This window comes from Azospirillum lipoferum, from assembly GCF_024170005.1.
GTDB classification, from domain to species: Bacteria; Pseudomonadota; Alphaproteobacteria; order Azospirillales; family Azospirillaceae; genus Azospirillum; species Azospirillum lipoferum.
Genome location: NZ_JALJXJ010000004.1, coordinates 55711 through 111101, shown reverse-complemented (window position 1 = coordinate 111101; position 55391 = coordinate 55711). Strand labels below are relative to the sequence as shown.

General features: G+C 68.7%; 53 protein-coding genes and 2 riboswitches (1 of these 55 running past the window's edge). Of the genes, 23 read left to right on the top strand and 30 right to left on the bottom strand.

The annotated features are described in order from the left end of the window. The 7 genes from J2848_RS10610 to J2848_RS10580 form a co-directional block, all read right to left on the bottom strand. A protein-coding gene (locus J2848_RS10610) for a precorrin-2 C(20)-methyltransferase (RefSeq protein ID WP_149230988.1) crosses the window boundary here: on the bottom strand, positions 1–444 show its 5' portion. It extends 306 nt beyond the left edge of the window; the window shows 444 of its 750 coding nt (coding positions 1–444); it begins with the start codon at positions 442–444; its stop codon lies beyond the left edge, outside the window. After that, positions 441–1079, bottom strand: coding sequence for a precorrin-8X methylmutase (locus J2848_RS10605; RefSeq protein ID WP_149230987.1), 639 nt, complete (start codon positions 1077–1079; stop codon positions 441–443). The genes J2848_RS10610 and J2848_RS10605 overlap by 4 nt, the downstream gene beginning before the upstream one ends. After that, positions 1072–2424 (bottom strand): precorrin-3B synthase, encoded by a 1353-nt coding sequence (cobG, locus tag J2848_RS10600; protein WP_149230986.1) that lies wholly within the window; start codon positions 2422–2424, stop codon positions 1072–1074. Before cobG ends, J2848_RS10605 begins: the two co-directional genes overlap by 8 nt. After that, a complete protein-coding gene (cobN, locus tag J2848_RS10595) occupies positions 2421–5825 on the bottom strand; it encodes a cobaltochelatase subunit CobN (protein ID WP_149230985.1) in 3405 nt (1134 codons plus the stop codon). The genes cobG and cobN overlap by 4 nt, the downstream gene beginning before the upstream one ends. 86 nt (positions 5826–5911) lie before the next feature. Next, on the bottom strand, positions 5912–6973 hold the full coding sequence (gene cobW / locus J2848_RS10590; protein ID WP_149230984.1) for a cobalamin biosynthesis protein CobW: 1062 nt from the start codon (positions 6971–6973) through the stop codon (positions 5912–5914). Between the two features lie 13 nt (positions 6974–6986). Then, positions 6987–7766, bottom strand: a complete 780-nt coding sequence (locus J2848_RS10585) for a CbtA family protein (protein ID WP_149230983.1) — start codon at positions 7764–7766, stop codon at positions 6987–6989. Between the two features lie 10 nt (positions 7767–7776). Beyond that, the gene (locus tag J2848_RS10580) at positions 7777–7968 is read right to left on the bottom strand and encodes a CbtB domain-containing protein (RefSeq protein WP_149230982.1); all 192 of its coding nucleotides are present in this window, start codon (positions 7966–7968) and stop codon (positions 7777–7779) included. 44 nt (positions 7969–8012) lie between these two features. After that, a riboswitch (cobalamin riboswitch) is annotated at positions 8013–8234 on the bottom strand. 319 nt (positions 8235–8553) lie between these two features. Here J2848_RS10580 and J2848_RS10575 point away from each other — a divergent pair. The 8 genes from J2848_RS10575 to J2848_RS10540 all read left to right on the top strand — a co-directional run bounded on the left by J2848_RS10575 (position 8554) and on the right by J2848_RS10540 (position 17196). Beyond that, a complete protein-coding gene (locus tag J2848_RS10575) occupies positions 8554–9321 on the top strand; it encodes an ABC transporter ATP-binding protein (protein ID WP_149230981.1) in 768 nt (255 codons plus the stop codon). Continuing rightward, positions 9314–10036, top strand: coding sequence for an ABC transporter ATP-binding protein (locus J2848_RS10570; protein WP_149230980.1), 723 nt, complete (start codon positions 9314–9316; stop codon positions 10034–10036). The genes J2848_RS10575 and J2848_RS10570 overlap by 8 nt, the downstream gene beginning before the upstream one ends. Positions 10037–10187: 151 nt before the next feature. Further along, positions 10188–11396: an ABC transporter substrate-binding protein gene (locus tag J2848_RS10565; RefSeq protein ID WP_149230979.1), complete on the top strand. Its 1209-nt coding sequence runs from the start codon at positions 10188–10190 to the stop codon at positions 11394–11396. 109 nt (positions 11397–11505) lie between these two features. Beyond that, complete coding sequence (locus J2848_RS10560) at positions 11506–12393, top strand: branched-chain amino acid ABC transporter permease (RefSeq protein WP_149230978.1); 888 nt, start codon at positions 11506–11508, stop codon at positions 12391–12393. Between the two features lie 69 nt (positions 12394–12462). Continuing rightward, positions 12463–13371, top strand: a complete 909-nt coding sequence (locus J2848_RS10555; protein ID WP_246193842.1) for a branched-chain amino acid ABC transporter permease — start codon at positions 12463–12465, stop codon at positions 13369–13371. Positions 13372–13766: 395 nt separating this feature from the next. Continuing rightward, positions 13767–15182, top strand: coding sequence for a sigma-54 interaction domain-containing protein (locus J2848_RS10550; RefSeq protein WP_246193794.1), 1416 nt, complete (start codon positions 13767–13769; stop codon positions 15180–15182). Positions 15183–15286: 104 nt separating this feature from the next. Then, complete coding sequence (locus tag J2848_RS10545; protein ID WP_149230975.1) at positions 15287–16099, top strand: IclR family transcriptional regulator; 813 nt, start codon at positions 15287–15289, stop codon at positions 16097–16099. 437 nt (positions 16100–16536) lie between these two features. Continuing rightward, positions 16537–17196 (top strand): DedA family protein, encoded by a 660-nt coding sequence (locus J2848_RS10540; RefSeq protein WP_149230974.1) that lies wholly within the window; start codon positions 16537–16539, stop codon positions 17194–17196. A gap of 18 nt (positions 17197–17214) precedes the next feature. Here the strand turns inward: J2848_RS10540 and J2848_RS10535 are convergent, their stop codons facing one another. After that, the gene (locus tag J2848_RS10535; protein WP_149230973.1) at positions 17215–17868 is read right to left on the bottom strand and encodes a LysE family translocator; all 654 of its coding nucleotides are present in this window, start codon (positions 17866–17868) and stop codon (positions 17215–17217) included. Between the two features lie 232 nt (positions 17869–18100). On the opposite strand from J2848_RS10535, the gene J2848_RS10530 reads away from it, so the two are divergent. Both J2848_RS10530 and J2848_RS10525 read left to right on the top strand, forming a co-directional pair. Then, positions 18101–19087: a BMP family lipoprotein gene (locus J2848_RS10530; protein WP_149230972.1), complete on the top strand. Its 987-nt coding sequence runs from the start codon at positions 18101–18103 to the stop codon at positions 19085–19087. 11 nt (positions 19088–19098) lie between these two features. Then, positions 19099–20631 carry an ABC transporter ATP-binding protein gene (locus J2848_RS10525; protein WP_149230971.1) on the top strand — a complete coding sequence of 511 codons (1533 nt, stop codon included), beginning with the start codon at positions 19099–19101 and terminating at the stop codon, positions 20629–20631. A gap of 13 nt (positions 20632–20644) precedes the next feature. Here the strand turns inward: J2848_RS10525 and J2848_RS10520 are convergent, their stop codons facing one another. Beyond that, the gene (locus tag J2848_RS10520; RefSeq protein ID WP_246193793.1) at positions 20645–21388 is read right to left on the bottom strand and encodes an SDR family NAD(P)-dependent oxidoreductase; all 744 of its coding nucleotides are present in this window, start codon (positions 21386–21388) and stop codon (positions 20645–20647) included. 55 nt (positions 21389–21443) lie between these two features. On the opposite strand from J2848_RS10520, the gene J2848_RS10515 reads away from it, so the two are divergent. After that, positions 21444–22430, top strand: coding sequence for a LysR family transcriptional regulator (locus tag J2848_RS10515; protein ID WP_318605050.1), 987 nt, complete (start codon positions 21444–21446; stop codon positions 22428–22430). 31 nt (positions 22431–22461) lie between these two features. On the opposite strand, the gene J2848_RS10510 is transcribed toward J2848_RS10515, so the two are convergent. Then, positions 22462–22890: a VOC family protein gene (locus J2848_RS10510; protein ID WP_149230970.1), complete on the bottom strand. Its 429-nt coding sequence runs from the start codon at positions 22888–22890 to the stop codon at positions 22462–22464. 142 nt (positions 22891–23032) lie between these two features. Between J2848_RS10510 and gcvA the strand changes: the two genes are divergently transcribed. Further along, positions 23033–23932, top strand: a complete 900-nt coding sequence (gene gcvA, locus J2848_RS10505) for a transcriptional regulator GcvA (RefSeq protein WP_149230969.1) — start codon at positions 23033–23035, stop codon at positions 23930–23932. 7 nt (positions 23933–23939) lie between these two features. On the opposite strand, the gene J2848_RS10500 is transcribed toward gcvA, so the two are convergent. From J2848_RS10500 to rpoH, 4 genes are all read right to left on the bottom strand, one after another. After that, a complete protein-coding gene (locus J2848_RS10500) occupies positions 23940–24800 on the bottom strand; it encodes an urea carboxylase-associated family protein (protein ID WP_149230968.1) in 861 nt (286 codons plus the stop codon). Positions 24801–24829: 29 nt separating this feature from the next. After that, the gene (locus J2848_RS10495) at positions 24830–26230 is read right to left on the bottom strand and encodes a tetratricopeptide repeat protein (protein WP_149230967.1); all 1401 of its coding nucleotides are present in this window, start codon (positions 26228–26230) and stop codon (positions 24830–24832) included. Beyond that, a complete protein-coding gene (locus J2848_RS10490) occupies positions 26227–26430 on the bottom strand; it encodes a hypothetical protein (protein ID WP_149230966.1) in 204 nt (67 codons plus the stop codon). Before J2848_RS10490 ends, J2848_RS10495 begins: the two co-directional genes overlap by 4 nt. Before the next feature lie 129 nt (positions 26431–26559). After that, positions 26560–27441 (bottom strand): RNA polymerase sigma factor RpoH, encoded by an 882-nt coding sequence (gene rpoH, locus J2848_RS10485; protein ID WP_149230965.1) that lies wholly within the window; start codon positions 27439–27441, stop codon positions 26560–26562. A 249-nt stretch (positions 27442–27690) separates the two neighbouring features. On the opposite strand from rpoH, the gene J2848_RS10480 reads away from it, so the two are divergent. From J2848_RS10480 to J2848_RS10465, 4 genes are all read left to right on the top strand, one after another. Beyond that, the gene (locus tag J2848_RS10480) at positions 27691–28455 is read left to right on the top strand and encodes an ABC transporter permease subunit (RefSeq protein WP_149230964.1); all 765 of its coding nucleotides are present in this window, start codon (positions 27691–27693) and stop codon (positions 28453–28455) included. A 35-nt stretch (positions 28456–28490) separates the two neighbouring features. Then, entirely contained in the window at positions 28491–29291 is an 801-nt protein-coding gene (locus tag J2848_RS10475; protein ID WP_149230963.1) for an ABC transporter permease subunit, read from the top strand. Continuing rightward, positions 29288–30994: an ABC transporter ATP-binding protein gene (locus J2848_RS10470; protein WP_149230962.1), complete on the top strand. Its 1707-nt coding sequence runs from the start codon at positions 29288–29290 to the stop codon at positions 30992–30994. The genes J2848_RS10475 and J2848_RS10470 overlap by 4 nt, the downstream gene beginning before the upstream one ends. 96 nt (positions 30995–31090) lie before the next feature. Beyond that, on the top strand, positions 31091–32926 hold the full coding sequence (locus J2848_RS10465; protein WP_149230961.1) for a sensor histidine kinase: 1836 nt from the start codon (positions 31091–31093) through the stop codon (positions 32924–32926). A 13-nt stretch (positions 32927–32939) separates the two neighbouring features. Here the strand turns inward: J2848_RS10465 and J2848_RS10460 are convergent, their stop codons facing one another. Beyond that, positions 32940–34193 carry a winged helix-turn-helix domain-containing protein gene (locus J2848_RS10460; protein WP_149230960.1) on the bottom strand — a complete coding sequence of 418 codons (1254 nt, stop codon included), beginning with the start codon at positions 34191–34193 and terminating at the stop codon, positions 32940–32942. Positions 34194–34337: 144 nt separating this feature from the next. On the opposite strand from J2848_RS10460, the gene J2848_RS10455 reads away from it, so the two are divergent. After that, entirely contained in the window at positions 34338–35540 is a 1203-nt protein-coding gene (locus J2848_RS10455) for an NnrS family protein (protein WP_149230959.1), read from the top strand. A gap of 46 nt (positions 35541–35586) precedes the next feature. On the opposite strand, the gene J2848_RS10450 is transcribed toward J2848_RS10455, so the two are convergent. The 3 genes from J2848_RS10450 to J2848_RS10440 form a co-directional block, all read right to left on the bottom strand. Beyond that, positions 35587–35961: a response regulator gene (locus J2848_RS10450; RefSeq protein ID WP_149230958.1), complete on the bottom strand. Its 375-nt coding sequence runs from the start codon at positions 35959–35961 to the stop codon at positions 35587–35589. Positions 35962–36121: 160 nt separating this feature from the next. Further along, positions 36122–36514 (bottom strand): hypothetical protein, encoded by a 393-nt coding sequence (locus J2848_RS10445; RefSeq protein WP_149230957.1) that lies wholly within the window; start codon positions 36512–36514, stop codon positions 36122–36124. A 125-nt stretch (positions 36515–36639) separates the two neighbouring features. Next, on the bottom strand, positions 36640–36987 hold the full coding sequence (locus tag J2848_RS10440; RefSeq protein WP_246193792.1) for an Hpt domain-containing protein: 348 nt from the start codon (positions 36985–36987) through the stop codon (positions 36640–36642). Between the two features lie 427 nt (positions 36988–37414). Here J2848_RS10440 and J2848_RS10435 point away from each other — a divergent pair, with 427 nt between their 5' ends. Further along, a complete protein-coding gene (locus J2848_RS10435; RefSeq protein WP_149230956.1) occupies positions 37415–37603 on the top strand; it encodes a hypothetical protein in 189 nt (62 codons plus the stop codon). A gap of 72 nt (positions 37604–37675) precedes the next feature. On the opposite strand, the gene J2848_RS10430 is transcribed toward J2848_RS10435, so the two are convergent. The 6 genes from J2848_RS10430 to J2848_RS10405 all read right to left on the bottom strand — a co-directional run bounded on the left by J2848_RS10430 (position 37676) and on the right by J2848_RS10405 (position 45832). Beyond that, positions 37676–40750, bottom strand: coding sequence for a multidrug efflux RND transporter permease subunit (locus J2848_RS10430; protein WP_149230955.1), 3075 nt, complete (start codon positions 40748–40750; stop codon positions 37676–37678). Positions 40751–40760: 10 nt separating this feature from the next. Then, positions 40761–41936: an efflux RND transporter periplasmic adaptor subunit gene (locus J2848_RS10425; RefSeq protein WP_149230954.1), complete on the bottom strand. Its 1176-nt coding sequence runs from the start codon at positions 41934–41936 to the stop codon at positions 40761–40763. Between the two features lie 75 nt (positions 41937–42011). Further along, entirely contained in the window at positions 42012–42749 is a 738-nt protein-coding gene (locus J2848_RS10420) for a TetR/AcrR family transcriptional regulator (RefSeq protein WP_149230953.1), read from the bottom strand. Positions 42750–42898: 149 nt separating this feature from the next. Further along, on the bottom strand, positions 42899–43939 hold the full coding sequence (locus tag J2848_RS10415; RefSeq protein WP_149230952.1) for a sensor histidine kinase: 1041 nt from the start codon (positions 43937–43939) through the stop codon (positions 42899–42901). After that, the gene (locus J2848_RS10410) at positions 43936–44385 is read right to left on the bottom strand and encodes a response regulator (protein ID WP_211103087.1); all 450 of its coding nucleotides are present in this window, start codon (positions 44383–44385) and stop codon (positions 43936–43938) included. The genes J2848_RS10415 and J2848_RS10410 overlap by 4 nt, the downstream gene beginning before the upstream one ends. After that, entirely contained in the window at positions 44375–45832 is a 1458-nt protein-coding gene (locus tag J2848_RS10405) for a sensor histidine kinase (protein WP_246193791.1), read from the bottom strand. The genes J2848_RS10410 and J2848_RS10405 overlap by 11 nt, the downstream gene beginning before the upstream one ends. 239 nt (positions 45833–46071) lie before the next feature. On the opposite strand from J2848_RS10405, the gene J2848_RS10400 reads away from it, so the two are divergent. The 3 genes from J2848_RS10400 (at position 46072) to J2848_RS10390 (ending at position 49434) form a co-directional block, all read left to right on the top strand. Beyond that, positions 46072–47250: a urate hydroxylase PuuD gene (locus tag J2848_RS10400; RefSeq protein WP_149230950.1), complete on the top strand. Its 1179-nt coding sequence runs from the start codon at positions 46072–46074 to the stop codon at positions 47248–47250. A 36-nt stretch (positions 47251–47286) separates the two neighbouring features. After that, positions 47287–48621 carry a guanine deaminase gene (guaD, locus tag J2848_RS10395; RefSeq protein WP_149230949.1) on the top strand — a complete coding sequence of 445 codons (1335 nt, stop codon included), beginning with the start codon at positions 47287–47289 and terminating at the stop codon, positions 48619–48621. A gap of 26 nt (positions 48622–48647) precedes the next feature. After that, positions 48648–48772, top strand: a riboswitch (yybP-ykoY riboswitch). A gap of 83 nt (positions 48773–48855) precedes the next feature. Continuing rightward, on the top strand, positions 48856–49434 hold the full coding sequence (locus tag J2848_RS10390; protein ID WP_149230948.1) for a manganese efflux pump MntP: 579 nt from the start codon (positions 48856–48858) through the stop codon (positions 49432–49434). Positions 49435–49454: 20 nt separating this feature from the next. On the opposite strand, the gene tenA is transcribed toward J2848_RS10390, so the two are convergent. From tenA to J2848_RS10375, 3 genes are read right to left on the bottom strand one after another with little or no spacing between them, the layout of a single operon-like run. Continuing rightward, complete coding sequence (gene tenA / locus J2848_RS10385; protein ID WP_149230947.1) at positions 49455–50141, bottom strand: thiaminase II; 687 nt, start codon at positions 50139–50141, stop codon at positions 49455–49457. Between the two features lie 49 nt (positions 50142–50190). Next, on the bottom strand, positions 50191–51030 hold the full coding sequence (locus J2848_RS10380) for an ABC transporter permease (protein ID WP_149230946.1): 840 nt from the start codon (positions 51028–51030) through the stop codon (positions 50191–50193). Further along, positions 51017–51820, bottom strand: coding sequence for an ABC transporter ATP-binding protein (locus J2848_RS10375; RefSeq protein WP_149230945.1), 804 nt, complete (start codon positions 51818–51820; stop codon positions 51017–51019). Before J2848_RS10375 ends, J2848_RS10380 begins: the two co-directional genes overlap by 14 nt. Positions 51821–51883: 63 nt before the next feature. On the opposite strand from J2848_RS10375, the gene J2848_RS10370 reads away from it, so the two are divergent. Beyond that, positions 51884–53281 (top strand): ActS/PrrB/RegB family redox-sensitive histidine kinase, encoded by a 1398-nt coding sequence (locus J2848_RS10370; RefSeq protein WP_149230944.1) that lies wholly within the window; start codon positions 51884–51886, stop codon positions 53279–53281. Between the two features lie 9 nt (positions 53282–53290). Then, entirely contained in the window at positions 53291–53887 is a 597-nt protein-coding gene (locus tag J2848_RS10365; protein WP_425458678.1) for an ActR/PrrA/RegA family redox response regulator transcription factor, read from the top strand. Positions 53888–53965: 78 nt separating this feature from the next. Here the strand turns inward: J2848_RS10365 and J2848_RS10360 are convergent, their stop codons facing one another. From J2848_RS10360 to J2848_RS10350, 3 genes are all read right to left on the bottom strand, one after another. After that, entirely contained in the window at positions 53966–54169 is a 204-nt protein-coding gene (locus J2848_RS10360; protein WP_149230943.1) for a YgaP family membrane protein, read from the bottom strand. 93 nt (positions 54170–54262) lie between these two features. Then, on the bottom strand, positions 54263–54436 hold the full coding sequence (locus J2848_RS10355) for a hypothetical protein (RefSeq protein ID WP_253568624.1): 174 nt from the start codon (positions 54434–54436) through the stop codon (positions 54263–54265). A 107-nt stretch (positions 54437–54543) separates the two neighbouring features. After that, entirely contained in the window at positions 54544–55221 is a 678-nt protein-coding gene (locus J2848_RS10350; protein WP_149230942.1) for a Crp/Fnr family transcriptional regulator, read from the bottom strand. Between the last annotated feature and the right edge of the window lie 170 nt (positions 55222–55391).

Genomic DNA, 55391 nt, shown 5'->3' with positions numbered 1-55391 from the left:
GCACACCATGCTGGTGACGCCGGGGATCACCTCGGCCTTGAAGCGGCCGGACAGCCGCAGGAACAGGTGCATGAAGGAGCCGTAGAAGAACGGATCCCCCTCGTTCAGGGCGGCGACCGAACGCCCGGCGGCGAGATGGGCGGCGATGCGTTCGGCAGACTCGTCGAAGAAGGCTTCGATCTGGCGGCCATAGTCCGGGTGGGTCGGCGGCAGTTCCACCGTCACTGGATAGACCATCGGCAGCTCGATCTGATCGGCGGTGATGGCCTGATCGGCGATGCGACGGGCCTGGCCCCGGGTCCCGCGCTTGCAGAAATAGGCGACGACCGGGCAGGCGCCGATGGTACGCACCGCCTTCAGTGTCATCAGTTCCGGATCGCCGGGACCGACGCCGACGCCGAAGAGGGTGCCGGGGCAGGGGGGATTGGGGGTGTCGCCGCTCATTCGACGTCACTCGCCAGCGCATTGACGGCGGCGGCGGCCATGGCGCTGCCGCCGCGCCGGCCGTGGATCGCCAGATAGGGGACGCCGAAGGGGTTTTCGGCCAGCGCCTCCTTGCTCTCCATGGCGCCGACGAAGCCGACGGGAAAGCCGAGGATCGCCGCCGGCTTCGGCGCACCGGCCGCCAGCATCTCCAGCAGGTAGAACAGGGCGGTCGGCGCGTTGCCGATGGCGACCACCGAGCCGCCGAGGCGGTCGCCCCACAGATCCAGCGCCGCGGCGGAGCGGGTGTTGCCGATAGTCCTGGCCAGATCAGGCACGGTGGGGTCGCGCAGGGTGCAGACCACCGCATTATCCGCCGGCAGGCGGGCGCGGGTCACGCCATGGGCGACCATCTCGCTGTCGCAGAGGACGGGCGCGCCGGCCCGCAGGGCGGCGCGGGCGGCACTGCCGACATCGGTGGAGAACAGCAGGTCCCGGGCCGCATCGACCATGCCGCAGGCGTGGATGACGCGCACCGCCACCGGCTTCAGGTCGTCGGGTATGGCGGACAGGTCGGCCTCCGCCCGGATGGTGGCGAAGGACTGGCGGTAGATGGCCGCTCCGTCGCGGATATAGTCGTAGAGCGGCTCAGGCACCGGTGGACTCCTCGGTCAACAAATCCGCGACGCGGGCCACGGCGTCGGCGGGAGACAGGCCGGTGTGCCCCCGCGTCTGGCAGACGGCGTCACCGGGTTTGGCGTTCAGGGCGACGTCATACAGCCCGTCGCGGGCGGTCAGGGTGACATCGGCGATGGCGGGATGGGCACAGCCCTTGGCGCAGCCCGACACATGCACCATTCGGACATGATCCAGCAAGGGGCCTGCGCGGTCGGCGATGGCGAGCGCCGTCGCGTGGGTGTCGGTGGTGCCGACATCGCAGCCGCCGGCCCCGCTGCACGCGGTCAGCTTCAGCCGGCGGTCGGTGTGGGACAGAATGGCGCCGTGGTTGTGGGCCGTCTTCTCTGCGTCCGTGGAAGGATCGACGAGGAGCAGGGTGCGCCAGGGGGTGATACGGATTTCGGCACAGGCGGAGGCGAGGGCGGCAAGGGCGGCGGCGGTGAGACGGCCGAAGGGGAAGGCAGTGGTAAGGAAGGCCGGCGCTATCCCAACGTGGGATCTCTTCTCCCCCCTGGGGAGACGGTTGGGATGAAGGGGTTCGGCGGAGCCGAAGAGATCCATGAGGTGCGTCCCCCTCACCTTGATCCTCTCCCCGGGGGGGAGAGGAGAAAGCGAGGGGGATAGGCGCGCTCCCACCTTTTCAATTCCAATTGCCGCGACCAGACCCGCCATGCGGCGTGGCGGCTCCGGCAACGACTTACGCAGGTCCAAAAAGGCGCGGCCCAGCGCCGACGCCACATCCGCCGCGTCCTCCGCCCGGCACAGGCCGAGCGGTGCCGCCGTCGCCAGCGTGCCGCCCAAGGATACCCGGAACCGCTCCGCGTCCACCGCGTCGAATCGTACGTCGGTGCTGCTGTCCGCGAGATGACCGATGCCGCCGCCGCAGACCAGCCAGCCGAACTTCGGCGGCAGGCGGTGCAGGGCCGCGTCCTCCGTCAGCCGCGCGTCGAGCGTACGTGCCACCCCCCGTATGTCCATCAGCGCGGTGGGATCCAACCCGGCGGTGGGGGAGCACAGCACGTTGCGGACTGCCTCGCTCGCCGCGTCGCCGGAGACATAATCCATCGCGCGCAGGGACTCGATCACCGGCTCCAGCGCGTCGGCGGGGATGCCGCGCAGTTGCAGGTTGCCGCGCTGGCTGAGGTCGATCAGGCCGTTGCCGTAACGATCCCCCAACTCCGCGATGCGGCGGGCATGGTCGGCGGGCAGCACCGCGGCCGGAACGCGGACGCGCAGCAGGAGGCCGTCGCCAACCTGCATCGGCGCCAGTATGCCGGGGCAGGTGCCGCGGCGTCTCGGCTGGGTGGCGGCAGGGGTGGTCATGCGGCGGTCTCCCGGAGGCGCCGTAGATCCTCCGCGGTGGAGTTCCGGCGGGGATGCCACAGACCGCGGTCGAGCGCCTCGTTCATGCGCGCCAGAATGTGCCGGGCCGCCGCCGGGTTGGCATGCGACAGGAAGTCCCACACCTCCGCATCCTCGACGTACGCGTCGAACAGCAGGTCGAAATGGGCGGGACGTATGGCGTCGGTGGTGGCGGCAAAGGCGAACAGCGTGTCGACGCCGGCCGCCAATTCCGCCGCCCCGCGATAGCCGTGGCGCATCATGCCCTGGATCCAGCGCGGGTTGGCCGCCCGGCCGCGCAGGGTGCGGGCGATCTCCTCCGCCAGCGTGCGGACGGCGAGCTTGTCCGGATCGGCGCTGTCGAGGTGGTAGAGCGCCGGTTCGGAGTCCTCCAGCGCGGCGGCGGCGGCGAATCCGCCCTCGAACTGCATGAAGCCGTCGGTCGACAGGACATCGTGCTCGCGCTGATCCTGATGGTGGACCAGTGCATCGGCCCCGCCGACGCGGCGGCGGAACAGGGCGGGCAGCGGCACCCCCTCCAGCCCGGCGCCATAGGCGTGGCAGCCGCCCTCCAGATAGGCGGTACCGAAATCGGCCCGCGCGGTCCAGTCGCCGCGCGCGATCATGCCGGAGAGCGCCGTGCCGTAGACGCCGGGGGCGGTACCAAAGATGCGGGCGGTGGCCCAGCGGCGGGCATCCTCCATGGCGGTGCCGGACGCTGCGAGGCGCTGCTCCTCCGCTCGCGCGGTGGCAGCCAGCGGGTTGACGTCGTCCGGTTCGTCCAGGCCGGCGACGGCGCGCACTGCCTGGTCGAACAGGGCGATCTGCTGTGGGAACACATCGCGGAACAGGCCGGAGATGCGCAGCGTCACATCCACCCGCGGGCGGCCGAGCACGCCGGCCGGCATGATCTCGTAGCCTGTGACGCGGCCGGAGCCGTTCTCCCAGAGCGGACGGACGCCGAGCAGGGCCAGCGCCTGGGCCAGTTCATCGCCGCCGGTGCGCATGGCGGGGGTGCCCCAGCAATCCACCACCAGCCGGCACGGCCAATCGCCATGGTCCTGGAGATAGCGGGTGATCAGCGCATCCGCCGCCTGCCAGCCGAGAGTCCAGGCGGTCGGCGTCGGCACCCCGCGCGGGTCGAGCGCATAGAGGTTGCGGCCGGTCGGCAGCGTGTCCGCCCGCCCGCGCGCCGGCGAGCCGCCGGGGCCGGGGCGGACGAAACGGCCGTCCAGCCCGTCGAGCAGCGCCCGCATCTCCGCCTCGCCGCAAGCATCGACGGCGCTGGCAACCATGACTGGATCGGCTGTTCGTGCGACGGCGGCGGTCAGGCGGTCGCGGCGCTCGCCGGTCGGACTGTAACCGAAGACATGCAGGCCGTCGCGGATCTGCATCTCCTTCACGTCGCAGAGATGGGCGTCCAGCCGCGACAGGATGGCGTCGGGATCGTCGTCGGGGCGCAGGTTGCAGTCGGCGGCGACGCCGGACTTCCAGGCGAGGTCGAGAATGGTCTCGCGCAGCATGCCTAGCCGTCGCGGGTCGAGCCCGGTCGCCTGCGAATATTCGTCGATGGCAGTTTCGAGTGCTGCGAGGTCGCCGTAGAGGCCGGATTCAACGGGCGGCGGGGTCAGATGGCCGATCAGGACAGCACCCAGGCGGCGGCGGGCCTGCACCCCCTCGCCGGGGTTGTTGACGATGAAGGGATAGAGGGTCGGCAGGGCGCCGCCGCCGATCTCCGGCCAGCAGTCGGCCGACAGCGCCACCGCCTTGCCGGGAAGCCACTCCAGCGTGCCGTGGGCGCCGATCTGCACCAGGGCGTGGATGCCGACGACTTGGCGAAGCCACAGGTAAAAGGCGAGATAGCCGTGGCTGGGCGGGGTGTCGGGGTCATGGTGCTGGGCGGTGGTCAGCGGCCCGTGGCCGCGGCTGGGCTGCACCGCAACCACCGCATTGCCGCAGGGCAGGACACGGAAGGCGAAGGTACCGTCGCGGCAGAGGGGATCGGCGGCGGGCTCGCCCCAGGTCCCGGCGATGCGGGCACGCAGTTCCGGCCGGGCGAGGCGCAGATAGTCGTCCAGCGACAGGGTCGCGGTGGGCGCGCCGGTCAGGAACTCAATCAGCTTGGCGCCACTGTCCGGAACGGCGGACAGGCTGTAGCCCTCGGCGGACAGGCGCTGGAGCATCGCCACGGTGCTGGTCGGGCTATCGAGGCCGACAGCATGGCCGATGCCGCCGCCGGGGCCGGGATAGTCGGACAGCACCAGCGCGATCCGCCGCTCCGCCCGCGGGGTGCGGGACAGGCGGACCCAGCCGGCCGCGAGGTCGGCGGTAAAGGCGACGCGGTCGTGGACCGGGCGCAGGGCCGGAGCGGCGAATTGCAGGTCGGGGTCGGGCTCGCCCGCCGTCTTGAAGGCGATGGCGCGGGCGATGATGCGGCCGTCCATCTCCGGCAGCACGACATTCATCGCGAGGTCGGACGGCGCCAGCCCGCGCGATGAGGCCTGCCAGCCGGCTTCCGGCGTGGTGGCGAGAATGGCTTGCAGGACCGGCGTGTCGTTGGCCTCCAGCGGGGAGCCGTCGTCGCGCGCGGCGGAGAAGGCGGTGGTGTTGACGACCAAGGCGGCGTTCTGCGCGGTCAGGCTGGCGCGCATCCAGGCGGCGCAGTCCGGTTCCTTCAGGCTGGCGACGAACAGCGGCCGGGGGGCGAGGCCGCGTGCGGCCAGCGCGTCGCACAGGGCATGGACCGGGGCGAGGTCGCCGGCCAGCAGGTGGGAGCGGTAGAAGACCACCGCGGTGACCGGGGCGTCGGCGGCTATGGGGGCGGCTGCCGGGCCGGTCCAGCCGCCATAGGCGCCGAAGCGCGGAACAGGAGTCGGGTCGTCATAGGGCAGTGGCGTGCCGGCGAGCGTCGCGGCGCAGGCCAGCAGATGGCCGATGTTGGCCGGGCCGCCCTCGGTGAAATAGCGCCACAGGCGGTCGGCGTCGTCGGCCGGGATGGTGCCGTAGGCGGTCAGGTTCGGATCGGGCTGCGCCTCTCCGGACAGGACGGCCAGCGGAATGTTGCGCTCGCGGCAGAGGGCGGCGAGGCGGTCGAGGCCGTAGCGCCAGTAACCGCTGCCGCCGAGCAGGCGCAGGACCACCAGTTTCGCCTTGGCGACGATGCCGTCGGCGTAGAGATCGACCGACAGGGGATGGCCGAGGCGGTTGAGGTTGGCGAGGCGGAGGCTGGGCAGCCGTTCGCGTCCCGCCCGCCACGCGGCGGCGAGCGCGGTCAGGTCGCTGTCGGAAAAGGACAGCATGACGAGGTCGGCCGGCGTCTGCCCCAGATCTTCCGCCTGGGGGCCGGCGTCCAGTTCGTCCTGGCGGGCAGCGAGCAGGTGCATGGTTTGACGTCCAGGAGCGCTGGCCCCCTCCCCCCTCGAAAAATGTGAAGGTCAAGGAGGGGGCAGACGCCGCGATACCCTAACTCTTACCCGACAACCGCCCGCGTCACCGCGTCGCGGTCCAGCCCGGTCTCGCCGATCACCACCAGACGGCTGCGGCGCTCCTCCCCAGGCTTCCACAGGCGGTCGTAGTGGGTCTGGATGCGGGTGCCGACGCCCTGGACCAGCAGGCGCATCGGCTTGCCGGGCACGTCGATGAAGCCCTTCAGGCGCAGAACGCCGTGCAGGCCGGCGACCTTCTCCAGCGTCATCGCCAGAGCGGCCGGGTCGGGCTGCGACGGCAACTCCACCACGAAGCTGGTGAAGTCGTCGTGGTCGTGGCCTTCCTCATCGTCATGATGGCTGGGACGGTTGGTGAGATCGTCCTCCACCGCAGCCCCCACGCCCAGCAGCACCAGCGGATCGACCGCACCCTGGGAGGCCCGCACCAGCTTGGCGTCGCGGCCGACGGTGTGGGACAGGGCGCCGCGGATCAGTTCTTCCACACGGGCGAGGTCGCCGTCGGCCACCAGATCGGTCTTGTTGACGACGATCAGGTCAGCGCAGAGCAACTGGTCCTCGAACACCTCTTCGATCGGGGTTTCGTGATCGATTGTGCCGGCAGCGTCGCGCTGGGCCTCCAGCGCCGCGGGATCGGGGGCGAAGCGGCCCTCCGCCGCGGCGGCGGCATCCACCACGGCGATGACGCCGTCGACCGTGACCCGCGTCTTGATCGCCGGCCAGTGGAAGGCCTGGACCAGCGGCTTGGGCAGGGCGAGGCCGCTGGTCTCGATCACAATATGCTCGGGCGGCTCCGGCCGGGCCAGCAGCTTCTCGATGGCCGGGACGAAGTCGTCGGCGACGGTGCAGCACAGGCAGCCGTTCGCCAGCTCGATCACGTCGTCTTCGGTGCAGGTCGGGTTGCCGCAGGCGCGCAGGATGTCACCGTCGATCCCGACATCACCGAATTCGTTGATGATCAGCGCCAGCCGGCGGCCGGCGGCCTTTTCCAGCAGGCCGCGGATCAGCGTGGTCTTGCCGGCGCCGAGGAAGCCAGTGATGACGGTCGCCGGGACCTTGCCGGCGGCCGTTTTCGCAAGAGCGGACATAAATAGCGTCTCCTTAACGCGTGCCGGGCTGGACCCGCAGGGCCGGGCGTGGTTCGCCCTCACCGACCAGTCCGCTCATCAGCCAGCCGCTGACCGAACCCAGGATCGCCCAGAACAGCGCGGCCCCGCCGAGAGAGGCGGTGACGAACCGGGCGGCCAATTCCGCTGGAACCGCACCCTCGGCGCTTTCCGGATGGGGGGCGCCGATCAGGTGGGGCAGGGCGGCGGCCAGAACGGCGACGGCGATGACCAGACGGTTGCGGGCGAAGGCAAAGGCCAGCATGCAGACGCCGGCCCCGGCGGCGGCGGACAGCCACCAGAGCTGGCGCAGTTCCAGCTCCGCCCCGGCCATGCCCGGCAGCTCCGGGGCCAGGCCGAAGGAGGGCGCCAGCGAGACGGCGACGAAGCCGCCCATGCCCCAGACCAGCCCGCGCCGGGCATCGACCGGCCGGCCGGCCAGCAGGATGGCGGCGCCCAGCAGCAGGGCATAGGCGACACCGGCGATCAGGTTGGTAGCGATGGTCAGGCCGATGCGCTGAATCGCCTCGTCCAGCGTGACCGGCACGCCTTCGCCGACCTCGCGCACGGGGCCGTGCTGGTGGCCTTCCGCGTGGCTGGCGGCCGGAGCCCCAGCCGGAGCGGCGGCGGTTGCGGCGGGCGGGGTCACCACCTCGTATTTCTCGGCTTCGAGGATCAGCGGGACGGTCGTCGCCTGCTGAACGACGGACGCGGCCGTGCCGGAGAGCACGCCCGCGACCAGGGCGGCTGTGAACAGCCGCCGGATCAGATCCATGACCCGCTGCTTAGTGGCAGGGGAACGCGAAGGAGTGACGGGCGTCGTGCGCCGCGTCGTGGATCTGCTGTGGCTGGGCGAAACCGACGCCATACAGCAGGAAGCTGCCGAGCAGGATCGCGGCGAAGGCGGCGACCGCGGTCTGGGCGGCGCTGCGGGTCGCGGAACCGGCGGTAGCGCTATTGATGGAGCGGGTGGTCATTGAGGACATCCTTGCTCTCCCGCCACACCCGGCGGGGTTGGGAAAGGTTGGTACGTCCGCCGGCAGGTTTCCTGGCTCACGGGTCGCCGCATCGCCGTCCGCCTTCCCGGCCGCGAAGGGCCAGTGGCATGATGGACGGGACGCTCGCCGCTTACAGTTGCGGGGGCAGCCGCGGCATTGGCGCTTCCAGGAAGCTCCGCACCGCATTCCCTATTATCCCCGCCGCCCGTCAGGACGGGCAGGGCACCGTCGGACTGCCACCATCGCAGTGCCGCGCGCGTTTGGCAAGCCCGCAATAAGGCGTCTGCTACACGGATGATCTTGCACGCAGACATTTTGGGTGCTGTCATGTTTGCTGGACAGAGTGTCCGGAAATCCGACACTTTCCAACGCAAGGATTGGAGAGGAAAGGACGGACACCGCAGGAAAACCGGCGGAAAACAAAGGGCCGGACGGCCAGACCGAAGCATGCCCGGTCATGGCACGCTTCGTGCGTACAACAATCGATGAAACGTCCCGCCGCATGGCGGCCCCCGGGCTGGAAGCCCGGAATAAAAGGACGAACGGGAGGAGAATTCGCGACCGATGAACGCCGCACCAAACGACGACATCATCCTGGAAGCGCGCAACCTGACAAAGGAGTTCAAGGGCTTCGTGGCGGTGAAGGAGGTGAACCTTCAGGTTCGCCGCGGCACCATCCACGCGCTGATCGGCCCGAACGGCGCCGGCAAGAGCACGGTGTTCAACCTGCTGACCAAGTTCCTGACGCCGACGCGCGGCCAGATCCTCTACAAGGGCCGCGACATCACCCGCACCAAGCCGGCCGACATCGCCCTGATGGGTCTGGTCCGCTCCTTCCAGATCTCCGCCGTCTTCCCGCATTTGAGCGTGCTGGAGAATGTCCGGGTGGCGTTGCAGCGGCCGCTTGGCACCAGCTTCCATTTCTGGAAGTCCGAATCATCCCTCTACGACCTGCATCACCGGGCGCTGGAACTGATCGAGGCGGTCAACCTGTCCCCCTGGGCCAACCATCTGGCGGCCGAGCTGCCCTATGGCCGCAAGCGCGCGCTGGAGATCGCCACCACCCTGGCGCTCGACCCGGAGGTGATGCTGCTCGACGAGCCGCTGGCCGGCATGGGCCATGAGGACATCGAAGGCACCGCGGATCTCATCAAGCGCGTCGCCGCCGACCGCACCGTGCTGATGGTCGAGCATAATTTGTCGGTCGTCGCCCACCTGTCGGACACCATCACCGTGCTGCGCCGCGGCGAGATCCTGGCGGAGGGACCCTACGAGGTCGTCTCCAAGAACCCGCAGGTGATGGAAGCTTATATGGGGACCGGACATGCCTGACGGCGCGATGACCAAGACCGCGATGCTGGAGATCGCCGACCTGCACGGCTTCTACGGCGAAAGCCATGTGCTGCACGGCGTCAGCCTGGAGGTGCGGCAGGGCGAGGTGGTGACGCTCTTGGGCCGCAACGGCGCCGGCAAGACCTCCACCATGCGCGCCATCATGGGGATCATGGGCAAGCGCACCGGCTCCATCCGCTTCCAGGGCACCGAGCTGATCGGCATGGCGCAGCACAAAATCCCCCGTCTCGGCATCGGCTATGTGCCGGAGGAGCGCGGCATCTTCTCAAGCCTCAGCGTGGACGAGAACCTGACGCTGCCGCCGGTGGTCAAGGACGGCGGGATGACGGTCCCGCAGATCTACGATCTGTTCCCCAACCTGAAGGGCCGCGGCTCGACCCAGGGCACGCGGCTGTCGGGCGGTGAGCAGCAGATGCTGGCGATCGCCCGCATCCTGCGCACCGGCGCCAATCTGATCCTGCTGGACGAGCCGACCGAGGGTCTGGCCCCCGTCATCATCGAGCAGATCGGCGTGGCGGTGCGGGCGCTGAAGCAGCGCGGCTTCACCATCGTGCTGGTCGAGCAGAACTTCCGCTTCGCCGCCACCATCGCCGACCGCCATTACGTGATGGAGGAAGGGCATGTGGTCGACATGATCCCCAACGACCAGCTCCACGCCAACATGGACAAGCTCCACACCTATCTCGGCGTGTAGGCGGTCCAGCCCCCCAACGTCATCGGCAAGTGCGCCGCCCCGCCCCAATCATGGGCGGAGCGGCGAATCGCCGGATTTGTGCCTGCCTGCGGCATCGGTTCCCCGCCATGGGAACCGGCCGACAATAAAACCAAGAGGGAGAGACCTTCCGATGCGCACGCTTCTTCTCGCCGGCACCGCCCTGCTGACGCTCGCCGGGACTGCGATTCCGGCCGCCGCCCAGGTGTCGGACAACGTCATCCGCATCGGCGTGCTGAACGACCGTTCCGGCATCTACGCCGATCTGGCCGGTGAGGGCTCCGCCATCGCCGCGCGGATGGCGGCGGAGGAGTTCGGCAACAAGGTCGCCGGCGCGCCCGTCGAGATCGTCGTCGCCGACCACCAGAACAAGGCCGACATCGCCGCGTCGAAGGCGCGCGAGTGGGTGGACACCGGCGGCGTCGACGTCATCGCCGACGTGCCGAACTCCGCCGCCGCCCTGGCGGTGCAGGGGATCACCAAGGACAAGAAGCGCATCTTCCTGATGTCCGGTCCGGGGGCGACCGCGCTGACCGGCGCGCAGTGCAGCCCCTACGGCTTCCACTGGACCTACGACAACTATGCCATGGCCGCCGGCACTGGCCGCGCTCTCTACGAGCAGGGCAAGAAGAAGTGGTTCTTCGTGACCGCCGACTACGCCTTCGGCCAGTCGCTGGAGGAGGAGACCACCAAGATGGTGAAGTCGCTGGGCGGCACCGTCGCCGGGGCGGTCCGCCATCCGCTGGGCACCGCCGATTTCTCGTCCTTCCTGTTGCAGGCGCAGGGCTCGGGCGCCGACGTGATCGGGCTGGCGAATGCCGGCGGCGATACCGTCAACGCGGTCAAGCAGGCGGCGGAGTTCGGCATCACCCAGTCGGGCCAGAGTCTGGCCGGCCTTTTGATGTTCATCTCCGACGTGCATGCGCTGGGCTTGCAGGCGGCGCAGGGGCTGATGTTCACCGAAGGCTTCTACTGGGACATGGACGACCAGACCCGCGACTGGTCGAAGAAGTTCGAGGCCAAGGCCGGCAAGAAGCCGACCATGGTGCAGGCCGGCGTCTATTCGGCGGTGAAGCATTACCTGAAGGCGGTCGAGGCGGCGAAGACCGACGACGCCGACAAGGTTGCCGCCAAGATGCGCGAGCTGCCGGTGGAGGACATGTTCGCCAGGAAGGGCAAGGTCGCCGCCAACGGCCGCATGTTTCACGACATGTATCTGGTCCAGGTGAAGACCCCGGCCGAGTCGAAGGGGCCGTGGGACTATTACAAGGTGGTCAAGACCATCCCGGCCGACACCGCCTTCATGGACCCGAAGCAGAGCGGCTGTCCGCTGGTGAAGTGAGGAGTTGAGTCGTCACCCGGCCTTGCCCATGGGCGAGGCCGGGTGACGACAATCGACGGTCCCTGATCCAAAACAAAAACAACACCAACGAACCGGGAGAGATGCGGAGATGGTCAGCCTGCTGGGAATCCCGCCCCAAGTGCTGTTCGGGCAGCTTCTGCTCGGCCTCATCAATGGTTCCTTCTATGCGCTGCTCAGCCTCGGGCTGGCGGTGATCTTCGGCATGTTGAACGTCATCAACTTCGCCCATGGCGCGCTCTACATGGTCGGCGCCTTCGTGGCGTGGCTGCTGCTGACCTATGCCGGGGTCGGTTATTGGGGGGCGCTGGTGGTGGCACCGCTGGTGGTCGGGCTGCTCGGCATCGCGCTGGAGAAGTCAATGCTGTCGCGGCTCTACAAGCTCGACCACCTCTATGGCCTGCTGCTGACCTTCGGGCTGGCGCTGATCCTGGAGGGGGCCTTCCGCCACCAGTATGGTGTGTCGGGCCAGCCCTACCCGATCCCCGACGCGCTGAAGGGCGGGCAGAATCTCGGCTTCATGTTCCTGCCCAACTACCGCGCCTGGGTCGTCGTCGCCTCGCTGACCATCTGCTTCGGCACTTGGTTCGCCATCGAGCGGACCAAGCTGGGCGCCTATCTGCGGGCGGCGACGGAGAACCCGACGCTGGTGCAGGCCTTCGGCATCAATGTGCCGGTGATGGTGTCGCTGACCTACGGCTTCGGCGTGGCGCTGGCCGGGCTGGCCGGCGTGCTGGCGGCACCGATCTATCAGGTGTCGCCGCTGATGGGCTCCAACCTGATCATCATCGTCTTCGCCGTGGTGGTGATTGGCGGCATGGGCTCGATCCTGGGCGCCATCGTCACCGGCCTCGGGCTGGGGCTGTTGGAGGGGCTGACCAAGGTCTTCTACCCGGAAGCCTCCAACATCGTCGTGTTCGTCGTGATGGCGATCGTCCTTCTCATCAAGCCCGCGGGCCTCTTCGGACGGGAGCGCTGATCCATGAGCGTCGCCAGCAATTCCACCCACGTCGCCCTGCGCGGCCCCGCCCGCGGCACCGGAACGGCGATGATCGCCGCCGCCCTGCTGCTGGTCGCCGTCGCAGCCCCCTTCGTGCTCTATCCCGTTTTCCTGATGAAGGTGCTGTGCTTTGCGCTGTTCGCCTGCGCCTTCAACCTGCTGATCGGCTTCGCCGGCCTGCTCAGCTTCGGCCATGCCGCCTTCTTCGGCAGTGCCGCCTACATCGCCGCCCACACGGTGAAGGTCTGGAACTGGGCGCCGGAGTTCGGGCTGATCGCCGCCACGGCGGTCGCCGGGCTGATGGGGCTGGTCTTCGGCCTGATCGCCATCCGCCGGCAGGGCATCTATTTCGCGATGATCACGCTGGCGCTGAGCCAGATGGTGTTCTTCCTGGCGCTGCAGCTTCCCTTCACCCATGGCGAGGATGGCATCCAGGGCGTGCCGCGCGGCACCCTGTTCGGGCTGTTCGACCTCAACCAGCCGCTGACCATGTACTACGCCGTGCTGGCGATCTTCGTCGGCGGCTTCGCCCTGATCTGGCGCACCGTCCATTCGCCCTTCGGGCAGGTGCTGAAGGCGATCCGCGAGAACGAGCCGCGCGCCGTCTCGCTGGGTTACCGCACCGACCGCTACAAGCTGGTCGCCTTCGTGCTGTCGGCTTCGCTGGCCGGTCTCGCCGGCGGGACCAAGGCGCTGGTGTTCCAGCTCGCCAGCCTGACCGACGTGACCTGGCAGATGTCGGGCGAGGTGGTGCTGATGACCCTGCTGGGCGGCATGGGCACGCTGTTCGGGCCGGTGGTGGGTGCGGGACTGGTGGTGACGCTGGAAAGCTACCTCGCCTCCACCAGCCTGCCGGTGCCGGTGGTGATCGGCTGCATCTTCGTCGTCTGCGTCCTGGTCTTCCGCCGCGGCATCGTCGGCGAGCTGCTGGCCCGGTTGCCCAAGCGGGGGCGTTGAGCCAGCCATTCCTTTCCGCGAAACGTCTCCAGAAACTCCCCCAGGGGGGACCGAAAGGTCCCCCTCTTTTTCCTTTTTCGCTCACCCGCATGGGTTGCGAATCCGGAAAAGGAGAGTGCCTATGGCGGAGGATGTAGAGAACAGGTCGGGGTTGCCTTTTTAAAAGCTCCCCCGGTGTGCCGTGCCGCCAAGGTCTGGTCTGATGAACGGGTGCGGATCGACTCCGCGCACCCGCCCGATTCTGTGCGCCTTCCCTTTAATCCGACGGATGGGCTACTATGTTGACCTCTGATATTGTTGGCAAATTGCGCTGCAATGCAGCAGGCTCCGCCGCCGGTCCGCTGGCGGGCATCGATGCCGGGGCAACGAGAATCGGGCCTGTTTGGGAGGGTGACGTGGGCGACACCGTCGATTTCGAAGCGTTGCGCCAGCGGGCGGTCCACTCCCTGTTCGAACATCTGGAATCCATGTGCGTCGGCGCCGTCGCCGTCGACCACAACGCCCGCATCGCCTGGATGGACGAGAAGTACAAGGCTCTGCTGGGTGTGCCCGGCGATCCGCGCGGCCGGCCGGTCGAGGAAGTCATTCCCAACAGCCAGCTGCGCCGGGTGATCGACAGCGGCCAGCCGCAGCCGCTGGACATCATGGAGTTCGACGACCGCTCCTTCGTGGTGACGCGGATGCCGCTGTTCGGCACCGACGGGTCGATCATCGGCGCCATCGGCTTCGTGCTGTTCGACCGCGCCGAATATCTCCGCCCGCTGGTCCGCAAATACGAGAAGATGCAGGAGGAGCTGGCCCGCACCCAGCAGGAGCTGGCGCATGAGCGCCGGGCCAAATACTCCTTCTCGCAATTCCTCGGCGCCAGCGAATCGATCCGCGAGATCAAGCGGCTGGGCCGCCGCGCCGCCCAGATGGACTCGACCGTGCTGCTGCTGGGCGAGACCGGGACGGGGAAGGAGCTGCTGGCCCAGGCCATCCATTCCGCCAGCCCGCGGGCGGCCAAGCCCTTCGTCGGCGTCAATGTCGCCGCCATTCCGGAAACCCTGCTGGAGGCGGAGTTCTTCGGCGTCGCCCCCGGTGCCTATACCGGCGCCGACCGCCGTCACCGCGAGGGCAAGTTCCAGTTGGCCAACGGCGGCACCCTGTTCCTGGACGAGATCGGCGACATGCCGCTGCCGGTGCAGGCGAAGCTGCTGCGCGTGTTGCAGGAGCGGGAGATCGAGCCGCTCGGCTCCAACAAGGTGGTTCGGGTCGACGTCCGCATCATCGCCGCCACCAGCCGTGACCTGCACGCCCTGGTGCGCGAGAAGCAGTTCCGCGCCGACCTCTATTACCGGCTGAACGTGGTGCCGATCACCCTGCCGCCGCTGCGCGACCGGCCGGAGGACATCGAGAGCATCGCCGACCGCATCCTGGAACAGCTGGCGATCCAGCAGGGCACCCCGCCGCGCGAACTGCTGGAATCGGCGGTGCAGGTGCTGCGCGACTATGACTGGCCCGGCAATGTGCGCGAGCTTTACAACACGTTGGAGCGGGTGGTGGCGCTGACCGACGCGCCGATCCTGACGGCGCCCCACATCCGCAGCGTGCTGCCCGGCACCCAGCATCCGGCCGGCGCGTCGGCCCTGCCGCTGGCGGTGGGCGCGCGGCCGTTGCAGGAGGTGCTGCACGCCGCCGAACGCCATGCCATCGCCGCGGCCCTTGAGGAGGCCAACGGGGTGAAGGCACGGGCGGCGAAGCTGCTGGGCATTTCGCGCGCGTCGCTGTACGAACGCATGGTGACGCTGGGGCTGGGGGCGACGCAATAAGAGGCTGCCGGCTTTAAATTCCGTATTGCGAAACCTTGTTCCGTTGACGCGCTGTCCCGCCGCTGGCAGGATCGTACTGCTATGGTTTGCGGGAGGGACGGGTCATGCGCAGGCGGGAAGAGGCTCTGGTCGCCGACGATCTGACGGATGACGAGAAGGACCCGCGCTTCGTCACCGCACTTGCCCGTGGGCTGGAGCTGCTGCGCGCCTTCCGCCGCAACGAATCGATGCTCGGCAATCTGGAACTGGCGCAGCGCACCGGCCTGCCCAAGCCGACGGTGTCGCGGCTGACCTACACGCTGGCGAAGCTGGGCTATCTTGCCTACGATCAGAATACCGGCAAATACCGGCTCGGCACTTCGGTGCTGGCGCTCGGCTATGCCAGCCTGTCGGGCATGGGCATCCGGCAGGTGGCGCGGCCGCTGATGCAGGAGTTGGCCGACCAGACCGGGCTGGCGGTGGCGCTGGGCGGGCGCGACCGGCTGAGCATGATCTATCTGGAATGCTGCAAGGCCACCGGGCCGATCACCCTGTCGCTCGACGTGGGCTCCCACATCAAGCTGTCGACCACCGGCATGGGCCGCGCCTATCTGGCGGCCTTGCCGGAGGCGGAGCGCGCGCCGCTGATGGCCAAGCTGGAGGAGCATGAGGGGGAGCGCTGGCCGGAGATCCGCGATGGCATCCTCCAGGCCATCGAGGATTACCGGACGCGCGGCTATTGCCGCTCCATCGGCGCCTGGAAGTCGGAGGTGCATGCCGTCGGCGTCCCCTTCGTGCCGCGCGACGGCTCCCAGGTGCTCGCCTTCAACTGCGGCGGACCGGCCTTCATGGTCGATCTGAAGAAGCTGGAGGAGGAGTATGCGCCGCGACTGGTGGCGATGGTCCGGCGGATCGACGCGACCTTGTTCAACGGGTGAGACGCTGGGCAAGCCGGTTACCCGATCCGTTTCGATCGGTTTTTCCTATTGAGATCTTCTGAAAAATCGATTGGACGGGACAGTCGTTTAAAGCGATCCTTTGAATCGTTCCAGACAGGATACCCGATCCGGGCTGTCCTGTTCGGCCGGCCGACCGTTCGGTGCCAAGGATGACCGGCCCCCCGGAAAGGCGGAGAATTCGGGGATGTGCGGGCACGTTCAATCCAACGCCCCGCGGTCTCCTCCCTTCCGGGTTCTGGCCGTCCCGATTCCGGCAACTGCCGATCTCCGGCGCGCCGTCAGGCCGCCCGGACCCGCGACAGGAAGCCGTTCACCTCATTGCGCAGGCGTGCCACCTGCGCCGTTGCATTCGGGAACCCTTTGCGCCGGTCGGCCGTTTTCGGGATACGGCTGGATTCCGGCAGGGGAGACGAAGCTTGGCAGGTGGCTTGACGGACTGGCTGGTGCAGGTGATGCACAACCTCCACTATGTCGGGATTTTCTTTCTCGTGGCGCTGGCACGGGTCTTCCCGCCATTACCGGCCGAATCCGTGATCCCGCTGGCCGGGATCGGCGCTGCGACGGGGGAGTTCACCCTGTTCGGAGTCGCCATCGCCGGCGGGCTCGGCTCGCTGGCCGGCCAGCTGGTGTGGTTCCTGCCCAGTCGGCTGATGGGGCGCGACCGGCTGGAGGCCTTCCTGAAGAAATACGGCCCCTGGCTGACCATCAACCCGAAGAAGGTGCGGCAGAGCACCGACTGGTTCGCCAAGCGCGGCGGGCTGGCCGTTCTGTTCTCGCAGCCGGTGCCGGGGGTGCGGACGCTGATTTCCATCCCGGCCGGCGCCTGCAAAATGTCGATCCTGAACTACTCGCTGGCGTCGGGCATCGGGTCGGTGCTGTGGACGCTGCTGCTGGCCTGGACCGGCTACATGCTGTCGACCTGGCCCTTCGCCCACCGGCTGGTCGGCTATTTCACCATCGGGCTGCTGGTGGTGCTGGTGGGCCTGTATCTGTGGCGGCTGACCAGACACCTGCATCTGCTGCGCAAGGGCGGTGCGACCCGGGAGGTGCCGAGCGTCACGCCATCTGCGGGCTGAGGGAACGGCTGAGAGATTTCAGGCCGTCGCCATCCCGACGATGCCGGTGGCGGCCATGCCCAGTGCCCACAGGCCGAACAGGCCAAGCGCCACGCCGGTGCAGTGGTTCAGCATGGTCAGGCCGCGGTCGGAGATGCGGTGGCGCACGGCGGCCACCCCCATCGACAGCGTCATCCACCACAGCGACGAGCCGATGAAGACACCCAGCACCAGGGTCGAGGCTTCCAGCCGGTCCAGCGTGCCGCCCAGCCCGAAACCGGCGAAGATGGCGATGAAGGCCATGATGGTCGCCGGATTGGTCAGCGTCAGCGACAGGCCGGTCATGAAGCCGGCGAGCCAGGATTTGGTGTCGGGGGCGGAGGCCGCCTCGCGCTCCTCCGCGTCGGGATGCTGGCGGAAGGTGCGGACCGCCACCACCAGCAGGAAGATGCCGCCGACCAGCTGGAAGGCGATTTCGTGGCCGCGCAGGAAGCTGAGCGCCGCCGACACGCCGAAGGCGGCGATGGCGCCATAGACGGTGTCGGCCACCGCGGCGCCGAATCCGGTAAAGAAGCCCATCAGGGGCCCATGCTGCAAGGTGCGGCGGATGCACAGCAGACCGATCGGCCCGACGGGTGCGGCGATGGCGAATCCGAGAACGATTCCCTGCAAGAGCACCCAGACTTGGTCCACCGAGCGTCGCCCCCAAGTTTTCTATGACCGGATTTTTGTGGCGGTGGTCGTCGCCAGTTCGTCGCAACGACTATCGGCGGGGGTGATAAACGCCCCCGTCCCCGCCGTCAACCAGGGTATCAACCGGGGGCGACCCGATTCGCTCCACTGTTTCGTCCGCTTTCCCTGTTGTGTGAAATCATGGCGCGGTTATCCTTTCGGTCAAGTTTCCGCAGTCGGGAGTGGGTGGGACATGAAGACGCGTATTCTTGCAGCCATGCTGGCGATGACCGCAGCCGGGGCGGCCGGTGCCCCGGCGCTGGCCGACGATTTCGCGCCGGCCGTGGTGTTCGACCAGGGCGGCAAGTTCGACAAGTCCTTCAACGAGGCGGCCTATAACGGCGCCGAGCGGTTCAAGAAGGAAACCGGCACCGCCTACCGCGAGTTCGAGATCACCAACGAGGGCCAGCGCGAGCAGGCGATGCGCACGCTGGTGCGCCGCGGCGCCTCGGTCATCGTCGCCGTCGGCTTCTCGCAGACCGCGGCGGTGGACAAGGTGGCGAAGGAATCGCCCAAGACCAAGTTCTGCCTGATCGACGACAAGCTGGACGCCCCCAACGTCCAGTCGGTGACCTTCAAGGAGGAGGAAGGATCCTTCCTGGTCGGCATGGCGGCGGCGCTGGCGTCGAAGACCGGCAAGGTCGGCTTCGTCGGCGGCATGGACATCCCGCTGATCCGCAACTTCCTGACCGGCTACGAGCAGGGCGTGAAGCATGTCGCCGCCGGTGACGAGGTGTTCGTCAACATGACCGGCACCACCCCGGCCGCCTGGAACGATCCCGGCCGTGGGGCGGAGCTGGCCAAGAGCCAGTTCTCGCGCGGGGCGGACGTGGTCTTCGCCGCGGCGGGCGCCACCGGTCTCGGCGTGCTGCAGGCGGCGGCCGATGCCGGCAAGCTGTCGATCGGCGTCGACAGCAACCAGAACCATGTCCATCCCGGCAAAGTGCTGACCTCGATGGTCAAGCGGGTGGACGTCGTCGTCTATGATTGCATGAAGTCGGCGAAGGACGGCAGCTGGAAGGCCGGCCACCGTGTCGTCGGGCTGAAGGAGGATGGCGTCGGCTATGCGCTCGACGACAACAACCGCAAGCTGATCACGCCTGAGATGGAAGCGAAGCTGGAAGAGGCGAAGAAGCAGATCATCGCGGGCTCGCTGGCGGTCAAGCCGTACCAGCCGTAAGCGGGCGCTTCATGACGCAGGAAAGCGCGCCGATCGCCCTGGAAACGGTGGCGATCAACAAGTGGTTCGGCACCAACCATGCCAACCGCGACGTGTCGCTGTCGGTCCCGGCCGGCACCATCCACGGGGTGATCGGCGAGAACGGCGCCGGCAAGTCGACGATCATGAGCATCGTCTACGGCTATCTGCGCGCCGACAGCGGGGAAATCCGGGTGAACGGCAATCCTGCCGCCATCCGGACCCCACGCGACGCGCTAGCCGCCGGCATCGGCATGGTCCATCAGCACTTCATGCTGGTGGACCCCTTCAGCGTGCTGGAAAATGTGCTGCTGGGGGCGGAAGGCGGGGTCACCCTGGCGGGCGGACTTGCCCGCGCGCGGGCCGAACTGACCCGGCTGGCCCGCGATTACGGGCTGGAGGTCGATCTCGACAGCCCGGTCGGCGATCTGCCGGTCGGCGCCCAGCAGCGGGTGGAGATCCTGAAGGCGCTCTACCGCGGCGCCGACATCCTGATCCTCGACGAGCCGACCGGCGTGCTGACCCCGCAGGAGGCCGACCATCTGTTCCGCATCCTGCGGGCCCTGCGCCAGCAGGGCAAGACGGTGATCATCATCACCCACAAGCTCCGCGAGATTATGGAACTGACCGACAATGTCACGGTAATGCGGCGCGGGCAGGTGGTCGCCAACGTCGCCACCCGCGACACCAGCCGGGAACAACTGGCCGAGCTGATGGTCGGCCGCAAGGTGCTGCTGCGCGTCGACAAGACGCCAGCCAAGCCGGGCGCCGAGGTGTTGCGGGTTGAGGGGTTGCGGGTGCGCGATCCTTCCGGCGTGGAGCGGGTGAAGGGGGTCGGGCTGTCGGTGCGGGCCGGCGAGATCGTCGGCATCGCCGGCGTGTCCGGCAACGGCCAGTCCGAACTGCTGGAGGCGCTGGCCGGCATGCGTCCCATCGCCGGCGGTTCCGTCCGCCTGCGCGGGGAGGAACTGGCCGGACGGTCGGACCGCTTCAACGCCCGCGCGCTGCGCGGCCTGGGCGTGGGCCATGTGCCGGAGGACCGGCAGAAGGTCGGCCTCGTCACCAGCTTCTCGGCGGAGGAATGCTCGATCCTGGGCTTCCAGGACGATCCGGCCTGGAACGGTAGGGTGCTGCTGGACCGCGACGCGGTGGCGGCCAGTTGCGCCCGCCGGATGGAGGAGTACGACACCCGCCCGCGCGACGGGGCGCTGGCGGCGGCCAACTTCTCCGGCGGCAACCAGCAGAAGATCGTGCTGGCCCGCGAGATCGAGCGGAACCCCGACCTGCTGCTGGTCGGCCAGCCCACCCGCGGCGTCGACATCGGCGCCATCGAGTTCATCCACCGCCGGCTGGTGGCCCTGCGTGACCAGGGCAAGGCGATCCTGCTGGTCTCGGTCGAACTGGACGAGATCCGCGCGCTGTCCGACCGCATCGTCGTGATGTTCGACGGCCACATCGTCGGCGAGGTGATGCCGGACCGGGCGGACGAGAAGACGCTGGGGCTGATGATGGCGGGCTGCGGGTGAGGGGCGTCGCTCCTCACCAGGGAACGGTCCGCCCCTGATAGTCGAGATATTCCAGGCCGGGCCTGCCCTGCTTGGCGAGGAGGACATCGACCAGCTTCGGAATGCTGTCCTCGATTGAAAGCGGTGCGTGCTCGCCGCCGAGCGCCGTCCGAATCCAGCCCGGCGCCATTACAGCCAACGGGCGGCCTGTACTGGCCTGACGTGCCGCGAAGCTGCGCATGAACATGTTCAGCGCCGCCTTGCTGCCGCGATAAAGCTCGCGCTGGCCGGAGAGGTTGTTGGCGATGCTTCCCTGCCCGGAGGACATCACCCCGATCAACCCCGTGGCGGAGACTGTGCCCTCCAGACTTTCGATGACGCGCATCGGGCCGAGGGCGTTGGTGAGCATGATGTGGATGAACTCGTCGGTCGAGACCTCGCCGACGGTCTGGGACGGGTCGCGGTTGGCGGTGCCGGCATTGACGAACAGCATGTCGAACGTCCTGCCCGACAGCTTTTCGCGCAGGGCGGCCAGCTGGTCTGGCACGCAGATGTCCAGGCTTTCGATCTCGACCCGGCCGGGATGGTCGTCCGCCAGATCGTGCAGTTCGGTGCGGGCGGTTCCGCGCACCGTGCCGAGGACGTTCCAGCCCTTCTTCAGGAACTCCGCCGCCATGGCATGGCCAAGGCCGCGCGACGCGCCGGCGATAAGAATGCTGCGGCGGGACTCCGTGGGGAACGGTTGCATGGGATCGCGGCTTTCGCTGTTGATGTCCATGCCGATATGCATCCCGGCCGTTTTATGCACCAGACGCACAGGATGCAAAGATCGATTGCATCAGGCGCTGTGTATCGGCCGGCTGTCCGGCTATCCTGTGCCGATGCAGGCCGTCGACTTTAACCTTCTTCTGCCGCTGGATGCGCTGCTCACCGAACGCAGCGTGACGGGGGCCGCCCGCCGTCTCGGCCTGAGCCCTTCGGCGATGAGCCGGACGCTGGCGCGGCTCCGCCGGGTGACGGGCGATCCGCTGCTGGTCCAGGCCGGCCGCGGCCTCGTTCCAACACCGTACGCCGAGGAGATTTCCGGGCAGGTCCATGCGCTTTGCCGTGATGTGCAGGCGGTCCTTCGGCCCGCCGCCGGCCAGCTGGATCTCGCGTCGGTCCATCGCACTTTCACCATCCGCGCCGGCCAGAGTTTTGTGGAGCTGCTGGCAGCATCCGTGATGGCTGAAGTGGCGGAAGCCGCTCCGCATGTCCGCCTCCGTTTCGTACCGAAGCCGGACAAGGAGGCGGAGCCACTGCGGGACGGGCGGATCGATCTGGAGATCGGCGTGCTCGGCAGCTCGGCGCCCGAATTGCTGACGCAGCTTCTGTTCCGCGACAGGCTGGTCGGCGTCGCCCGCAGCGGGCATCCCATCCTCGCGGACGGCGCGGTGACGCCGGAGCGCTATGCCGCCTGCGGCCATGTCGCCGCATCGCGCCGGGGCGAGTTCCATGGACCGGTTGACGATGCGCTGGCGGAGTTGGGCCTGAGCCGCAACGTGTCCCTGGTCGTTCCACGATACCCCGACGCGATGCGGGTCGTTGCCGGGTCGGACCTGATCGCGGCGGTGCCGCGCTCCTGCCTGGGCAACGGGCTGACGGCCGGTCCTGCCGTCGGCCAGGGACTGGTCAGCTCGGGATTGGAAAGCTTCGATCTGCCGGTGCGGACGGCGGAGTTCGCCATCTCCGCCATCTGGCACCCGCGCCTCCAGGCCGACCCGGCCCACCGCTGGCTGCGCGAGACCATCGCGGCGGTGTGCCGGCGGGCTTATCCGTAAGGACGGCCCGCCTCCATGCACCCTGACCCGGTTACTTCGCGAACAGCTGCGACATGTCGGCGAAGGCCTTGAACTCCAGCGCGTTGCCGGCGGGGTCGAGGAAGAACATGGTGGACTGCTCGCCGACCTGACCCTTGAAGCGGGTGTAGGGTTCGATCACGAACCTGATGCCGGCGGCCTTCAGCTTCTCGGCCAGGGCGTCCCAGTCGGCGGGCTGGAGCACGACGCCGAAATGCGGGACCGGCACGTCGTGACCGTCCACCGGGTTGTGGTGGGCCGGAGCGGCGCTGGGGTCGCGCGGCTTCAGGTGGGCGACGATCTGATGGCCGAACAGGTCGAAATCGATCCATTCGTCGCTGCTGCGCCCCTCCGGGCAACCCAGGACGGTGCCGTAGAAATGGCGGGCGGCGGCCAGATCGTCGACCGGGAAGGCGATGTGGAAGGGCGTCAGCGTCGTCATCGGAGGGTGGCCTTTCGCGACCGGAGGACAGGTGGCTGCCAGGGATGGCTGTTGGTGCCCCAAGCAGAGCTTATCCCTGTGGACTTGACAAACGAGTTCTCGGACAGAGATTTATGAGTTCAACTCATGATTCGGATTGTCCATGCCCGACCGCGTCCTGCCGTCGCTCAACGCCGTCCGCAGCTTCGTCGCGGTGGCCCGCCATCTCAGCTTCACCAGGGCGGCGGACGAGCTGTCGGTGACCCAGGGGGCGGTCAGCCGCATGATGCAGACCCTTCAGGCCGATCTGGGCGTGGAGCTGATCCGCCGCGTCGGCCGCGGGGTCGAGCTGACGCCGACCGGGGCAGCCTTCTATGGCGAGGCGTCGGCGGCGCTCGACCGCATCGCCGCGGCGGCGCGGGCCGCCCGCGCGCAGGAGGGCGGGGTACTGCGGGTCAGCGCGCTGCCGACCTTGACGCAACGCTGGCTGATCCCGCGGCTGAAGCGCTTCCAGGCTGACAATCCCGACATCCAGGTCGAGGTCAGCATCGGCGAGCACCGCGTCGATTTCGCCAAGGAGCGCATCGACGTCGCCATCCGCTATGGTGTCGAGGACTGGCCGGGAGCGGAGATGGCGACGCTGATGCCGGAGACGATGGGCGTCTTCTGCACGCCGTCGCTGCTGGAGCAGGGACCGCCACTGCGTCACCCCACCGATCTGGCGCAGCACCGTCTGTTGCAGCACACCACCCGGCCCGATTCCTGGCGCGTCTATCTCGCCGCCTTCGGCCTGCCGCTGCCCGAGGCGGCGCTGTCGCTGGCCTTCGAGCATTTCTTCATGATCATCGAAGCCGCATCGGCCGGCATGGGGGTGGCTCTGCTGCCGGTCTTCCTGGCTGCGGACGATGTGGCGTCGGGGCGGCTGGTTCAGCCCTTTGCGGAGACTCTGCGGCCGCGCGGCCGCTACCTGATCGCCCACGCGCCGGGGGCCGAGCGGGCCCGCCGCGTCCGCCGCTTCAAGGACTGGCTGCTGACCGAAGTCGAGCAGGGTACCGGAGTTTGAGTCCTGACTAGACCGTGTCCTTCCGTTCCCAGGGCGGCGTCGGCAGCGTCATGCCGTGGTTGCCGCGATAGGCGGCGACCTCCGGCGACGACCAGCCCGCCAGCAGCGCCGAGTCCAAGCGATAAACCTCGACTCCCAGCGGGCGGCAGACCTCCAGCGGGTCGCGGGCGTCCGGTCCCCACAAGGGCACGCTGAGGTCGCCGCCGGGGCAGGTCGACAGGGCGCAGAGCAGGTCGATCTCGGCGAAGAACTCCAGGAAATCGCCCTTCTTGGCCGGGCAGGCCTTCATGAAATACTTGTCCTCGGCGTTCAGTCCGGTGACCTGGAAGACGTTCAGCACGTCATGCACGTCGAACTCGGTCAGGCCATAGGGAGCGACGGCGCGGGTCAGGTTGGAATGGCAGTGATGGTGGAAATCCTCCCCCGTCAGCATGCGGTTGACGTAGGGATCGCAGCGGGTGCCCAGCAGGTCGTGGACCCGGCCGCCATACTCGTCGATGCCGTAATCGGCCAGCGTGTCGTGGGTGATGGTCGCCAGCGGCCGCAGATAGGGCAGGGTCGACCACAGCCGGTCGAACGTGCTGACATGCGCCTGCTGGAGCTGCCGCGTGCGCGAGGCCCAGAAGCGTTCGCGCGGGTTGTGGCGGTTCCAGATGTTGAGGTCGGCGACCTGCGGCCCCTCGATGGTGACGATGCGGAAGACGTGGCCGGCCGGCACGGTCCAGGCGCGGCCGGAGCGGATCGGCACGACGAAGCTGTCGACCAGTTCCCGCCCCTCGGTCTGCGAGCCGACGCGCCCGTAAAAGGTGCGGTCGATGTCGAGCGCCGACCCCTTGCTGGCCTGATAGGCGGCGGGATAGCTGGGCATCGCGGACTCCTCAAGGACATTCAGTCTGTTCAAGCCTGACCGCGATCATGGCGAGGGAGACGCACCGTGTGCAACAGCTCTTCACGCACCCGGGCCACCACTGGCGCCCAATCGCCGGGTTGCTGCTGGCGGAACAGCCGCAGCGACGGGTACCAGGGGCTGTCGTCGCGGTCGAGCAGCCAGCGCCAGCAGCCGCTGAAGCGCGACAGCACCCAGACCGGCACGCCCAGGGCGCCAGCGAGATGCACGACGGCGGTGTCCACCCCGATTACGAGATCGAGTTGCTGGACGATGGCCGCGGTATCGGCGAAATCGGTGACCCCGGTCATCGGGTCGAGGATCGCCATGCCCTCCAACTGTGCCGCCGCCGGTCCTTTTTGCAGGCTGACCCAGGACACCTCCGGCACCGTCAGCAGTGGCGCGAGCTGGGCGAGGGCGAGGCTGCGGCGGGCATCGGTCCGGCTGGCGGCGGCATGGCCCAGCCGCGGGTCGCCGGCCCAGACCAGTCCGATCCGCAGATCCTTCGTCTCCGGCAGCGCCCTGGCCCACTGCCGGACGGCGTCGGGCGGCGGCGTGAGATAGGGTACGGTCGCCGGAATGCGGTCGGGTGCCACCGCCAGCCGCTGCATCAGCGACAGCAGCGGCACCCAGAGATCATAGGAACGCGCATCGGGCAGAGTGGCCGTTACCGCGTCGACGCCCTCCGTCCCCGCCAGCAGCCGGACCAGCGGTGCCCGGCACTGCAGGATGATGCGGTGGGCGCCGCGCGCCTTCACCAGCGGGATCAGGCGGATGAACTGAAGGGTGTCGCCGAAGCCCTGCTCCTCCACCACCAGCAGGGTCTTGCCGGTCAGGTCCTGTCCCGTCCATTCCGGGTTGGCGCAGGCGGGCCGGGCCAGCGCCAGTTCCCGGACCTGCCAGCGCGTCTCGTAAGCCTGCCAGCCCTGTTCGAACAGCCCGTGCTGGAGCAGCGCTTCGGCCAGATTGTAGCGCACGCTGGGCGCTGCCGGGGCGAGCGTCGCCGCACGGTGAAGCAGGGTCAGCGCCTCGTCGTGGTCGCCGCAGTCCTGGCGGGCATGGGCGATCGCCAGATAGGGGGTGTAGAGGCCGGGGGACAGCGCGATGGCCCGGCGGCAGGCGTCGAGAGCCGCCAGCGGATGGTCGGCCTCCTGGAGGATCGCGCCGATGTTGGCATAGGCCTCCGCCATGTCCGGGCAGCGGACCAGTGCCTCGATGCAGGAGGCCACCGCCTCATCCACCCGTCCCAGCCGGCGCAGGGCGGCACCGCGGTTGGCGTGGGCCTGCGCCGCCTGAACGGGCGGCAGCCGCGGGTCGGCCAGCAGCGCATCGTAGACCACCACCGCCTGTGCCCAGCATCCGGCGCGGTGCAGGCGCAGGGCCGTCCCAAAACCGGCGTCCGCCGGGCTCATCGGTGCCGAGCGCCAAGGCCACTCAGGATGTGGGCCGGGATGCTGCCATGGTCGGCGATGATGTTGGCGTCGTCGGCCGACAGGCCGAGATGGATCAGGCGGTTGATGACCTGCCAGCGGCTGATCCTGTTGCCTTCATACAGGGTCAGCGCGTCCTTGATGACTTCGATCTTCGACGTCCGGGAGATAGATTTCGACATGGCCCGCCTCCACGAGGGCCGGCGGAAACCGCCGGCGCTGATGGAGGGGTTACACGGTGCGGTCCGCCGGAACTGGCGGGGATTTTATGCGGAGGTTGCCAATCAGGCCCCGACCGATCAGGCTGCCACTCAGGCTGCCACGGCGGCGGCCAGGACGCGGGTCTGGCGGGCGACCTTCTCGAAGGCCTTTTCCTCGATCTGGCGGATGCGCTCGCGGCTGACGCCGTAGCGGACCGACAGGTCTTCCAGGGTCAACGGGCTGTCCGACAGGCGGCGGCTGGTCAGGATGTCGCGCTCGCGGTCGTTCAGCACGCCCATCGCCTCGTACAGCAGGGCGCTGCGCTGACGGGCCTCGCCGCGTTCGACCAGCGACTCCTCCACCGACGGACGCTCGTCGGCCAGCAGATCCTGCCATTCGCCCGAATCGCCCTCCGCGCTCATCGGCGCGTTCAGCGAAGCCACCGGCGCCGACAGGCGGCGGTTCATGGCGACCACGTCCTCCTCCGGCACCGACAGGTCGGTGGCGATTCGGGTGACGCTGTCGGGCTGCAGGTCGCCGCTGCCGTACTCGCCCAGCTTCCGCTTCAGGCGGCCCAGGCTGAAGAACAGCTTCTTCTGCGCGGCGGTGGTGCCGATCTTCACGAGGCTCCAGGACCGCAGGATGTAATCCTGGATCGAGGCCTTGATCCACCACATCGCGTAGGTGGACAGGCGGAAGCCGCGTTCCGGCTCGAATTTCTTGACAGCGGTCATCAGGCCGAGATTGCCCTCGGCAATCAGGTCGGACAGCGGCAGGCCGTAACCGCGGTAACCACCGGCGATCTTGACGACGAGACGGAGATGGCTGGTGACCAGCCGGTGCGCTGCATCGACATCGCCATGCTCGGTCCAGGCCTTGGCCAGCATATACTCGTCCTCGGCCGTCAGGACCGGGTAACGGTGCGTGTCGTTGATGTAGCGGGACAGGGATTCGCCGGAATCGGGCGAACGAAGGGCGATGGCGGTGCTCATGTCACATCCTCGTGCAAAGCGATATGACGGGTGCAGGACCCCCAAGACGGCAGGTCCCGGCCTCTCCGGCGGAGCAGGCAGGCATATAGTACAAAATCGGTGCTGAAAGTCAAGCGCGGGGGTCGGGTATAGCGGCGGAGTGGAGGGTTCCGCGGGCCGACGCTAATTCAGTTGCCCGGCGGGGGTGGGGCGCTTACGGTCGCATATCACACCATATAGAGTTTTTCTCATTTCGGTCCCCCTGCCCAGATGCCGCGTCCCGTGATCCGCCGCCTGATCGATGCCATGCCGACCGCCGTCCTGCCGATGGCGGCGGGTGTGGGGCTGTCGGCTCTGGTGGCGCCGCAGCCGGACGCCGCCATGGCGCTGCTCCGCGGGCTGGTGGTGACGCTTCTGCTGACCCTGCCGTCGCTGGCGGTCGGCACCGCGCTGGGCACGCTCGCCGGGTCCTGGGCGGCGGTGGCGCCGCGGTCGGCCGGCGGGCTGATCGGGCGGTTGCTGGCCGGGGCGGGGCCGCTGCTGCCGGGCTTCCTGCTGGCGGCGGTCGCAGCCCTCGCGGTGCGGGCGGGAGCATCGGCGGCGCCGCTGGGCTGGACCGCGCTGTCGATCCCCGCCGCCTGCCAGGCTGCCCGGCTGGCGCGTCCGGCGATGGACCGTGCGCTGGGGGCCGGACCGGAGGGCGGTGCGGTACGGATGGCCCGCGGGCTGGGGCTGGACGAGCGCACCGTGCTGCGCCATCACGCCTTGCCGCAGGCGGTCGCCCCGGTGATGGGCGGCTTGCGTGCCGCCGTGCTGGCCGCGATGGTCGGGGCGGTGGCGCTGGAAAGCCTCTTGGACCTGCCGGGAGCCGGGGCGCTGATGGTCGATTCCGCCCGGGCCGGATCGGCCGCCGGGGCGGTGCCGGTCCTGGTGGCGCTGGGCGGGCTGACCGCCCTCCTGAACGCGCTGGGACTTGGGGTGCGCGACTGGATCGACCCGGCCAATCACAGCTCCACGCCCTATGACGGGCCGTGACGGCCGCCAACCCCATATCCCACATAAGGATCCTGATGGCCGAGTACGACCAACCGCCGCTGTCCCACCCGCTTCCGCCGGAGCCGCCGCGCGCCGGCTTCGCCCGCGGGCTGTCGGGAGCCGCCGTGCTCGCCGCCCTGGCGCTCGCCTGTGCCGCGGCGCCGCTGATGGCCGACGGCAGCGCGGTGCACCGGCTGGACGCCGACCCGGTGGCCGCCGCCCTGCTCGACGGGCGGGGCAGCCTGTCCTTTGCGCTGCTGGCCGCGGTGCTGGGTGGGGGGCTTGGCATCGGTTGGGCGCTGCTGGCCGGGCTGCTCGGCACTCTGGCCGGCAGCCGGGCGGAGCGGCGGACCATCGCCGCCGCCCATCGGATGGCCGGCTGGCCGCTCGCCCTGCTGGTTCCGCTCGCCGGCGGACTGGTGGGGCCGGTCTGGCTGCTGGCGCTGGTCACCGCGCTGACCGCCGCTCCCGCGGTCGCCGCCCTCGCCCATGCCGAGCTGTCGACGCTGATGCGGGCGGAGTTCCTCACCGCCGCCCGCGCCGCCGGCCTGCCGGAGGGAGAGGTCCTGCGCCGGCATTTGATCCCCAACCTGACCCGACCGCTGCTGGCCGCCGGAGTGCTGGCCCTGCCGCGCGTGCTGGCGGCGGAGAGTTTCGCCAGCCTGCTCGGCCTCGGTCTGCCGCCGGCGCTGGGCAGCTGGGGCGCCTCCGTCGGGCTGGCGGCGCGGCTGGGCGACCCGGTGGCCTTCGCCCCGCCGGCCCTTCTGCTGGCGCTCGCCCTCTGGGCTGCCTGCGCCATTGCCGACGGCGTCCAGGCCGGACAGCGCAAATCATGAACCACATCGCTGTCCATGCTGCCGCCAAGCCCGCGCCGGTGGAGACCGCGGCGCTCACCCTGATGCTGGGCGACCGTGTGCTGCTCGACCGCGCCAATCTGCGGGTGGAGCGCGGGCAGGTTCTGGCCGTCACCGGCGGTGCCGGCAGCGGCAAGACCGCCCTGCTGGGGACGCTCGCCGGCCAGTTGCCCGCCGGGGTCGATATGGCGGGCGACGCCCGCGTCGATGGGCATCTGCTGATCGCCCAGGGCGGCCGGCTGGCGCCACGCCGGCCGCTGGCCTTGCAGGTGGCGGAGGTGGTCGGCCATCATCTGGGGCTCGATCTGCGGTCGTCGCTGCGCCGCATGGCCGACGGGCTCGACCGCATGGGCGTGCCCGCTGCCGCCCGCCGCTTCGACCTGCCGCCAGAACAGCTGCCGGAGTCGCTGCGCTGGGCCTGCCTGTTCGCCATGGCGGTGGCGGTGGGGCCGGCGGTGCTGCTGGCCGATGCGCCGGCCGCCGGGCTTGATCCGACGGTGCGGCTGCGGCTTCTCCACCGGCTGGCCGACTGGGCGCGGGCCGACGGGGTGGCGCTGGTCCTCGCCGGCCGGCCGGAGGACGGGGTGGCCGGTGTTGCCGACCATGTGCTGACCCTGCGCCGTGGCCGTCTGCTGCCGCCCAATCCACCGCGGACCGAGCCGCTGACCCCGCTGGAGCCGCCAGGCACCGCCCGCCTGCATGGGCGCGGTGTCGGCATGTCCTATCCGCTCGCCGCCGGCCCGGGGGGGAAGTCGCGGTCGCTGACGGTCCTGCACGGCATCGACCTGGATTTGCGGACGGGCGAGACGCTGGCCCTGCTGGGCGAGACCGGCAGCGCCAAGGCGACGCTCGCCCGCTCGCTGCTGTGCCTGCCGCCGCCGACGGCGGGGGCGGTGGTGTGGATGGGGCGCGATCTGATGGCGACCGCGGCACCGCCGGCTGCGGGAGAGGCCAGGGGCGACGATCCCGATCGCGGCGGCCTGCGCCGCGCCCGGCGCGATCTGCAACCGCTGTTCCCCGATCCGGCTTCCTCCTTCGATCCGGCGATGACGCTTGGCGACCAGTTCGGCCTCGTGCTGGAGAGCCTGCGCCCCGACATTCCCGCCGACCGCCGCGACCACCGCATCGACGAGGTGCTGGAGGAGGCCGGCCTGCGGCCCGAGGCGGCGCTCCGCTGGCCCTCGGCGCTGAGCGTCGCGGAGGCCGCCCATGCCGGACTCGCCCGCGCCATCCTGTCGGAACCGCGCGTGCTGATCGCCGACGAACCGGCTGCCAGCCTGTCGGCGGAGGAGCGCGAGACCTTCCTCGACACGCTGATGACGGTGCGCGACCGCCGCCGCCTGTCGCTGGTCCTGGCGACCGAGCGCTATGACGAGGGGCTGCGCGACGCCCACCGCGGCATCGTCATGCTGGCCGGCCGGGTGGTGGAGAGCGCCGACGCCGAAACGCTGCGCACGGCGCCGCTGCACCCCTACAGCCGGGCGATGCGGGCGGCATCCCGCGGCGAACGCCCGGCGCTGGAGGGCGATGCGCCCTCGGCCTTCGCCCAGCCGGCCGGCTGCCCGCTGCGCCGCCGCTGCCCGCTGGCGCGGGAGTTCTGCGCCCAGGCGATCCCGGCGCTGGAGGAGGTGGCGCCCGGCCACCATGTGGCCTGCCATTACTGGGACACGCCGGCGGAGGGCTGATCGGCCGCTGCTCAACGGCTGGCTGTTTTCATGCCATCGTGTTACCTTTCCAGGACGCAATATTGCGCATCCTGAACCCCTGCCGCCGGGGAGCCGATGCCGTCCCTGTCCGCCGTCACGCAAGATCCGTCCCAGTTGCCGGGGCTGGCCCTGCTGGCCGGCCTCGCCACTCCGCTGTGGCTGGCGCGGGTGGAGGACGGTGCCGTCGTCTGGCTGAACGGGGCGGCCTGCACGCTGCTGGACCCGGATGCGATGGGCGGACCTTTGCGCATGATGCCGGCCGGGCCGGTGCCTGCCACCCCCGTCGAGCGTGCGGTGACCATCCGCTGCGGCGGCGGATCCGCCGCCCTGACCGTCCGCATCGGGCCTGTGGCCGGATGCGATCTTCTGCTGGTGGAGGCGCCGGCCGACAGTGCCGCGCGGCAGGAGGTGGCCCGGCTGAACGAGCAGCTGGTCGCCCTGTCCTACGCCTATCCCGACCTGCGGTTCGAGCTTCGGCGCGACGGCGGCATCCTGGACTTCGCCGCCGGCAACCCCGCCGAGTTCGGCATTCCGGCCCAGCGCATCCTGAACGCTCGTTTCCTGAACGGCCGCATCCAGGACGTGCTGCCGGAGGAGGCCGCAGGGCCTCTGGCCGACGCGCTGGAACGGGTGGTGGCCGGTGCTCCCGCCGCAACGGTCGATCTCCGCCTGTCCGGCAACCGGCAGGCCGGGGGCGATGCCGTGTTCGAGGCGCGGCTGGTTCCCCTGGGCGACGACGGCAGCCGCATCCTGTGCATCCTGCGCAACGTCACCGTCCGGACCCGGGCGGAGCATCGGGCGGAGCGGGCGCATCGGCTGCTGCTGGACGCCATCGACAGCATCGGCCAGGGCTTCGTGCTGTATGACGCCGACGACCGGCTGGTGCTGTTCAACCGCCGCTACCGCGACCTGAAGATCTCCGATCCCGATCTGGCGCAGCCCGGCACTCCGTTCGAAAGGTTGCTGCGCGACGGAGTGCGGCGGGGCCTCTACCGCATCCCGCCAGAGCAGGCGGAGAAGTGGATCGCCGGGCGGCTGGCCCTGCACCGCAATGGCGGCCCGCCGATGGAGGTGCAGCTTGCCGACGGCCGCTGGCTACGCATCGAGGAGCGGCGGACCTGCGACGGCGGCACCGTCGGCCTGCGCACCGACATCACCGACCTGAAGGCCCGGGCGCTGGAGCTTGCCGCCGCCAACCGCCGCAAATCCGACTATGTCCACCATCTGAGCCACGAGCTGCGCACCCCGTTGACCGCCGTCATCGGCTTTGCCGAGATCCTGCGGGACCGGCTGTTCGGGCCGCCGGACAACCCGCGCTATGGCGACGCGGCGGCCCAGATCGTCGCGGCCGGCGACTATATGCTGGAACTGATCAACAACCTGCTCGATCTCGCCCGCATCGAGGCGGGAGCGTTGGATCTGCATGAAGAGGATTGCCTGCCCGCCCTGATCGTCGACGCCACCCTGTCGATGATGGCGGCACGGGCCGAGCGGTCCGGCGTGACCCTGTCCGCCCGCCTGCCGGACGATCCGCCGGTGCTGTGGGCCGACCCGTCGCTGGTCCGGCAGATGTTGACTAACCTCGTCGGCAATGCCCTGAAATTCACCGCCGCCGACGGCCATGTGATGGTATCGGTGGAGCGCGAGGCAGACGGCGGTCTGGTGCTGGCGGTCGCCGACGACGGCCGCGGCATGCCGCCCGACCGCATCCCGCAGGCGCTGACCGCTTTCGCCCAGTTGCACGACCCCGCCCATGACCCGATGACGGTGGCCCAGCACGGCTCCGGCTTGGGCCTGCCGCTGACCGCCGCCCTGGTGGAGCTGCATGGCGGCAGCATAGCCGTCGACAGCGCGCCGGGATGCGGGACGACGGTTCGGCTGCGCTTTCCGCCGGAGCGGGTGATGGGGTAGGGGACGGTCGATTTCAGCAAGCCTGCCCGTCGCCCAACGCCCTCGCCAGGGCCGGCGCCAGATCGCCGGTACCGACCACCGTCACCCGCTCCAATCCCAGCCAGCCGGCCAGCCGGCGCAATTCCGCCGCCAGGGCCGGGGCGACGGCATCGACGCTGGCATGCGGTTCGGCATGGGCGGCCTGGACCAGCAGGCAGGCGGCCTTGCGGTCGGATTTCAGGTCGACGCGGGCGGCGATGCGCTCGTCCATCAGGAAGGGCAGGACATAATAGCCATGCTCCCGCTTGTGGGCCGGGGTGTAGATCTCCAGCCGGATGCGGGCACCGAACAGGCGTTCGGTGCGCTGCCGTTCCCAGACCAGCGAATCGAAGGGGGAGAGCAGGGCGCGGGCCGGGGCCTTGCGGGGGATGCGCAGGTCGGGGATGACATAGGCGGTGCGGTCCCAGCCCTCCACCGTCACCGGCAGAAGCTCCCCCGCCTCCACCAGTTCGGCAATGCGCAGGCGGGCGTCGGCGAGGTCCAGCCGGTGATAGTCGCGCAGGTCGCGCTCGGTCGCCACGCCATGGGCACGGGCGGCGATGCGCAGCAGGGCGCGCTGGGCCTCGGCCTCCTCCGGGGTGGGCGTGTCGAGGATGGCGGCGGGCAGCACCCGTTCCGGCAGGTCATAGAGCCGCTCGAAGCCGCGCCGCCCGGCGGTGGTGACGAGGCCGGCCCAGAACAGGTACTCCAGCGCCCGCTTGCCGTCGCTCCATCCCCACCAGCCACCGGCCCCGCGCCCGGCCTCGCTGAGTTCCGACGCGCCCATCGGGCCGCGTGCCGCCACCTCCGCCAGCACCGAGTCGATATAGGGGCGGCGTTCGGTGGCGAAGCGTGCCAGTTCGCCATAGGTGCCCTCGCCGCGCTCGGCCCGTGCCATGCGCCAGCGGAACAGCGGCTGCTGCTCCACCGGGATCAGCGACGCCTCGTGGCCCCAATATTCGAACAGCGCCCTCCGCTTGCCGCCATAGGCCAGCCGGTCGAGCAACGCCGCTTCGTACGGCCCCAGCCGCGAGAACAGCGGCAGGTAATGGGAACGCACCAGCACATTGACCGAATCGATCTGCACCAGCCCCAGCCGCCCGATCAGGCGCCGGACATGGCGGGCCTCCACGGGATCGGTGTCTGGCGTGGCGTCGGGGATGCTGTTGGGGGCGCCGTTGGGGAACCCCTGGGCCGCGATGGCGACGCGGCGCGCCTCGCGCAGGGACAGGCTGTCGGGACGGGGCATGGATCCGGGGGAAATTGGGGGCGAAATCGGATGGGACGCCAGCTTGAGAATGCGTTTGATTTTCGTCAAGGCGGCGTGGGGGCGGGGCGCGCAGGCTGACAGTCAATCCTGCACTGCAGCAACCGTCTTGCGGAGTCCCTGTCCATGTCCTCCCCCAGTCTTGCCGGCCGCGACGACGGCCCCGCCGTCCCGATCCTGTTCCAGTATGGCTTCCGCTTCTTCTTCCTGTTCAGCGGCGTGGCCGCGGTCGGGCTGCTGGCCGCCTGGCTGGGCGTGCTGGCGACCGGCGAATGGCCGGAGCATGCGGTGGGCGCCAGCGCCTGGCATGCACATGAGATGCTGTTCGGCATGGTGATCGCCGCCGTCGCCGGCTTCCTGCTGACCGCGGTGCCGAGCTGGACCGGGACCAAGGCGGTGTCCGGCGCCCCGCTGATGGCGCTCGCGGCCCTGTGGATCGCCGGCCGAGTCGCAGTCTTCCCGTGGACCGGCATGCCGGAACCGGTGGCGGCAGTGATCGACATCGCTTTCCTGCCGGGGCTGGGGCTGGCGCTCGCCCGGCCGCTGGTGGCGGCCGGGAAATGGCGGAACAGCGCCTTCCTGATCCTGATCGGGCTGATGACCGCCGCAAACCTGCTGATCCATCTGGACTGGCTGGATGTGCTGGAGGGCGGGGCGGATGCCGGCTTCGCACTGGGCCTCGGCATCGTGCTGATGATGGTGACGGTGATCGGCGGGCGCATCCTGCCGGCCTTTACCCGCAACGGGCTGGGCAAAGCGGGCTTGGGCGTGCGGTCCTGGCCGATGGTGGAGCGGCCGACGCTGGTCCTGACCCTGGCCCTGATCCCGGCGACGATGCTGGCGCCGGAGTCGGTGGTCACCGGGGTGATCGCCCTTGCCGCCGCGGTTGCGCACGCGGTGCGGCTGGCCGGCTGGCAGGGCTGGAAGGCTTGGCGCTCGCCGATCCTGTGGATCCTGCATGTCGGCTATCTGTGGGTGCCGGTGGCTCTGGGCCTGCGCGGGCTGCATGCCCTGGCCGGGCTGCCGGCGGCGGCGGGAACCCATGCGCTGACGGTCGGCGCCTTCGCCACGCTGATCCTGGCGGTGATGAGCCGCGCCTCGCTCGGCCACACCGGGCGGCCGCTGGTGGTGTCGCGGCTGACGGTCGCCGCCTATGTGCTGCTGACGGTCGCGGCGGTCGGCCGCACCGCCTCGCCGCTGCTGCCAGTGGAGTGGGTGTGGGTGGCGCTGCAATGGTCGGGCTATGCCTGGGTCGCGGCCTTCGCCCTGTATCTGACCGCCTACGCCCCGGTTCTGCTGTCGCCGCGGGCAGACGGCCGGCCGGGTTGATGGGCGGCCGGGCTGAACGGGACAGAAGGGTGCCGTAGGTGGGGCCTTACGCCCCACCGCGGAAATAGCGGTCGATGGCGTCGGTCATCTCGACCTCGCGGAAGGGCTTGGTCAGGACCGGGCGGTCCTGGTGGCCCTGCGGCAGCCCGGCGGCGCCATGGCCGGTGGTGAAGACGAAGGGAATGCCCCGGGCGCTCAGGGCGTCGGCGACGCTGTCGACACGTTCGCCGCGGAGCGTCACGTCAAGCAGGGCGGCATCGATGCCGCCCTTGGCGATCAGGTCCAGCGCCTCCGCCACCGTGCCGGCGGGGCCGACGACGCCGACATTCTGGACTTCCAGCGAATCCTCGATGGCCATGGCCACCAGCGGCTCGTCTTCGACGAGCAGGATGCGCAAGGGCTTGGATCGGTCGGCTTCCATGGGCAGGCGGCTCGCTGCTGGTCAAAGCTGTTGTCGGCGGTCAGATGGGGGTCGTAACCCCATCCGGCAACCGGCGTGAGCTTTTCCGTTCAGCCGTCCGCTTGTCCACCCGGACCTTGGTCATCGCCCATTGGGCCATTCGCAAGCTCTGGCTGGGCTATCACCCAAGATCATCAAGTGCCTGTTGGAGGGAGGGGTAGAGCGCTTCCACCAGCGATCCGTCGGGCCGCACCGGCGACGGCAGGATGTCGGCTCCTTCCAGCGCGCGGGACAACGGCAGGCCGCCGACCTCGACGAAGCCGCCGCGCTCGCCATACTGGCCGACGATCCAGTCCCTGACCGTCGGATCACCGTCCAGAGCGTTGTTGTGCGAGATCAGCGCATGGGTGCCATCTTCGGACCGGCGGTACCAGGCGTGGCAGCCGTCGCCCAGATCCATCGGCACGAATCCGGCCGCGGCCATGGCCTGGCGCACCGCCGGCCGCACCCGGTCAGCCCTCGCTCCGGACCGCGCGCCGGTCCATTGGTCGAGATCGTCTGCAAGGTCGGTCATGGTGCCTCTCTGGTCGTTGTCCTGAAGGAACAACGTGTCAGGGAAGCTTTTGTGCCGCGCCGACCTGTCCGAATGTGGAAGCGGCGACTGCCTGTTGGTGGCTGTCGGGCCGCCGGGCTACCCGTTCAGACGTCGAGCGGCGTGCGCGTGGCGAGTGCGGCGATGGAGCGCTCGAGCAGGTCGTAGAGCCGCTTTTCCTGCTCCAGAACCGCGGCGGAGGGGGCGTGTTCCAGGTCCTTCGCCAGCCGGCCGAGCGCTGCCGCGCCGAGATTCAGCGAGGTGCCCTTCAGCGTGTGGGCGGTGCGGTTGTGCGGTTCCCCGGCGCGGGCCTGGGCGGTCATGCTGTCGATGGTCTTGCGGCCATTCTCGGCGAAGCCGGCGATGGAGGCGCTCCAGTCGTCGGCCGTCAGCACCTCCAGCAGAAGCGAGACCTGCTCCTCGTCCAGAAGGTCGTCGTCCGGGATGTCGGTCATGTCAGCCTCCGGATACAGGAATTCGGGAGCGGTCGGCCCGGGAGCCGGCGTGCCGTCGCCGCTGCCCCATGGTCTGTAGGTGTTGAAGTGCCGGCGCATAAAGGGACAGCATTCGTGACGGCGATTGCCCGACTGCTGGTGTAGAACAAAAGATATAACATTCGATAAATACCACAGGCAGGGGTAAGAGCGAGCAAGGGAGCCTTACCCGCATGTCTCACGGCCAAGGTCCCGCCGGTCGTGGCGCTTGTGGAACTTTGACCGTCTTTGCCCGCATCATTCTGCCTGCCACGCGCAGCTTCAGAACGGTTGCGCGACAGGATTCAGGTTGCGCCCGAGAAAGATCACGCGTTGGTTGCGGAATGGTCCGGTATGTGTCGGAGAGCCTCACTGGCCGCCCCTATCATTGCTACCAAGGACCCCGCCCGTGCCGGAACGAGCCCTCGACCCGCAGTCGGCCATCTGCCGCGCCATCCGTCTGCTGCGCGACCACAGCCGCGGTTGCGACAGCGTGGAAACCCGGCGCCTGCTGATCCATACCGAACGCTGGCTGGTCTGGATGCTCCGCCGCGAAGAAGGCGAGGATGTGCCGGCGCCGGCGGAACTGGCGGGGTGAGACGCCCCAAACGAAAACAGGCCCCTCCCGGTCGGGAGGGGCCTGTTTCGTCGCGTGATGTCCGACGGCGCGTCAGGTCGTGCTGCGCAGCTGCTCCGCCCGGCCGGAGCGCGAGGCGGCATAGTGGTCCTTGGCCAGCACGGTGTAGACCGCCGGCAGGACGAACAGCGTGAACAGCGTGCCGATCAGCATGCCGGACACGATGACCAGACCGATGGAGAAGCGGCTGGCCGCACCGGCCCCCGCCGCGGTCAGCAGCGGTAGCAGGCCGACCACCATCGCCGCGGTGGTCATCAGAATCGGGCGCAGGCGGACGCGGGCGGCATGCTCGATCGCGGTACGGCGGTCGACGCCCTCGTTGATCTGCATCTCGCGGGCGAATTCCACCAGCAGGATGCCGTGCTTGGAGATCAGGCCGATCAGCGTCACCAGACCCACCTGGGTGTAGATGTTCATGGTGGAGACGCCGAAGAACAACGGCAGCAGCGCGCCGCAGATCGACATCGGCACCGACACCAGGATCACCAGCGGGTCGCGCAGCGACTCGAACTGCGCCGCCAGCACCAGATAGATCACGATCAGCGCGAAGGCGAAGGTGACCATCAGCTGGTTGCCCTCCGTCACGAACTGGCGCGACTCCGACAGGTAGGCGTGGTTGAAGCCGGCCGGCAGCTGGGTGCGCGCCTGCTCCTCCAGGAAGTCGACGACCTGACCCATGGAGACGCCCGGCATCGGCACCGCCGAGAAGGTGGCCGAAGGCAGCTGGTTGTACTTGTTCAGCGCGTTGGGCTCGGTCGCCGTCTCCACCGACACCACGGTCGACAGCGGGATCTGGGCGCCCGAACCGGAGGTGACGTAATAGTTGGTCAGCGATTCCGGCGTCAGGCGCTCGGCCCGCGGCACCTGGGGAATGACCTCGTAGGAGCGGCCGTTCAGGTTGAAGCGGTTGACGTAGTTGCCGCCGACCAGCACGGCCAGCGTGTCGCCGACCGACTTCATCGACAGGCCGAGGTCGGCCGCCTTGGCGCGGTCGATCTTCAGCCGGACGACCGGGCTGTCATATTGCAGGTCGCTGTCGGTGACGATGAACATGCCGCTCTTGGTGGCGGCGCCCTTGATCCGCTCGATGGCGTCGAAGATGGTGCGGTAATCGCCGGGGCTGGAGATCACCATCTGCACCGGCAGGCCGCCGGTGGAGCCCGGCAGGGCCGGCGGCGAAACCAGGAACACGTTGATGCCCGTCACCTTGCCCAGCTCGGCCTGGGCCAGTGGCTGCAGTTCCTTGGCCGACCGCTTGCGCTCGGCCCACGGCTTCAGGATCATGCCGGCGAAGCCCTGGTTCAGGGTGGGCAGGCCGGTCAGCACGAAGCGGGTGTCGGTTTCCGGGAAGCTGGCGAAGGTGCCGTCGATCTGCTTCCCGAAGCTGTCGATATAGTCGAGGTTGGCGTATTGCGGCGCCTTGGAGATGCCGAACAGGATGCCCTGATCCTCTTCCGGCGCCAGTTCCGCCATGGTGTTGGCGAACAGGTAGCCGACCGACAGCAGGATGCCGACGGCGAACAGCAGGGTCGCGGCGCGATAGTCCAGCATGCCGTCCAGCCGGCGCTCGTACCAGTTGGCCAGCCTCTCGAACTGGCGGTCGAGGAAGGCGGCGAAGCGGCCGGGCTTTCCCTCCTTCAGGATGACGGAGCACATCATCGGCGACAGCGTCAGCGCCACCACGCCCGATACGATCACCGACGCGGCCAGCGTGAAGGCGAACTCGCGGAACAGCGCGCCGGTCAGGCCGCCCAAGAGGCCGATGGGGGCGTAGACCGCCGCCAGAGTGATGGTCATCGAGATGACCGGCCCGATGATCTCCCGCGCGCCGATCAGCGAGGCCGCGACCGCCGATTTGCCGTGCTCGATATGGCGGTGGATGTTCTCCACCACCACGATGGCGTCGTCGACGACGAGGCCGATGGCGAGCACCATCGCCAGCAGCGTCAGCAGGTTCAGCGAGAAGCCCAGAGCCAGCATGAAGGTCGCGGCGCCGACGATGGACAGCGGGATGGTCACCACCGGGATCAGCACCGAGCGCAAGCTGCCCAGGAACAGGAAGATGACGACGATGACGATGGCGACCGCTTCGACCAGCGTCTTCACCACCTCGTCGATGGACGCCTGGATGAAGCGGGTGCTGTCATAGACGATTTCCATCTTCATGCCGGGCGGCAGGTTGCGCCGCAGGTCCGGCTCCATCTTGCGGATGTCGGCGACGATGTTCAGCGGGTTGCCGGTCGGGGTGGCGTCGACGCCGATGAAGACGGCCTGCTGGCCGTTCATCGCCACGCTGGCGTCGAAGCTTCGGGAGCTGAGTTCGACGGTGGCGATGTCGCGCATCCGCACCAGCGCCCCATCCTTGGCCTTCACCACCATGTCGCGGAACTGCTCGACGTCGGTCAGGCCGGTGTTGGCGGTGATGTTGGTGACGACGAAGACGCCCTTGGTCTGGCCGGGGGCCGACTGGAAGTTGTTGGTGGTGATGGCGGCCGACACGTCGGCCGGCGAGATGTTGCGCGCCGCCATCTTGACCGGATCCAGCCACAGCCGCATGGCGAAGGTCTGGCCGCCGAGGATCTTGGCCTGGGCGACGCCGTTCACCGTGGACAGCACCGGCTGCACCACGCGCGTCAGATAGTCGGAGATCGCCGCTTCCGGCAAATCGGGGCTGGAGAAGCCCATGTAGAGGATGGAGGTCGTCTCGCCGGTCGATTTCAGGATGACCGGGTCGTTCGCCTCGCGCGGGAGCTGGTATTTGACCTGCTGCACCTTCGCCATCACGTCGGTCATCGCGACGTTGGGGTCGAAGTTCAGCCGGACATAGGCGGTGACGACGCTCTGCCCCTGGGTCGAGGAGGAAGTCAGATAGTCGAGACCCTCGGCCGTCGCCACCGCCTGTTCGATCGGCGTCGCGATGAAGCCCTGCATCAGTTCCGGCGAGGCACCGGGATAGCTGGTGGTCACGGTGATGACCGTGTTCTGCAATTGCGGATACTGCCGGATCGGCAGCTCCAGCAGAGCGCGGGCGCCGACCAACAGGATCAGCAGGCTGACCACGAGCGACAGGACGGGCCGGCGGATGAAGATGTCGGTGAAACTGCCCATGACGTCGGCCTCAGTTCTGCGGCAGGGACTGCGGCGGGGTCAGCGGATTGCTCTCCGCCGGGATCACCGCCGCGCCGTTGGCGAGCTTCAGCTGGCCGGACACCACGACGCGGTCGCCGGCGTTCAGGCCGCTGCGGATCTCCACCCGGTTGGCGAGACGGTCGCCGGTCTTCACCGGCTTGCGCTCCACCACCATCTGCTCCTTGCCGTCGGGGGTCTTCTGCGATGCGGCGACGAAGACGGAATCGCCGTAGACGGTGTAGTCCACTGCGGTTTCCGGCACGGTCAGCGTGTTGGGCTGCGGCGGCAGGACGACGCGGACATTGGCGAACATGCCCGGCCGCAGCTGGCGCTCGCGGTTGTCCATGGTCGCCTGCACCTTGATGGCGCGGGTGTCGGCGCTGACCTGCGGTTCGATGGTGGTGATCTTTGCCTCGAAATCGCGGCCGGGCAGGGCGTCGACGTTGATCAGCACCGCCTGGCCGACCGACAGTTTGGTGAAGGACTGCTCCGGCAGGGTGAAGTTGATGTAGAGCTGTGACAGGTCGGTCAGCGTCACGACGGTGGCGCCCGGATTGACGTAGTCGCCGACATTGACCTGACGGATGCCGAGGTCGCCGTCGAACGGCGCCTTGATCAGCTTCTGGCCGATCAGGGCGCTGGTGCGCTTCATGTTCGCGTTGATCTCGTCGAGCTGTGCCTGATACTGGTCGACATTGCTCTGGGGCGTCGCCTGGCTGCGGCGCAGGTCGCGGTAGCGCTCCAGGTTCAGCTCGGCCAGACGGGCCTGGGCGCGCTGGGCCAGCAGGTCGGCCTGTTCGGTGGCGTCGTTCAACTGCACCAGCGGGTCGCCGGCCTTGACGCGGGTGCCCGATTCGAAGGGGATGCGGTCGACGCGGCCGGCGACCTCGGGGGCCACCGTCACCTGACGCGCCGCCTGCAGCGTGCCGATCGCCGACAGGTATTTCGGAATGGTCTGCACCGTCGCCTCGGCCAGCGCCACCGGAGTGGGCGGAGGCTTGTTGTTGGCGAAGAAGTCGGCGATGGCCTTGGCGCGGAATGTGTTGAAGCCGTACAGCGCCGCACCCAGCAGCCCCAGCACGATCAGCGTGATGACGATGCGCAGGGTCAGCCGCCCGCGCGTCACCGGCTTGCGGGGCGGAGGAGCGGAGGGCGGGGGAGGCATCCCGTGGCCCGGTTCGGACGCCGGGTGCCCGAATGACGTCTCGGTCTTTGGCGAATGGTCCAGGGTCACGATCGGCTACTCCGGTCTCTCGGGTGTGGGGTCGTCATTCTTGGCTGCGCCATGTGCCGGCGGCGGCTGGGAAGGCACGAAGGGAAAGCGTCCGCCGCGCTCATGCGCGGCGATGGCGGTGTCGCTGAGCCCGAGCCCGCGCAGGATGAACCAGATGGTCTGGCGCGCAAGATCGGGACGGTCGCAAGGATAGGGCACGATGGCGCCGCCGGACAGGCAGACGGTCGCCATCATCTCGCACAGATGCTCGGCAAGCCAGAATCCGTTTTCCGCATCGACCGGCCCCGGCACCAGATCGCCGACAGCGATGGCGGCCTCGATGGAGGCGGCGAAGCAGGGCAGGAAGCGGCTGCGGATGCCCTTGAACACCTGCCGCATGAACTCGCCGTCTTCCAGCAGGCTGATGATCGACAGGCGGTGGCGGGCGCGTTCGTTCGGATCGGCCGGCAGCTCGATCACGAAGTAGCTCACCAGCCCCTGGACCATCTGCACCAGCGTGTCGGTGCTCGGTGGCAGGGAGACCAGCCGCTCATATTCCGGGTCGCCGTCGATGCAGCTGAGGAAGATCGCTTCGTACAACGAGGCCTTGGACGGGAAATGCTTGAAGATCAGCGCCTCCGACACGCCGGCGGCCTGCGCGATCTCCCGTGTAGTGGTCGCGGCGAAGCCCTTGCGCGCGAAGATCGGCAAAGCGGCGTCGAGGATCGCCCGTTTGCGGGCTTGGCTGTCGAGGCGGGGTGCCATCGGGGTGCCGGATCGGTCGCTTGTGATAAGTGAGTGCTTACTCACCTTGGGGGCGGAGATATAGCTTGGGTGCGTCACCCTGTCCATGGGTTCGGACGGATCGCCTGCAGTCTCCTGCCCGGCCCCTGACAGAAGCCGTCAGGGCAGGGTTACAGCGGCTGGAGCGGCATCGTCAGCGTCACCCGGGTTCCGACATGCTGGCGGTCGTGATGCAGCAGGGCTCCCAGGCTGGTCGCCATCGCCTGGACGATGCGGGTGCCGAGACCGGTTCCCCGGGGCGCATCGTCGTCGGAGTAGCCGACCCCGTCATCCTCCACGCTCACCGACAGCTGCCCCTCGGCAGCCATCGCCCGGACACGGATGCTGCCGAAGCGGCCTTCGGGATAGGCGTATTTGCAGGCGTTCGTGACCAGTTCGGTCACGATCACCGCCAGGGACACGGCCTTGTCGGTCGGCACTGAAACCGCGTCGGCGAGGACGATGAAGCTTTCCGGGCGCCGGGATGCCATGGCGGTGTGCATCTCGGCGAGAAGCGTTTCCAGATACGAATCGAAGCGGACGGACCTTACGTCGTCGGAGGTGTAGAGGCTCCGGTGAATGCCGGCGATCGCGGTGATGCGCGCCTGGGTTTCGTCCAGGGCGGTGCGGGCCATGGAATCGGACAGGCCCGACCGCTGCATCCGCACGAAGGCGGCCACCAGGGCCAGACTGTTGGCGACCCGGTGGTTGACCTCCTTCAACAGCAGTTCCGCCCGGTCGCGCGCGGCGCGCACCTCCAGTTCCGCCCGCTCCCGTTCGCGGCGAAGCTGGGCCTTTTCCAGGGCCTGCTCAATGGCCGCCGCCAGCAGATCGAAGAACCCCTCACCGGCTTCCTTCGGAACATAGTCGTCGGCACCGGCCTTCAGTGCCGCCACGGCCACCCGCGTGTCGCCGGCGCCGGTGACATAGACGACCGGCGGCGCGTTCTCGCGCGACAGCAGGGCGGGCAGGATGTCCAGCCCGGTCTCCCCCGGCATCTCGTGGTCCAGCCCGACGAGCGCGATGCCGCCCCGTTCCAGCCGGTCCAATCCTTCCCGGCCGTCCTTCGCCCACTCCACGGCATAGCCCCGCCGCTCCAGCCTCCGCTGCACCAGCCGCGCCATGGCAACGTCGTCGTCGATGTAGAGGATGCGTATGGCCGGGTCGGTCATATCTCCGCCTCGGGGATCTGGATGACGGAGAAGAACAGACCCAGCTGGCGGATCGCGGTGGCGAAGCTTTCGTAGTTCACCGGCTTGGTGATGTAGACGTTGGCCCCGATATCGTAGCAGCGCTGGATTTCCTGCCGGTCGTCGGTGGTGGTCAGCACCACGACCGGAAAGCGCTTGGTATGGGGGTTGGCCTTGAGCCTGGACAGGATGTCGACGCCCGTCATGTCCGGCAGGTTCAGGTCCAGCAGGATGAGAAGCGCCCGGCCGATGCTGGCCTGCCCGCTGCCGTCCGGTCCGAACAGATAGGCGAGCGCGCTGTTGCCGTCGGTGAACGGCACGATCTCGTTGTTCACGCCGGCCCGCCGGATGTTCTTTTCGATCAGCCGGGCATGCCCCTCGTCGTCCTCGATCATGACGATGCACACCGTCTGGGGGTCACGCATCATGGGCGGACGTCTCCGAGGGCAGGGGGAGGATATCTGGAAGGCTTATGCGAAAGATGCTGCCCTGTCCAGGAACCGAGTCGACGGTGACCTCGCCGTGCAGGCGCCGGACGAGCGTCCGGACATAGGCCAGACCGATCCCCTCGCCGGGACGGTCCTGCACGCCGGAGCGGCGGAACAGCTCGAAGATGCGCTCGTGATCCTGCGCTGCGATCCCGCGTCCGTTGTCCGCGACCTCGAAGGTCAGGCGACCCTTCCCGGATTGTCCGCGGATGGTGATCCGGCCGGGACGTGCCGGGTCGAGATACTTGATCGCGTTGTCGAGCAAATTGCCGAACACCTGCTCCAAAGCGAGGCGGTCGGAGACGAGCGACGGCAAGGGTCCGGCAATGTCGATGGTGCAGCGCAGTTCGCCGGCCCGGTGGCGGAAGCTGGCGACCACATTTTCCAGCAGGGCCTGCATGGAGACGGGTTCGGGGGTGAGCGTCCGGCTGCCCTGGCGCGACAAAGCGAGGATGGCATTGATCAGCCGGTCCATCTTCGTCGTCGATGAGCGGATGAAGCCGATGGCCTCCGGCATGTCCTCGCTCACCGCCCGCCGCGCCTCCGCCGCCGTGGCATCGTTGGTGTCCGTTGGCCGGCGGTCGAGGTCGGCGGCCACGCTCGCCAACCCAGCCTCGAACTCGCTGGTAAAGCCCATCACGTTCACCAGTGGCGCGCGCAGGTCATGGCTGACGATATAGGCGAAGCGCTGGATCTCGTCATTGGCCCGTTGCAGCTCCATCGTGCGTTCCGACACGCGCTGCTCCAGCGAATCGTTGAGCGCCTGGATCGCGCGCTGTGCCTGCATGAGGTCGCGGGTGTAGCGGAACGCGATCCACACCGCACCGCCGACCACCAGCAGGATGAACAGGCCGCCCAGGTTCGCCACCCAGCCTGATATCCTGGCCTGTCCGGTCAGGGCACGAAGCTGGGTGTCGAGCTGGGCATCGGCGGGGGTGATCAGGTCGGCGAGCGAGCGCCGGGCATCGTCCATCAGCCTCATGCCGCGGCCGGTGCGCACGATGGCCAGGGATTCGTCGCGGCGTCCGGCCTCCATCAGGGCGATGGTCTCCGCCAGTTCCTCCCGCTTGGCGGCGGCAAGGCCGACAAGATGGTCGACGATGCGCAACTCGTCGGCATCGCCATCGGCAAGGTCGCGCAGCCGGGCGATCGTGCTGTCCACCGCCGTGACGGCGGCCTCGTAGGGCTTGAGATAGTTGCGGTCCTCGGTGAGCAGATAACCGCGCTGTCCGACTTCGGCGTCTTGCAACTGGCTGAGGAGGGTCCCGGCGGCGACCCGCAGGGCGCTCATCCGGCTGACGGAGCGGGAATATTGCTGCGTGCTGTCCGCCAGCCACCCTGACATCACGATGATCGCCAGCAAGGCGAACGCGGCGGCGAGCAGCATCAGAAGGGTCCGGCGGGTGACGGTGCTTCTGGCTTTTTGCATCGCGGATGGCCGGCCGGTGCGAGAATGGGTAGGAGCCTCTACCAATTCGCAGTGGGGTTGGCAATCGGCGTGTCCTCCGGCGGCTCTCCATCTTTCGTCATTTTTTGAAGCTGTTGGGATGGACGAGTGGTTTTCCGCACCCGCACAATCGCCGTAGAGTCGAAGCCTGGACCTTGACCGGAAGGAGCGTGCGCGCGATGGAGCCCATCCTGTGGGAATGGATCAACGCCCTGGCGCGGTGGCTGCACGTCATCACCGCCATCGCCTGGATCGGATCGTCCTTCTACTTCATCCATCTCGACGCCTCGCTGCGCAAGCGGGCAGGGGCGCCGGGCGGAACGGCGGGTGACGCCTGGCAGATCCATGGCGGCGGCTTCTACCACATGACCAAATACATGGTCGCCCCGCCGCAGTTGCCGGAGGAATTGACCTGGTTCAAGTGGGAATCCTATGCGACGTGGCTCAGCGGCTTCTTCCTGATGTGCGTGCTGTATTACCGCGGCGCCGACCTGTTCCTGATCGACCAGGACGTGCTGGCGCTCAGTCCCTGGCAGGCGGTGGCGATCAGCGCCGGCGCGCTGGTGGCGGGCTGGGTCGCCTATGACCTGATGTGCAAGTCGCCGCTGGGCCGCAACGACGGGGCGCTCGCGGTCGCCGGCTTCGTCATGCTGGTGGCGACCGCCTGGGGCATGACGAAGATCTTCAGCGGGCGCGGCGCCATGTTGCAGGTCGGTGCGCTTATGGCGACGATGATGGCCTGCAACGTTTTCATGCTGATCATCCCCAACCAGCGCAAGACGGTGGCCGCGATGCTGCGCGGCGAGACGCCGGACCCGTCGCTGGGCAAGAAGGCAAAGCAGCGGTCGCTGCACAACAACTACCTGACCCTGCCGGTCGTCTTCCTGATGCTGTCCAACCATTATCCGCTGGTCAGCTCCACCCGCTACAACTGGGTGATGGTGGCGCTGGTCCTGATGGTCGGCACGGCGATCCGCCATTTCTTCAACAGCCGCCATGCCGGCAAGCCGACACCCTGGTGGACCTGGGGGGTTGCCGCCGCCGGCATGCTGGGCTGCGTCTGGCTCAGCACCTTCGGCCCGGCCAATGCCGCCACGGCACCGGTCAAGGTCGGCTTCAATCAGGTGGAGGAGATCGTCACCACCCGGTGCAGCATGTGCCACGCCGTCCAGCCGGTGTGGGAGGGCATCGCCACCCCGCCACGCGGTGTCGTGCTGGAGGGCGATGGCATCCGCCGCCATGCCGACCAGATCCGTCTGCAAGCCGGCTACAGCAGCGCCATGCCCCCCGCCAACATCACCGGTATCACCCCGCAGGAACGCGCGGTGTTGGCGGCCTGGTCGGGTGACATTAAGTAACCCTGCCTTGAAGTGATCTACAGAAACCGGATCCCCATGCCCGATCAATCCATCTCTTCCGCCATCCGTGGGCGCCTGCTCAGCTTCCGTCGCGCGCCTGCCGGGCCGGGGGATCTCGACTGCCTGACCTATCACGAGGATGGGCTGCTGCTGGTCGGGGCCGCCGGGCGGATTCTGGAGGTCGGGGACTGGGCCGATCTGCGCGGCCGGGTGCCGGAAGGGGTGGCGGTCGACGACCACAGCGGCCGGCTGGTGCTGCCGGGCTTCATCGACACCCACATCCATTTCCCGCAGACCCAGGTCATCGCCTCCTACGGCGCGCAACTGCTCGACTGGCTGGAGAAATACACCTTCATCGAGGAGCAGCGTTTCGCCAACCCGGCCCATGCTGCCGCCAATGCCGCCTTCTTCATGGACGAACTGCTGCGCAACGGCACGACCACGGCGGTGGTCTATGGCTCGGTCCATCCGCAATCGGTCGACGCCCTGTTCACCGAGGCGGAGGCGCGCGGTGCCGGGCTGATCGCCGGCAAGGTGATGATGGACCGCCATGCCCCGCTCGCCCTGACCGATACGGCGGAGAGCAGCTATCGCGACGGCAAGGACCTGATCGGCCGCTGGCACGGGACGGGGCGCCAGCGCTATGCCGTCACCCCGCGTTTCGCCATCACCTCGACCGAGGCGCAGCTGGAGGCGGCCGGTGCGCTGCTGCGCGAGCATCCCGGCGTCCACATGCAGACCCATCTGTCGGAGAACACCGACGAGATCGCCGAGGTGCGCCGCCTGTTCCCCGGCGCTCGCGACTACACCGACGTCTACGACCGTTTCGGGCTACTGGGACCGACCTCGCTGTTCGGTCACTGCATCCATCTGTCGGAGGCCGAGATGACCCGCCTGTCGGAGAGTGGGTCGGTCGCCGTCTTCTGCCCGACCAGCAACCTGTTCATCGGCAGCGGCCTGTTCGATCTCGACGCCCTGTCGAAGCCGGAGCGGCCGGTGCGCACCGCCATCGCCACCGATGTCGGCGGCGGCACCAGCTATTCCATGCTGCGCACCGCGGCGGAGGCCTACAAGGTCTTGCAGCTGCGGCGCCAGAACCTGCCGGCGCTCGCCGCCTTGCACTGGATGACCCGCGGCAATGCCGAGGCGCTGGGCATGGCCGACGAGATCGGCAGCCTGGAGCCCGGCCGCTGGGCCGATCTCGTCGTGCTCGACTCCGCCGCGACCCCGGCTATGCGACATCGCATGAAGGCGGTGGACGGCGACCTGGAGGAGGAGCTGTTCATCCAGGTGACGCTGGGCGACGACCGCTCGGTGGCCGCCACCTATCTGCGCGGCCGCAATTCGCACCTGCGGCAAACGGGCGCTTGACCCAAGCCCCCAGTCCCTGTAGGACTTCCGCCGTCATTGGGGAGTAGCCACCCGCCGGCGGTGATCCGGTGGGGTTCGCGTCAACAGACTTGGATGGTTCCGGCCTCCGGCCGTTACCGCCATGGCGCGCACGGCGACCAGAGGGTCGACCCGGCGAGACCAGTGGATCGGGCATCTCCGCGGCCAGCCGGAGTCCGTCCGATTCCACTGTGTTGTCTGGCCCGGGAACAGCCAATGATCGCCACGTCCCTCGCTCTCGCCTTCAGCCTTTCGATGGATAGCTTCGCTGCGGCCCTGGGCCGCGGAGCCTGTTCGCGCCGTGCCGGCCTGCCGGAAGCGATGCGTGTCGGCGCCGCCTTCGGCGTCTGCCAGTTCGCCATGCCGCTGGTCGGCTGGGGCGTCGGCATCGCCTTCGCCAGCCTCGTCGAGTCGGTCGATCACTGGATCGCCTTCGGCCTGCTGCTGGCGGTCGGCGGTGCGATGCTGCGCAATGCCATCATGGACGGCGAGGATGAGGGCGAGGAGGATTGCGGCCCGGTGCGCAGCGCGCGTTCCGAATGGCTGGCCCTGCTGACCACCGCCGTCGCCACCAGTATCGACGCCGCCGCCGTCGGCGCCGGTCTGGCGCTGGTCGACGTCGACATGGTGACGACCTCGGCGCTGATCGGCGTGGTGACCTTCGCGGTGGCCTTCGGCGGCGTGCTGATCGGACGTGCCGCCGGAGCGCATCTCGGCCGCTGGGCCGAGATGGCGGGCGGCGTGGTGCTGATCGGGCTGGGCGCGAAGATCCTGCTGGAGCACACGATGGGGTAAGGGGCGCCGAGGCCCCCCTCTCACCCCGCCAGAGTCATCCCCATCTCCCAGAAGTCCGCCTCCAGCCGGCAGGCCAGCCGGAAGATTGTGACCAAGCGGGGGAAGCGCGCCTCGGTCATCCCTTCGGCTGCTAGCCGGTCCAAATTCTCCCGCGCCGCCCGCGCCACCTCCTGATAGGCCTCGCCGGCATATTCGGCGATCCAGACGCGGTAGGGATTGGCGTCGTCCAGCGCACCTGGCACTGCCGCCAGCCGGCGGCCGATCTCGGCATAGCCGATGACGCAGGGGCTGAGCGCCACATGCAGATCCAGCAGGTCGCCGCGCAGGCCGGTTTCCAACACATAGCGGGTGTAGGCCATCGTCGCCTTGGCCTCCGCCGCCCGTTCCAGCTCGGCGGCGGACAGGCCCCAGCCTGCGCACAGGCCGACATGCAGGTCCATCTCCACGTCCAGGATCGCCTTCAGCCCGTTCAGCGACGCCTGCATCTCGCGCAGGTCGCGGCCCTTGTAGATGGCGAGCGCATAGGCGCGGGCGAAATGGATCAGGAACAGGTAATCCTGCACCAGATAATGCCGGAAACTCTCCTGCGGCAGCGTCCCGTCGCCCATCCCGCGCACGAAGGCATGGTCGACATAGGCCGCCCAGTCCGCCCGCGCCTCGGCGACGAACCGGTCGAACAGGTCGGGGCTGTGGGAGGGCAGGAGCATGGCGTCGGTCTCCGGTGTTGCTGACGAATTGGGACGGACACTCTACCCGCTATTCGCCGGTTTGCAGCAGCGCGCCGCGCACCCGCGCCTGATGGAAGGCGTAGAGGAACACGGCGACGCCGCCCGCCATGTAGACCATGTTCAGCCCGACCGCCCAGGCCAGATGGTCCCAGCGCAGGGTACCGTCGAACACCAGCGCCCGCATGCCTTCGAACACATGGGCAGACGGCAGGGCGAGCGACACCGGTTGCAGCCAGGTCGGCAGCACCGAAACCGGGTAATAGACCACGCTGACCGGGGCCAGCATGAAGACGACGATCCAGGCCAGCCCCTCCGCCCCCATGCCATAGCGCAGGATCAGCGCCACGATCAGCAGCCCCAGCGACCAGCCCAGCACGATCAGGTTGGCGAAGAAGGCGGCGAGCGGCAGCCCCAGCGCGAAGACCGAATAGCCGAAGAAGGGGATCGCCAGAGCCGCCGCCGGTAGAACGCCGATCAGGGTGCGCAGCAGGCTCATCGTCATCAGTGCCGTCACCCATTCGCCGGGGCGGAGCGGGCTGACGAACAGATGGCCCAGGTTGCGCGACCACATTTCCTCCAGGAAGGAGATGGAGACGCCGAGCTGGCCGCGGAACAGCACGTCCCACAGCAGTACGGCGCTGACCAGCACGCCGGCCCCCTGAGCCACCCAGCCGCTGCCGCCGCCGCTGGATGAAGCCATGAACTGGTTGATGTACCCCCACAGGATCATCTGCATCGTCGGCCAATAGGCCAACTCCAGGATGCGTGGCCAGGACCCGCGCAGCAGATACCAGTAACGCAGCACCATGGCGCCGACCCGGCGCAGCGAGAAGTCGTTGCGTGGGATTGCCATTTCATTCGGCGGCATCGGCGGCCTCCCCGGTCGGGATGCGGTCGTCCGACGCGCGGGCGATGTCGAGAAACACCTCCTCCAGCGTCTGGCGGCCATAGCGGGCGAGCAAGGCCGACGGCGCGCCGCGGTCGACGATCCGGCCCTGGCGCATCATCAGCACGCCGTCGCACAGCCGCTCCACCTCCAGCATGTTGTGGGAGGCGAGCAGGATGGTGGCGCCGGTGCGCAGGCGGTACCGCTCAAGATATGTCCGGATCCAGTCGGCGGTGTCGGGGTCCAGCGACGCCGTCGGCTCGTCCAGCAGCAGAAGTTCGGGATCGTTCAGCAGCGCTTTCGCCAAGGCCACGCGAGTTTTCTGGCCGGCCGACAGTCCGCCGGAGGGGCGATCGAGAAAACGCGACAGGTCAAGATGCTCGGCCAATTCTTGGACGCGCTTTTTGACGCATGTCAAACCGTAGAGGTGGGCATAGACGGTAAGGTTCTCCCGCACCGTCAGCCGATGGGGCAGCTCGACGTAGGGGGAGGAGAAGTTCATGCGCGGAAGCACGGCATGCCGACGGCGCGCCATGTCGACGCCCAGGACCTCCACCGTCCCGGCCGTCGGCAGCAAAAGCCCCAGCAGCATCGAGATGGTCGTTGTCTTGCCCGCCCCGTTGCCGCCGAGAAGGCCGGTGACGCTGCCGCGCGGTACGGCGAAGGTGATGGCGTCGACCGCCGTCACGTCCGGGCCGTCCGGGGTCGGGAAGCGCTTGGTCAGCCCGTCCGCCCGGATGGCTGGTTGCTGTGGGATGATTCGCTCGGTCATGGACACAGAATATGGCGGCAGCCGCCGCAACCGCCAGGGGCACGCAGCCCGGAGGCATGTATCATGGTGACGTTCGCCAGCGTGCTGACCGTACCGGTCCCGGCTTCTCCGGCGCCGCCGCACTGGGCGCAGCCCGACGGCCGCATCACGCTGCGCACGCTGATCCTGATCCGCTGGGTCGCGGTGCTAGGGCAACTGGCCGCGGTGACCTTCGTCAATCTTGGCCTGGGTTTCCCGCTGCCGCTGGGGCCGGTGCTGGCCGCCATCAGCGCGTCGGCCCTGCTGAACGTGGTGGCGATGACCCAGCGGGGCGGCCGGCTGCGGCTGGCCGACCGCGACGCGGCGCTGTATCTCAGCTACGACATGCTGCAGCTGACGCTGCTGCTCTATCTGACCGGCGGGTTGAGCAACCCCTTCGCCATCCTGCTGCTGGCGCCGATGACCGTCGGTGCGGCCATCCTGTCACGCTACAGCACGGTGCTGCTGACCGGTCTGAACCTGATCTGCCTGACGGCACTCGCCCTCTGGCACTTCCCGCTGCCGTGGGAGGAGCCGGTGCGCTCGATGGCGCCGCTCTATGCCTTCGGCGTCTGGCTGTCGCTGACGGTGTCGTCGGTCTTCATCGCCGGCTATGTCTTCCGCGTCGCCGCCGAGGCGCGGCGGTTCGCCGATGCGCTCGCCGCCTCGCAGGTGGCGCTTGCCCGCGAACAGCGGCTGGGGGCGCTCGGCGCGCTCGCCGCCGCCGCCGCGCACGAGCTGGGCTCGCCGCTCGGCACCATCGCCGTGGTGGCGAAGGAGCTGGCGCGCGACCTGCCGCCCGACAGCCCCTATGGCGAGGATGTCGAGCTTCTGCAAAGCCAGGTGATGCGCTGCCGCGAGATCCTGGCCGACTTGGCGCGCAAGCCCGAGGCCGACGGCGGCGACCCGTTCGAACGGCTGCCGCTGACCACGCTGATCGAGGCCGCCGCCGCCCCGCATCGTCTCGGCCATATCGAGTTCGCCGTGGAACCCCACCCGGTTGGCGAGGCGGAGGAGCCCTTCCTGCGCCGCAGCCCGGAGATCATCCACGGCATCGGCAACTTCATCCAGAACGCCCACCAGTTCGCCCGACACAAGGTGACGGTGGCCGCCGCCTGGGACGGACGCGGCGTCACCATCACGGTGATGGACGATGGCCCCGGCTTCCCGCCCCACCTGCTGGGCCGCATCGGCGAGCCCTACCTGTCGGTGCGCGGCGAGCGCTCCGGCCCGAAGGGGCAGACGGGCGGCGGCCATATGGGGCTGGGCATCTTCATCGCACAGACGCTGCTGGAAAAGACCGGCGCGACGGTGCGCTACAGCAACAATCCGCCGGACAGCAGCACTCCGCCCGCTGACCAGACCGCCGGCGGGCATCCCAATCAGGGCGGAACGGGCGCGCGGATTTCCGTGCGCTGGAAGACCATCAACGCCAAGAAATGAGGTTTCACGGTGGATACCCTCAAAACAACCGATGACCTGCTGTCGGGCGATGCCGTCAAACTGACCTTCACTGGCGACGTCACCCGCAGCCTCCTGATCGTCGACGACGACGCCCCCTTCCGCACGCGGCTGGCCCGCGCCATGGAGAAGCGCGGCTTCAACGTCGTCGCGGTCGACAGCGTCCAACTCGGCATCGAGGTGGCGCAGGAATCCGCTCCCGCCTTCGCGGTGGTCGACCTGCGGCTGGGCGACGGCAACGGGCTGGACGTGGTGTCGGCCCTGCGCGACGCCCGCCCCGACGCCCGCGTCGTCATGCTGACCGGCTACGGCAACATTGCCACCGCCGTCGCCGCGGTGAAGGCCGGCGCCGTCGACTATTTGCCGAAGCCGGCCGATGCCGACGCGGTGGAATCGGCCCTGCTGGCCGACGGCCGGACGCTGCCGCAGCCGCCGGAAAACCCGATGTCGGCCGACCGCGTCCGCTGGGAGCACATCCAGCGCGTCTTCGAACAGTGCGACCGCAACGTCTCGGAGACCGCACGCCGCCTGAAGATGCATCGCCGCACGCTCCAGCGCATCCTGAACAAGCACGCCCCGCGCGCCTGAGCGGGAGGCTTCCCGGGAAACGCGAACGGCCCGCCCCTGTCCGGGGCGGGCCGTTCGCATGTCAGGACGCCGCACCGCTCAGGCGGTGCGGTCTTCCGTGCGGCAGGTCTTGATGCCCAGCAGCGTGTAGGCCGGGCAGAACCCGACCAACGCCGTCAGCAGCGGCACCAGTCCGACCAGTCCCCACAGACTCTTCGGCCCGACGACGGTCAGCGAGATCAGGATCAGTCCGACGATGGCGCGCAGCGCGCGATCCACCGGACCCAGATTGCGGCAATTCATGGCGGCACCCCTTGTGTGTGAGCGATGCCGTCCGCTTTACGCTCCAGCTAAAGCCGCGTCTGTGACGGAGTCACGCTGGGACGTCTGCCGTCCCTAATTCGACCATGAACCATGCGTCGGCGGAACCGGCCCATCTTCAAGAAATTCGATCATTCGCCGCTCGATCCGCAACAGCACCTCACGGGCTGGCAGATTGTGGCATTCCCGGCTGTGATCGCGGATTTGCCGGATCGCGCTGACGGTGGCGGATTCTTGACGGTGCGGCATAACATATCCTCCGTCCAAAAGACATAGTGACTCTATCCCTTTTATCCTAACCGTTACAGCATAAAATACGTCTGCCTAACAATTTGTCGCATGCCCTGATCAGACGCTCAGCCATCCAGAGTCAGCAGGGCATCCGGGTCGAGCACCTGGATGCGGCCCCGGGACAGGGCGACGAAGCCGCGGCGTTCGAACTCCTTCAATTGTCGGCTCACCACCTCGCGCGCGGTGCCCAGTTCCACCGCCACTGCCTGATGGGTGATGTCCAGCCCGCCGGCAGCGTCGCGGCGGTCAACCAGGAAGCGGGCGAGCCGCAGGTCGATGCGGCCGAAGGCGACCTCCTCGATCAGCATCATCATGCCGGTCAGCCGGTTGCCGAAGGACGCAAAGACGAAGTCGCGGAAGACGGCGGAGCCCGCCACCAGATCATGGAAGGGGCCGGCGGCCAGCGCCACCGCGTCCATGTCGGTCTCCACCACCGCTTCGGCGCTGTAGGGGTTGTCGGTCAAGAGGCAGGCGGTGGTGACGATGCAGGTCTCGCCGCGGCCGACGCGGTACAGCACGATTTCGCGGCCGGTCTCCGACGCCATCTGCACCCGAACCGCACCCTCTAAAATCATCAGGAAAGTGTGACAACGGTCGCCGGCGCGGAACAGGACGGTTCCGCGCGGAACGTTTACCCGCTGCCCGACGTTGCCGAAATGGGCCGCCAGATCCGGTTCCAGCTTCGCCAGTGTCGGGAAAATCGCGGGAATGTCCGCAGGCCAGCCGGTGCGATCGAACGTCATGGAACCTGTCCTTCCGAGTAACCCCCATTATCCCCCGCCCTGCATCGACGGTCCATACTGCACTGCAGCAGGGTCAGGAAGGCTACCCACTGCGCGCCCATTGCTCGCCGCATGCACTGGATGGCCGATGCAACGGCTGGACTAACACTGCGTTTCAGCCAATCGGACGA

What these genes read in the sequence shown, in the direction of transcription:
- cobG (WP_149230986.1), bottom strand. Translation starts at nt 2,424, where the DNA reads ATGACCACCCCTGCCGCCACCCAGCCGAGACGCCGCGGCACCTGCCCC.
- cobN (WP_149230985.1), bottom strand. Translation starts at nt 5,825, where the DNA reads ATGCACCTGCTCGCTGCCCGCCAGGACGAACTGGACGCCGGCCCCCAG.
- cobW (WP_149230984.1), bottom strand. Translation starts at nt 6,973, where the DNA reads ATGTCCGCTCTTGCGAAAACGGCCGCCGGCAAGGTCCCGGCGACCGTC.
- J2848_RS10585 (WP_149230983.1), bottom strand. Translation starts at nt 7,766, where the DNA reads ATGGATCTGATCCGGCGGCTGTTCACAGCCGCCCTGGTCGCGGGCGTG.
- J2848_RS10580 (WP_149230982.1), bottom strand. Translation starts at nt 7,968, where the DNA reads ATGACCACCCGCTCCATCAATAGCGCTACCGCCGGTTCCGCGACCCGC.
- J2848_RS10575 (WP_149230981.1), top strand. Translation starts at nt 8,554, where the DNA reads ATGAACGCCGCACCAAACGACGACATCATCCTGGAAGCGCGCAACCTG.
- J2848_RS10570 (WP_149230980.1), top strand. Translation starts at nt 9,314, where the DNA reads ATGCCTGACGGCGCGATGACCAAGACCGCGATGCTGGAGATCGCCGAC.
- J2848_RS10565 (WP_149230979.1), top strand. Translation starts at nt 10,188, where the DNA reads ATGCGCACGCTTCTTCTCGCCGGCACCGCCCTGCTGACGCTCGCCGGG.
- J2848_RS10560 (WP_149230978.1), top strand. Translation starts at nt 11,506, where the DNA reads ATGGTCAGCCTGCTGGGAATCCCGCCCCAAGTGCTGTTCGGGCAGCTT.
- J2848_RS10555 (WP_246193842.1), top strand. Translation starts at nt 12,463, where the DNA reads ATGATCGCCGCCGCCCTGCTGCTGGTCGCCGTCGCAGCCCCCTTCGTG.
- J2848_RS10545 (WP_149230975.1), top strand. Translation starts at nt 15,287, where the DNA reads ATGCGCAGGCGGGAAGAGGCTCTGGTCGCCGACGATCTGACGGATGAC.
- J2848_RS10530 (WP_149230972.1), top strand. Translation starts at nt 18,101, where the DNA reads ATGAAGACGCGTATTCTTGCAGCCATGCTGGCGATGACCGCAGCCGGG.
- J2848_RS10525 (WP_149230971.1), top strand. Translation starts at nt 19,099, where the DNA reads ATGACGCAGGAAAGCGCGCCGATCGCCCTGGAAACGGTGGCGATCAAC.
- J2848_RS10520 (WP_246193793.1), bottom strand. Translation starts at nt 21,388, where the DNA reads ATGGACATCAACAGCGAAAGCCGCGATCCCATGCAACCGTTCCCCACG.
- J2848_RS10510 (WP_149230970.1), bottom strand. Translation starts at nt 22,890, where the DNA reads ATGACGACGCTGACGCCCTTCCACATCGCCTTCCCGGTCGACGATCTG.
- gcvA (WP_149230969.1), top strand. Translation starts at nt 23,033, where the DNA reads ATGCCCGACCGCGTCCTGCCGTCGCTCAACGCCGTCCGCAGCTTCGTC.
- J2848_RS10500 (WP_149230968.1), bottom strand. Translation starts at nt 24,800, where the DNA reads ATGCCCAGCTATCCCGCCGCCTATCAGGCCAGCAAGGGGTCGGCGCTC.
- J2848_RS10495 (WP_149230967.1), bottom strand. Translation starts at nt 26,230, where the DNA reads ATGAGCCCGGCGGACGCCGGTTTTGGGACGGCCCTGCGCCTGCACCGC.
- J2848_RS10490 (WP_149230966.1), bottom strand. Translation starts at nt 26,430, where the DNA reads ATGTCGAAATCTATCTCCCGGACGTCGAAGATCGAAGTCATCAAGGAC.
- rpoH (WP_149230965.1), bottom strand. Translation starts at nt 27,441, where the DNA reads ATGAGCACCGCCATCGCCCTTCGTTCGCCCGATTCCGGCGAATCCCTG.
- J2848_RS10480 (WP_149230964.1), top strand. Translation starts at nt 27,691, where the DNA reads ATGCCGCGTCCCGTGATCCGCCGCCTGATCGATGCCATGCCGACCGCC.
- J2848_RS10475 (WP_149230963.1), top strand. Translation starts at nt 28,491, where the DNA reads ATGGCCGAGTACGACCAACCGCCGCTGTCCCACCCGCTTCCGCCGGAG.
- J2848_RS10470 (WP_149230962.1), top strand. Translation starts at nt 29,288, where the DNA reads ATGAACCACATCGCTGTCCATGCTGCCGCCAAGCCCGCGCCGGTGGAG.
- J2848_RS10465 (WP_149230961.1), top strand. Translation starts at nt 31,091, where the DNA reads ATGCCGTCCCTGTCCGCCGTCACGCAAGATCCGTCCCAGTTGCCGGGG.
- J2848_RS10460 (WP_149230960.1), bottom strand. Translation starts at nt 34,193, where the DNA reads ATGCCCCGTCCCGACAGCCTGTCCCTGCGCGAGGCGCGCCGCGTCGCC.
- J2848_RS10455 (WP_149230959.1), top strand. Translation starts at nt 34,338, where the DNA reads ATGTCCTCCCCCAGTCTTGCCGGCCGCGACGACGGCCCCGCCGTCCCG.
- J2848_RS10450 (WP_149230958.1), bottom strand. Translation starts at nt 35,961, where the DNA reads ATGGAAGCCGACCGATCCAAGCCCTTGCGCATCCTGCTCGTCGAAGAC.
- J2848_RS10445 (WP_149230957.1), bottom strand. Translation starts at nt 36,514, where the DNA reads ATGACCGACCTTGCAGACGATCTCGACCAATGGACCGGCGCGCGGTCC.
- J2848_RS10440 (WP_246193792.1), bottom strand. Translation starts at nt 36,987, where the DNA reads ATGACCGACATCCCGGACGACGACCTTCTGGACGAGGAGCAGGTCTCG.
- J2848_RS10430 (WP_149230955.1), bottom strand. Translation starts at nt 40,750, where the DNA reads ATGGGCAGTTTCACCGACATCTTCATCCGCCGGCCCGTCCTGTCGCTC.
- J2848_RS10425 (WP_149230954.1), bottom strand. Translation starts at nt 41,936, where the DNA reads ATGCCTCCCCCGCCCTCCGCTCCTCCGCCCCGCAAGCCGGTGACGCGC.
- J2848_RS10420 (WP_149230953.1), bottom strand. Translation starts at nt 42,749, where the DNA reads ATGGCACCCCGCCTCGACAGCCAAGCCCGCAAACGGGCGATCCTCGAC.
- J2848_RS10415 (WP_149230952.1), bottom strand. Translation starts at nt 43,939, where the DNA reads ATGACCGACCCGGCCATACGCATCCTCTACATCGACGACGACGTTGCC.
- J2848_RS10410 (WP_211103087.1), bottom strand. Translation starts at nt 44,385, where the DNA reads ATGATGCGTGACCCCCAGACGGTGTGCATCGTCATGATCGAGGACGAC.
- J2848_RS10405 (WP_246193791.1), bottom strand. Translation starts at nt 45,832, where the DNA reads ATGCTGCTCGCCGCCGCGTTCGCCTTGCTGGCGATCATCGTGATGTCA.
- J2848_RS10400 (WP_149230950.1), top strand. Translation starts at nt 46,072, where the DNA reads ATGGAGCCCATCCTGTGGGAATGGATCAACGCCCTGGCGCGGTGGCTG.
- guaD (WP_149230949.1), top strand. Translation starts at nt 47,287, where the DNA reads ATGCCCGATCAATCCATCTCTTCCGCCATCCGTGGGCGCCTGCTCAGC.
- J2848_RS10390 (WP_149230948.1), top strand. Translation starts at nt 48,856, where the DNA reads ATGATCGCCACGTCCCTCGCTCTCGCCTTCAGCCTTTCGATGGATAGC.
- tenA (WP_149230947.1), bottom strand. Translation starts at nt 50,141, where the DNA reads ATGCTCCTGCCCTCCCACAGCCCCGACCTGTTCGACCGGTTCGTCGCC.
- J2848_RS10380 (WP_149230946.1), bottom strand. Translation starts at nt 51,030, where the DNA reads ATGCCGCCGAATGAAATGGCAATCCCACGCAACGACTTCTCGCTGCGC.
- J2848_RS10375 (WP_149230945.1), bottom strand. Translation starts at nt 51,820, where the DNA reads ATGACCGAGCGAATCATCCCACAGCAACCAGCCATCCGGGCGGACGGG.
- J2848_RS10370 (WP_149230944.1), top strand. Translation starts at nt 51,884, where the DNA reads ATGGTGACGTTCGCCAGCGTGCTGACCGTACCGGTCCCGGCTTCTCCG.
- J2848_RS10360 (WP_149230943.1), bottom strand. Translation starts at nt 54,169, where the DNA reads ATGAATTGCCGCAATCTGGGTCCGGTGGATCGCGCGCTGCGCGCCATC.
- J2848_RS10355 (WP_253568624.1), bottom strand. Translation starts at nt 54,436, where the DNA reads ATGCCGCACCGTCAAGAATCCGCCACCGTCAGCGCGATCCGGCAAATC.
- J2848_RS10350 (WP_149230942.1), bottom strand. Translation starts at nt 55,221, where the DNA reads ATGACGTTCGATCGCACCGGCTGGCCTGCGGACATTCCCGCGATTTTC.